The sequence below is a fragment of the Streptomyces sp. NPDC056835 genome (assembly GCF_042789485.1).
In the GTDB taxonomy this organism is placed as follows: Bacteria; Actinomycetota; Actinomycetes; order Streptomycetales; family Streptomycetaceae; genus Streptomyces.
Window position 1 is genome coordinate 114374 of sequence record NZ_JBHUBB010000003.1, and the last position, 46919, is coordinate 161292.

The 46919-nt window shown below is 70.3% G+C and carries 44 protein-coding genes (1 of these 44 cut by a window edge); 19 read left to right on the top strand and 25 right to left on the bottom strand.

The features are described from left to right. Positions 1-251: the final stretch of a M56 family metallopeptidase gene (locus ACFRMN_RS04965; RefSeq protein ID WP_383013321.1), read on the top strand. 733 nt of this gene lie to the left of the window's left edge; the window shows 251 of its 984 coding nt (coding positions 734-984); its start codon lies beyond the left edge, outside the window; the stop codon is at positions 249-251. Between the two features lie 28 nt (positions 252-279). On the opposite strand, the gene ACFRMN_RS04970 is transcribed toward ACFRMN_RS04965, so the two are convergent. The 4 genes from ACFRMN_RS04970 to dhaK form a co-directional block, all read right to left on the bottom strand. After that, entirely contained in the window at positions 280-1905 is a 1626-nt protein-coding gene (locus tag ACFRMN_RS04970; RefSeq protein ID WP_383013324.1) for an SDR family oxidoreductase, read from the bottom strand. Between the two features lie 92 nt (positions 1906-1997). After that, on the bottom strand, positions 1998-2408 hold the full coding sequence (locus ACFRMN_RS04975; RefSeq protein ID WP_383013327.1) for a PTS-dependent dihydroxyacetone kinase phosphotransferase subunit DhaM: 411 nt from the start codon (positions 2406-2408) through the stop codon (positions 1998-2000). After that, the gene (dhaL, locus tag ACFRMN_RS04980) at positions 2405-3010 is read right to left on the bottom strand and encodes a dihydroxyacetone kinase subunit DhaL (protein WP_383013753.1); all 606 of its coding nucleotides are present in this window, start codon (positions 3008-3010) and stop codon (positions 2405-2407) included. Before dhaL ends, ACFRMN_RS04975 begins: the two co-directional genes overlap by 4 nt. Positions 3011-3109: 99 nt before the next feature. After that, positions 3110-4102 (bottom strand): dihydroxyacetone kinase subunit DhaK, encoded by a 993-nt coding sequence (gene dhaK, locus ACFRMN_RS04985; protein ID WP_383013330.1) that lies wholly within the window; start codon positions 4100-4102, stop codon positions 3110-3112. 381 nt (positions 4103-4483) lie between these two features. Between dhaK and ACFRMN_RS04990 the strand changes: the two genes are divergently transcribed. Then, on the top strand, positions 4484-4819 hold the full coding sequence (locus tag ACFRMN_RS04990; RefSeq protein ID WP_383013333.1) for an antibiotic biosynthesis monooxygenase family protein: 336 nt from the start codon (positions 4484-4486) through the stop codon (positions 4817-4819). A gap of 136 nt (positions 4820-4955) precedes the next feature. Here ACFRMN_RS04990 and ACFRMN_RS04995 read toward each other — a convergent pair whose 3' ends face one another. Continuing rightward, on the bottom strand, positions 4956-5849 hold the full coding sequence (locus ACFRMN_RS04995; RefSeq protein WP_383013336.1) for an MBL fold metallo-hydrolase: 894 nt from the start codon (positions 5847-5849) through the stop codon (positions 4956-4958). 181 nt (positions 5850-6030) lie between these two features. Between ACFRMN_RS04995 and ACFRMN_RS05000 the strand changes: the two genes are divergently transcribed. Beyond that, on the top strand, positions 6031-6933 hold the full coding sequence (locus ACFRMN_RS05000) for a LysR family transcriptional regulator (protein WP_383013339.1): 903 nt from the start codon (positions 6031-6033) through the stop codon (positions 6931-6933). Between the two features lie 33 nt (positions 6934-6966). Then, positions 6967-7158: a hypothetical protein gene (locus ACFRMN_RS05005; protein WP_383013342.1), complete on the top strand. Its 192-nt coding sequence runs from the start codon at positions 6967-6969 to the stop codon at positions 7156-7158. Positions 7159-7366: 208 nt separating this feature from the next. Here ACFRMN_RS05005 and ACFRMN_RS05010 read toward each other — a convergent pair whose 3' ends face one another. The 7 genes from ACFRMN_RS05010 to ACFRMN_RS05040 all read right to left on the bottom strand — a co-directional run bounded on the left by ACFRMN_RS05010 (position 7367) and on the right by ACFRMN_RS05040 (position 17668). Continuing rightward, positions 7367-8671, bottom strand: coding sequence for an SGNH/GDSL hydrolase family protein (locus ACFRMN_RS05010; RefSeq protein WP_383013345.1), 1305 nt, complete (start codon positions 8669-8671; stop codon positions 7367-7369). Further along, entirely contained in the window at positions 8668-11097 is a 2430-nt protein-coding gene (locus ACFRMN_RS05015; RefSeq protein ID WP_383013757.1) for a glycoside hydrolase N-terminal domain-containing protein, read from the bottom strand. Before ACFRMN_RS05015 ends, ACFRMN_RS05010 begins: the two co-directional genes overlap by 4 nt. Positions 11098-11269: 172 nt before the next feature. Continuing rightward, on the bottom strand, positions 11270-13153 hold the full coding sequence (locus tag ACFRMN_RS05020) for an alpha-galactosidase D (protein ID WP_383013348.1): 1884 nt from the start codon (positions 13151-13153) through the stop codon (positions 11270-11272). 131 nt (positions 13154-13284) lie between these two features. Beyond that, a complete protein-coding gene (locus ACFRMN_RS05025) occupies positions 13285-14208 on the bottom strand; it encodes a carbohydrate ABC transporter permease (RefSeq protein WP_383013351.1) in 924 nt (307 codons plus the stop codon). Next, complete coding sequence (locus ACFRMN_RS05030) at positions 14205-15149, bottom strand: carbohydrate ABC transporter permease (protein WP_383013354.1); 945 nt, start codon at positions 15147-15149, stop codon at positions 14205-14207. Before ACFRMN_RS05030 ends, ACFRMN_RS05025 begins: the two co-directional genes overlap by 4 nt. Before the next feature lie 21 nt (positions 15150-15170). Beyond that, positions 15171-16484, bottom strand: coding sequence for an ABC transporter substrate-binding protein (locus tag ACFRMN_RS05035; protein WP_383013357.1), 1314 nt, complete (start codon positions 16482-16484; stop codon positions 15171-15173). A gap of 8 nt (positions 16485-16492) precedes the next feature. Next, positions 16493-17668 (bottom strand): ROK family protein, encoded by a 1176-nt coding sequence (locus ACFRMN_RS05040; protein ID WP_383013360.1) that lies wholly within the window; start codon positions 17666-17668, stop codon positions 16493-16495. Positions 17669-17847: 179 nt separating this feature from the next. Between ACFRMN_RS05040 and ACFRMN_RS05045 the strand changes: the two genes are divergently transcribed. After that, positions 17848-19980: an alpha-galactosidase gene (locus ACFRMN_RS05045; protein WP_383013363.1), complete on the top strand. Its 2133-nt coding sequence runs from the start codon at positions 17848-17850 to the stop codon at positions 19978-19980. A gap of 34 nt (positions 19981-20014) precedes the next feature. Here ACFRMN_RS05045 and ACFRMN_RS05050 read toward each other — a convergent pair whose 3' ends face one another. Next, entirely contained in the window at positions 20015-20881 is an 867-nt protein-coding gene (locus ACFRMN_RS05050; protein ID WP_383013366.1) for a helix-turn-helix domain-containing protein, read from the bottom strand. A gap of 225 nt (positions 20882-21106) precedes the next feature. On the opposite strand from ACFRMN_RS05050, the gene ACFRMN_RS05055 reads away from it, so the two are divergent. Together ACFRMN_RS05055 and ACFRMN_RS05060 are read left to right on the top strand one after the other, a co-directional pair. Further along, positions 21107-21511 carry a cupin domain-containing protein gene (locus ACFRMN_RS05055; RefSeq protein ID WP_383013369.1) on the top strand — a complete coding sequence of 135 codons (405 nt, stop codon included), beginning with the start codon at positions 21107-21109 and terminating at the stop codon, positions 21509-21511. An 87-nt stretch (positions 21512-21598) separates the two neighbouring features. After that, a complete protein-coding gene (locus tag ACFRMN_RS05060; RefSeq protein WP_383013372.1) occupies positions 21599-22636 on the top strand; it encodes an alcohol dehydrogenase catalytic domain-containing protein in 1038 nt (345 codons plus the stop codon). Positions 22637-22838: 202 nt separating this feature from the next. Here ACFRMN_RS05060 and ACFRMN_RS05065 read toward each other — a convergent pair whose 3' ends face one another. Continuing rightward, positions 22839-23993, bottom strand: coding sequence for a glycoside hydrolase family 19 protein (locus ACFRMN_RS05065; protein ID WP_383013375.1), 1155 nt, complete (start codon positions 23991-23993; stop codon positions 22839-22841). 74 nt (positions 23994-24067) lie between these two features. Here ACFRMN_RS05065 and ACFRMN_RS05070 point away from each other — a divergent pair, with 74 nt between their 5' ends. From ACFRMN_RS05070 to ACFRMN_RS05110, 9 genes are all read left to right on the top strand, one after another. After that, complete coding sequence (locus tag ACFRMN_RS05070) at positions 24068-24262, top strand: hypothetical protein (RefSeq protein WP_383013378.1); 195 nt, start codon at positions 24068-24070, stop codon at positions 24260-24262. Between the two features lie 68 nt (positions 24263-24330). After that, positions 24331-24663 (top strand): NADH-quinone oxidoreductase subunit A, encoded by a 333-nt coding sequence (locus ACFRMN_RS05075; RefSeq protein WP_383013760.1) that lies wholly within the window; start codon positions 24331-24333, stop codon positions 24661-24663. Then, positions 24654-25868 carry a hypothetical protein gene (locus tag ACFRMN_RS05080; RefSeq protein ID WP_383013381.1) on the top strand — a complete coding sequence of 405 codons (1215 nt, stop codon included), beginning with the start codon at positions 24654-24656 and terminating at the stop codon, positions 25866-25868. Before ACFRMN_RS05075 ends, ACFRMN_RS05080 begins: the two co-directional genes overlap by 10 nt. Then, complete coding sequence (locus ACFRMN_RS05085; protein ID WP_383013384.1) at positions 25861-26805, top strand: NADH-quinone oxidoreductase subunit H; 945 nt, start codon at positions 25861-25863, stop codon at positions 26803-26805. Before ACFRMN_RS05080 ends, ACFRMN_RS05085 begins: the two co-directional genes overlap by 8 nt. 78 nt (positions 26806-26883) lie before the next feature. Continuing rightward, positions 26884-27408, top strand: coding sequence for an NADH-quinone oxidoreductase subunit J (locus ACFRMN_RS05090; protein ID WP_383013763.1), 525 nt, complete (start codon positions 26884-26886; stop codon positions 27406-27408). After that, on the top strand, positions 27405-27710 hold the full coding sequence (nuoK, locus tag ACFRMN_RS05095) for an NADH-quinone oxidoreductase subunit NuoK (RefSeq protein ID WP_383013387.1): 306 nt from the start codon (positions 27405-27407) through the stop codon (positions 27708-27710). Before ACFRMN_RS05090 ends, nuoK begins: the two co-directional genes overlap by 4 nt. Beyond that, positions 27707-29533: an NADH-quinone oxidoreductase subunit L gene (locus ACFRMN_RS05100; RefSeq protein WP_383013390.1), complete on the top strand. Its 1827-nt coding sequence runs from the start codon at positions 27707-27709 to the stop codon at positions 29531-29533. Before nuoK ends, ACFRMN_RS05100 begins: the two co-directional genes overlap by 4 nt. 5 nt (positions 29534-29538) lie before the next feature. Beyond that, on the top strand, positions 29539-31044 hold the full coding sequence (locus ACFRMN_RS05105) for a NuoM family protein (protein ID WP_383013393.1): 1506 nt from the start codon (positions 29539-29541) through the stop codon (positions 31042-31044). Next, the gene (locus ACFRMN_RS05110; protein ID WP_383013396.1) at positions 31041-32459 is read left to right on the top strand and encodes an NADH-quinone oxidoreductase subunit N; all 1419 of its coding nucleotides are present in this window, start codon (positions 31041-31043) and stop codon (positions 32457-32459) included. Before ACFRMN_RS05105 ends, ACFRMN_RS05110 begins: the two co-directional genes overlap by 4 nt. 218 nt (positions 32460-32677) lie before the next feature. On the opposite strand, the gene ACFRMN_RS05115 is transcribed toward ACFRMN_RS05110, so the two are convergent. The 4 genes from ACFRMN_RS05115 to ACFRMN_RS05130 form a co-directional block, all read right to left on the bottom strand. Then, positions 32678-34219, bottom strand: coding sequence for a hypothetical protein (locus ACFRMN_RS05115; RefSeq protein WP_383013399.1), 1542 nt, complete (start codon positions 34217-34219; stop codon positions 32678-32680). Positions 34220-34536: 317 nt separating this feature from the next. Next, positions 34537-35082, bottom strand: coding sequence for a GNAT family N-acetyltransferase (locus tag ACFRMN_RS05120; protein WP_383013402.1), 546 nt, complete (start codon positions 35080-35082; stop codon positions 34537-34539). 135 nt (positions 35083-35217) lie between these two features. Beyond that, positions 35218-36033 (bottom strand): dimethylargininase, encoded by an 816-nt coding sequence (gene ddaH, locus ACFRMN_RS05125; protein WP_383013406.1) that lies wholly within the window; start codon positions 36031-36033, stop codon positions 35218-35220. A 121-nt stretch (positions 36034-36154) separates the two neighbouring features. Next, entirely contained in the window at positions 36155-36646 is a 492-nt protein-coding gene (locus ACFRMN_RS05130) for an Lrp/AsnC family transcriptional regulator (protein WP_383013765.1), read from the bottom strand. Between the two features lie 388 nt (positions 36647-37034). Between ACFRMN_RS05130 and ACFRMN_RS05135 the strand changes: the two genes are divergently transcribed. Then, complete coding sequence (locus ACFRMN_RS05135) at positions 37035-38930, top strand: LamG-like jellyroll fold domain-containing protein (RefSeq protein ID WP_383013409.1); 1896 nt, start codon at positions 37035-37037, stop codon at positions 38928-38930. A 134-nt stretch (positions 38931-39064) separates the two neighbouring features. Here ACFRMN_RS05135 and ACFRMN_RS05140 read toward each other — a convergent pair whose 3' ends face one another. Beyond that, positions 39065-39493, bottom strand: coding sequence for a hypothetical protein (locus ACFRMN_RS05140; RefSeq protein WP_383013412.1), 429 nt, complete (start codon positions 39491-39493; stop codon positions 39065-39067). A 169-nt stretch (positions 39494-39662) separates the two neighbouring features. Further along, complete coding sequence (locus ACFRMN_RS05145) at positions 39663-40316, bottom strand: N-acetylmuramoyl-L-alanine amidase (RefSeq protein ID WP_383013415.1); 654 nt, start codon at positions 40314-40316, stop codon at positions 39663-39665. A gap of 249 nt (positions 40317-40565) precedes the next feature. On the opposite strand from ACFRMN_RS05145, the gene ACFRMN_RS05150 reads away from it, so the two are divergent. Further along, positions 40566-41132 (top strand): GNAT family N-acetyltransferase, encoded by a 567-nt coding sequence (locus ACFRMN_RS05150; protein WP_383013418.1) that lies wholly within the window; start codon positions 40566-40568, stop codon positions 41130-41132. Positions 41133-41224: 92 nt separating this feature from the next. On the opposite strand, the gene ACFRMN_RS05155 is transcribed toward ACFRMN_RS05150, so the two are convergent. The 4 genes from ACFRMN_RS05155 to ACFRMN_RS05170 all read right to left on the bottom strand — a co-directional run bounded on the left by ACFRMN_RS05155 (position 41225) and on the right by ACFRMN_RS05170 (position 44721). Further along, a complete protein-coding gene (locus ACFRMN_RS05155) occupies positions 41225-41845 on the bottom strand; it encodes a DUF305 domain-containing protein (protein WP_383013421.1) in 621 nt (206 codons plus the stop codon). Positions 41846-41953: 108 nt separating this feature from the next. Next, positions 41954-42421 (bottom strand): DUF6153 family protein, encoded by a 468-nt coding sequence (locus ACFRMN_RS05160; protein ID WP_383013424.1) that lies wholly within the window; start codon positions 42419-42421, stop codon positions 41954-41956. 102 nt (positions 42422-42523) lie between these two features. Next, complete coding sequence (locus ACFRMN_RS05165; protein ID WP_383013427.1) at positions 42524-43588, bottom strand: FecCD family ABC transporter permease; 1065 nt, start codon at positions 43586-43588, stop codon at positions 42524-42526. After that, positions 43585-44721: a FecCD family ABC transporter permease gene (locus tag ACFRMN_RS05170; protein ID WP_383013430.1), complete on the bottom strand. Its 1137-nt coding sequence runs from the start codon at positions 44719-44721 to the stop codon at positions 43585-43587. Before ACFRMN_RS05170 ends, ACFRMN_RS05165 begins: the two co-directional genes overlap by 4 nt. A gap of 55 nt (positions 44722-44776) precedes the next feature. Here ACFRMN_RS05170 and ACFRMN_RS05175 point away from each other — a divergent pair, with 55 nt between their 5' ends. Further along, on the top strand, positions 44777-45838 hold the full coding sequence (locus ACFRMN_RS05175; protein ID WP_383013433.1) for an ABC transporter substrate-binding protein: 1062 nt from the start codon (positions 44777-44779) through the stop codon (positions 45836-45838). A 97-nt stretch (positions 45839-45935) separates the two neighbouring features. Here ACFRMN_RS05175 and ACFRMN_RS05180 read toward each other — a convergent pair whose 3' ends face one another. Further along, complete coding sequence (locus tag ACFRMN_RS05180) at positions 45936-46520, bottom strand: TMEM165/GDT1 family protein (RefSeq protein ID WP_383013436.1); 585 nt, start codon at positions 46518-46520, stop codon at positions 45936-45938. Between the last annotated feature and the right edge of the window lie 399 nt (positions 46521-46919).

The following is a 46919-nucleotide window of genomic DNA, read 5'->3' on the forward strand; positions in this document are numbered from 1 at the left end:
TGATCTCCCGGGCGACCCCCACGCCGACCCTGGCCGGTTTCGCCGCGTCGGGTCCGGGGCCGGGACCGGTCCCGCGCAGGGTGGCCGCGCTGCTGGGGCCCGAGCCCTCGGCCGTCCGCTTGCCACCGATGTTCACGGCGGTGGGGCTCGCGGTCTGGGCGGCGGCTGCCGGAACGCTCGGCTCCGCCCTGTCCTCGGCGAACGCGACCGTCACGCTCTTCCTCGTACTGAAGGCCGCCACGCCTCTCTGACCGGCGCCCCCCGCGCCCGCGTCGGCGGTCAGTTCCGCGCGGGCTCTCCGGCTCCTGCTTCGGCTTCGGCCCCGGCCGCCTCATGGGCCTCGGCCGCCCGCGCGATATTGCGGGCCATCCCGCCGAACACCACGGAGTGGAACGGCGAGACGCTCCACCAGTACGCGTGGCCGAGCAGCCCTCGCGGATGGAACAGCGCCCGCTGCCGGTACACCGTACGGTCGCCGCCGTCCGGGTCCGCGCGCAGCTCCAGCCAGGCGAGCCCGGGCAGCCGCATCTCCGCGCGCAGCCGCAGCAGCCGGCCCGGCTCGATCTCCTCCACCCGCCAGAAGTCCAGTGAGTCACCGACCCGCAGCCGCGCGGCATCCCGTCTGCCCCGGCGCAGTCCGACCCCGCCGACGAACCGGTCGAGCCATCCCCGTACCGCCCAGGCCAGTGGGAACGAATACCAGCCGTTGTCACCGCCGATTCCCTCGATCACGCGCCACAGCGAGGTGCCGGACGCGTTCACGGTCAGTTCGCGGCGGTCGGTGTAGAGGCTGCCGCCCGCCCAGTCCGGGTCGGTGGGCAGCGGATCGCTCGGCGCGCCCGGTACGGACGCGGACGACCAGCGGGTGGTCACCTGGGCGTCCTGGACGCGCCGCAGGGCCAGTTCGACCGCGCGGTCGAACGGGACAGGACCTCCCGGGGGATCGGGGACGTACCGCGTGATGTCCCGTTCGCGGCAGATGACCTCATGACGCAGGGACTCCGCCAGCGGCCGGGCGATCGAACGGGGGACCGGCGTCACCAGACCGATCCAGTGGCTGGACAGCCCCGGTGTCAGAACGGGCACCGGAAGGATGAGCCGCCGAGGCAGCCCGGCCACCGCCGCGTACCGGCGCATCATGTCCCGGTACGTCAGCACGTCGGGGCCGCCGATGTCGAAGGCCCGGCAGACCTCGGCGGGCAGCCGCGCGCAGCCCACGAGCAGGCGCAGTACATCGCGGACCGCGATCGGCTGGATGGACGTACGCACCCAGCTCGGCGTCACCATCACGGGCAGCCGCTCCGTCAGATAGCGCAGCATCTCGAACGAGGCGGACCCCGAGCCGATGATGACCGCGGCGCGCAGCACCACCGTCGGCACTCCGGAGCCGAGGAGGATACGGCCGACCTCGGCGCGCGAGCGCAGATGCGGCGAGAGTTCACGCTCCGGGACCCCGGCCGGGGTGAGACCGCCGAGATAGACGACGCGCCGTACGCCCGCGGCCTTGGCCCGTGCCGCGAAGATCTCGGCGGCCCGGCGGTCCGTGGCCGCGAAGTCCCGTCCCGTACCCAGCGCGTGCACCAGGTAGTACGCCACGTCGACGCCGTCCATGGCCGCCCCGACCGATTCGGGGTCGGTCACATCGCCCCGTACCACCTCGGTACGGCCGGCCCAGGGATGATCACGCAGCTTGTCCGGCGACCGGGCCAGACAGCGCACCGTATGGCCCGCGTCCAGCAGCTCGGGCACCAGCCGGCCGCCGAGGTATCCCGTGGCTCCGGTGACCAGACAGCGCGCTCCCTCGCCGGGTTCCGCCCTCGACTCCGCCCGCTCAGAAGCGGCCGAAGAGGCCGAAGAGGCCGAAGAGGCCGAAGAGGCTGGGGGGTCCGACTCGTCCGATGTCATGCGCCACTCCTGGGCCGTGTCCGCGAAGTCTCGCCCGGCGGCCCGCGACGCCCGGGTCATACGCCGGGGCACCTACCGGCTCACTCGACGGATCATTCCTTGTGGTATTGGTACGCCTCCGCCGCCGCGGCCGCCACCGCGTCCAGGTCGCCGCCCGCCGAGGCGGTGACCATCGCGGCCACCGCGCCCTCCACGAAGGGCGCGTCCACCAGCCGGGCACCCTCCGGCAGTTCGTCCCCCTCGGCGAGCAGCGACTTCACCGTCAGCACGGCGCTGCCGAGATCCACCAGGATCGCGATCCCGGCGCCCCGGTCCACCTCGGCGGCGGCGGCCACGATCAGCTCGGAGCTGGTGCCGAGCCCGCCGTCCGGGGTGCCGCCCGCCGCCGCCACCGGGGCGGTCGCGCCGCCGCCCGCCAGCCCCCGCGCCAGCGCCGCGACGGCCACGGCGACCGGCCCGCTGTGCGACACCAGCACGATGCCCACCGGCGCCTCGATGCTCATTCCGTCGCCCCCGCCGTTTCCGCGAGCGCGCCGATCAGCAGGGCGGAGGAGGTGGCCCCCGGATCCTGGTGCCCGATGCTCCGCTCGCCCAGATAGCTCGCCCTGCCCTTGCGCGCCTGGAGCGGTACGGTCGCCAGAGCCCCTTGGTCCGCCGCTTCCGCCGCCGCCGCGAACGAGGTGCCCAGCGCCTCGACCGCGGGCTCCAGCGCGTCGAGCATCGTCTTGTCGCCGGCCTTCGCCCCGCCCAGCTGGGCCACCGCCGCCACCCCCGTACGCAGCGCCTCGGTCAGCTGCGCGGACGTCACCTCGGTGGCGTCGCCGAGTGCCTTGCCCGTACGCCGCAGCAGCGTCCCGTACAGCGGCCCGGACGCGCCGCCCACCGTGGAGATGAGCCGGCGTCCCGCCAGCGTCAGTACGGCACCCGGGCCGACCGGCTGCTCCTTCTCCAGTACGGTCACGACCGCCCGGAAACCGCGCAGCATATTGCTGCCGTGGTCCGCGTCGCCGATGGCCGAGTCCAACTCGGTGAGCCGGTCCGCCTCACGCTCCACCGCGGCGGCCGTCGCGGTCAGCCAGTCGCGGAAGAAGCCGGTGTCGAGCATCCGGCCGGGATTCTGATCGGTCACGTGATCTCCTCGCCCCGTGGGTCGTTCCCTGCCGACCCTGCTGTCCGTCCCTGCCGTGCCGGATTCCCGTCGTACTCAGCGCCCCCAGCGGAGCGCGGCGGTCTCGACCGGCGCGTCCCACAGCCGCAGCAGCTCCTCGTCGACCTGGCAGAGAGTCACCGAGCAGCCTGCCATGTCGAGCGAGGTCACATAGTTGCCGACGAGCGTACGGGCCACCGCTACGCCCCGCTCGCCCAGCACCCGCTGGACCTCGGCGTTGAATCCGTACAGCTCCAGCAGAGGTGTGCCGCCCATGCCGTTGACCAGAGCGATCACCGGACCCGACGGCCGCAGATCCTCAAGCACCGCGTTCACGGCGAAGTCCGCGATCTCGTGCGACGTCATCATCGCGCGCCGCTCACGGCCGGGCTCGCCATGGATCCCGATGCCCAGCTCCAGCTCGCCCTCGGGCAGGTCGAAGGTCGGGCTGCCCTTGGCGGGTGTGCTGACGGCGGTCAGGGCGACACCGAAGCTCCGCGCGCTCTCGTTCACCCGCCGGCCGATCGCCTCGACCCGCTCCAGCGGCTGCCCCTCCTCGGCGGCGGCCCCCGCCAGCTTCTCGACGAACAACGTCGCGCCCGTACCGCGCCGCCCCGCCGTATAGAGACTGTCGGTCACCGCCACATCGTCGTTGACCAGGATCTTCGCGATCTGAACGCCCTCGTCCTCGGCCAGCTCGGCGGCCATGTCGAAGTTCAGGACGTCCCCGGTGTAGTTCTTGACGATGAACAGCACCCCGGCCCCGCTGTCGACCGCGGCGGCGGCCCGCACCATCTGATCGGGCACGGGAGACGTGAACACCTCACCGGGACAGGCGGCGGAGAGCATCCCGGGCCCGACGAACCCGGCATGCAACGGCTCATGCCCGGACCCGCCCCCGGACACGAGCCCCACCTTCCCCGCGACGGGCGCGTCGCCCCGTACCACCACACGGTTGTCCACATCGACGGAGAGCCCGGGATGCGCGGCGGCCATACCTCGCAGGGCATCCGCGACGACCGTCTCCGGCACATTGATGAGCATTTTCATGGGTGACTCCTAAGTCGGCCGACAGATGTCCCTCTGCTCAGCGTGTTCGCAGGTCAAGCCATGTGCTGCTGGTGGCGATCCGGGCGCTTCCCGGTGGCTCGGGTTTCCTGACGCATGGTCAGCTCCCTCGGGTCGGGTCGGATCGAGTCGGATCGGGCAGGTTCCGGCCGCGCGGGCAGGGTCGGGTCGGGAACGGAGAGGCACGCCGTTCAGCTTCAGTATCGATCCAACGCGCCCGCGCGGCACGGTCTGTGGAATGAAGGCTCGTCCTTGAGCGTGCGGCGGTACGCTCGCGCGCAAGGAGCCGCGGATCGGCTGTCCTCATGACGTCGCCCGACGGGTGGCCGACGAGTGGCCGACGCGCTGAGGCAAGATGGAGCCATGAGCATCGTCAAGATCAATGTGCTGCAGGTTCCGGCGGAACAGCGTGAGGTGCTGGAGAAGCGCTTCGCGTCCCGCGCGGGGTCGGTGGAGAACTCCGACGGATTCGAGTGGTTCGAGCTGCTGCGCCCGGTCGAGGGCACCGATCAGTACCTCGTCTACACGCGCTGGCGCAGCGAGGCCGACTTCCAGGCATGGATGGAAGGCCCCATGAAGGCGGCCCACCAGCGCGGCGGAGACGGCTCCCCTCAGCAGAAGCCGGCGGCTTCCGGCTCCAGCCTGTGGTCCTTCGAGGTAGTCCAGCAAGCGGCCCCCAAGGCCGCTGACGGCAACTGACTCACCGAGTCACCCGGCCAGGTCCTGTCCGGTCGGACAGGACCTAGGAGGGCGGGATGGTGACCGCGGCCGATCCCGCCCTCTACGCCCGTTGTCCCAGGCGAGGCGTCCGGGTCCCAGGCGGGGCGTCCGGGTCTCAGGCGGGGTGTTCGGAGCAGAGGCAGCCGACGCCCTTCTCGATCCACTCCTGGCCGGCCCAGTCCGGGTGCCGCTCGATCATCAGTGCCGAGATCTCGTCGATGATCGTCCGCTCACTGGCCGCGGAATCGCGACGGATCCATGTCTCGTCGCGCAGGAGCCGCAGGTAGTCGCGTACGTCCGCCAGCAGCCGCGGGCCGCCGACCTCACCGTGGCCGGGCACCACGATCCCCGCGCCCTCGGCTGCCAGCCGTCGCATCACACTCAGCCAGCGGATGCCGGAGACATCGGTGTCGTAGGGCGGGAACCACGGGAAGATGGCGAACTGACCGGACTCCACGAGGTCCCCCGTGAACAGGACATCCGCATCCGGCACCCTGACCACCTGGTCGCCCCTGCTGTGCGCCCGGCCGGTGGCCCGTAGCTGTACGACCCGGCCTCCCAGGTCCAGGTCGTACGCCTGGTCGTAGACAACATCGGGCTGTGCCAGTGCGACTCCCTCCAGTTGGCGCGCGACCGGCTCGCCGAGCCCCCTGAACATGTCGAGATAGCCGGGGCCCTTCACCGTCAGGTCCTCGGCCTGGGCCCGGTTGATCAGGAACGTCGCCTCGCCGGCGAAGACCTGTGCCCCGAACGCGTGCTCCGGGTGAAAATGCGTCGTGGTCAGGAAGAGCCGACGCCCGTCGGCCCGGTCGGCCGCGAACTCCAGCACCTTCTCCGCGTTGCCGGGACCCATGCCCGTCTCGACGACCAGAACGGAGTGCCGGCCGCCGATGACGCCGATGTTCGGCACGAGCTGGACCCGCCGATTCGGGATGACCACCAGGTCGTGGGCGAGTTCCCGTACGTCTGTGACGTCTACGACGGGGTCCGGCAGGCTGTGTTCGGCCATCGTGGCTCCTCGGTAGTGCTGACAGTCGCACCGCGCCCGGCGGCGGGCACCGCGCACAGCGGCGTTCGGTGCGTGCCGTGGCAGGCCGGGGCGGGTGGTGGTCCCAGTCCAGCGCGGGGGTGCCCAAGGCGTCCAACACCCGTTCCCTCAGGCCGATACCGTGCGGGTATCGTCGCTGCTGATGGACCTACGGACGCTGCGCTACTTCGTGGCGGTCGCCGAAGAACTCCACTTCGGCCGGGCCGCCGCGCGACTGCACATGACCCAGCCGCCGCTGAGCCGGGCGATCCAGCAGCTGGAGACCGAGCTCGGCTGCACCCTGCTGCACCGCTCGCACACCGGAGTCGCGCTCACCACCGCGGGGACCGCGCTCCACGAAGAGGCACGCACCCTGCTGGCCCAGGCCGAACAAGTCCGTACGCGGGTAACGGCCGTGGCGGGCGCCGCCACCCTCACCGTCGGCACCCTCGCCGACAGTGCCGAACAGGTCGGCACACGACTGGCCGCCGCCTACCGGCACCAGCACCCCACCACCCGCGTCCGTATCCGCGAGGCCGACCTGACCGATCCGACCGCCGGACTCCGGACCGGCCTCGTGGACGTGGCTCTGACCCGGGCGCCCTTCGACGACACCGGCATCACCGTCCGCGTCCTGCGCTCCGACCCTGTCGGCGTGGTCCTGAGAGCAGACGATCCGCTCGCGGGCCACGAGAGCCTGCGCCTGGACGACCTCGCGGACCGGCGCTGGTTCCAGCTGCCCGAAGGGACCGATCCCGCCTGGCGGGCCTACTGGAGCGGCCCCCCCGTCCGCCGCGGCGCGGCGCGACGGCCCAGTCGTGCGGACCGTACACGAATGCCTTCAGTCCATCCTGTGGGACGGGAGCGTGGGCCTGACATTGCTCACCCACGCCCTTCCAGACGGCCTCACCTGCGTCCCCTTGACCGACAAGCCATCCAGCGACCTCGTCATCGCCTGGAACACCACCGACACCGGCCCGCTCATCCGCTCCTTCGCGCAGATCGCCGCGGCCGTCTACCGCCCGTCCTGACCTGGCCCACCGCGACAGCCGATCCCGGGGGCTGAGAGGATTACGCGGACCGCGACAGAAGGAGGGGGATGAGCGTGCTCGTGCTCGTCTTGTCAGGCGTTCTCGTGCTCACCGTCGGAGGGTGCGTCTGCGTCGTGTGGGCGGCGCGGGGCGGCCCGCGCTGGGTGCGCGCGGTGGCCGGCGCGACCCGGATGGCGGGTGAGCTCGTGAGCCGGGCGGGACGTTCGGACCGGCGCCCGAGCTCGGACGACCAGAGCTAGGACTCCTCGGCTTCGGCGTCTGGGCCATGAACCATGAACAACTTCACCCCGCACCGCGTGTCGTCCGCGCGATTCCGGTGCTTCGACACCGTGACCGAACAGCGCACGAAGTGCATGCTCTCGCCGGCGCTCCCCATCGGCGCGGGAGCCGGCTTCCCGGTGGTGCTGGTCAGTCCGGCCACGGCGTTCATGAGGAACCGCGCGCGGCTCAGCGAGCGCACCGCAGAGCGGACAGATCGACGGCGTCGGCCATCGCCTGCATGCCCTTGTCGTTCGGGTGGAGATGGTCGCCGCCGTCGAAGAACGGCAGGATCCGCCGCTGGTCGTAGGGGTTACGGGTGATCCTGTCGAAATCCGTCACGGCGTCGAACGCGCCGCTGTTCCTGATCCAGTCGTTGACACCCTGGCGTACGGCCTCGGCCTCGGCGTCGTACTCGTACCAGCCCATGAACGGCATGACGGTCGCACCGACGACACACTTCCCCGCGGCGTGCGCCCGGTCGATGATCTGCCGGTAGCCGGCGATCAGCTCGTCCGCCGTGACACCGGTGTGGGCCTTGATGTCGTTGATGCCCTCGAACAGGAAGACCGTGCTGACCCCGGGCTGGGAGAGCACATCACGCCCCAGCCTGTTCAGCGCGGACTCTCCGGCCCCGTCCGCGAGCACCTTGTTGCCCGAGATGCCCTCGTTCGCGACCCCCTTCACGGTGGTGCCGGACGCGGCCTGGAGCCGCCGGGACAGATAGTCGGGCCAGCGGCGGTTCCCGTCCGTGGTCGAGGCCCATCCGTCGGTGATGGAGTCCCCGAGGGTCACCACCGCGCCCACCTTCGCGGACGTCTCCACGCTGACGGCGTCCAGCCAGTACCAAGAGCCCATCGGATCGGTCCAGTTGGCCGCGCCCTCCTCCGCGGCGTGGTCACCGGCGGCCGCGTAGGAGGTCTGCATGGCCATGCCGTGACCGGTCGTCGGCCCCTGGGCACCCGTCACATACAGGCTGACGGCGAGATCGCTCTCGGCGGCCAGCTTCCCGGGCAGCGGATCGCTCAGCACGGTCTCACCCGCCGGTACGGTGACGGACGCGGCCCGGCCGAACGTCAGCCGGCGGTTGGAGCCGCGCACCAGCTCGGCCCCCTGCTTCCGCAGCCCCGCGTAGGCGCTCGCGAAGGTGACCGGGTGGTCGCCGAAGGCGTTGGAGAGCCGGATACGCAGGCCCGTACCGCCGACGCTGGTGCGTACGATCAGCCGGTAGCCGCGGTCGGCGGGGCCGGGGCCCTGCTGCTCCGCACTGGCGCCCCAGGTGACCACGGTGTGCGTGCCCTGTCCGGCCGTGGGCGCCGTCTGCCCCGTCTCCGCGGCTTGCGCCGCTTGTGCCGCTTGCGCCGCTTGCGCCGCGGAGTTGGCGGTCAGCGGCCCGCAGACCGCCAGGACCAGCGCGCACACGACGCCCACCACCCGATGCCGGTACACGGACCGTGCCCACCGGCCCCCGGGGTGTGCCGAGTCGTCCCTCATCCGAGATTCCGCAGGGTCACGGACTCACCGGGCTTGAGGCTGATCTCGCGCGTGGTGCCACCGGCGACTACGGTCGTGCCACGGCCGCCCACGCTCTTCAGCGTCGCGCGGGTGACCTTGCCGTTCTGCCAGCTGACATCGGCGACGAAGCCGCCCCGGACGCCCACGCCCGACACCGAGCCGGAGGCCGCCCACGCCCTTGGCAGCGCGGGCAGCAGCTCGACATGCCCCGGCCGCGAATAGACCAGCATCTCGACGATCGCGGCGGCGGTGCCGAAGTTCGCGTCGATCTGGAAGATGCCCCGCCCCTGCTCGACCTCGTAGATGTCGAAGAGGTTCATCGCGCTGCCGTTGCCGCCGTTGGCCGACGGCTTCAGGTTGTTGACGACGAGTTGGTACGCCTTCTCGGCGTCCTTCAGCCGCGCCCAGCACAGGCCGCGCCAGGCGTTGGCCCAGCCGAAGCTGTTCATGCCGCGTGCGTCGAGAAGAGCCGTCGCGCCGTCGACGATCTCCTTCGGTGTGGAGCCGTCGGGGCGGATCCTGTCGCCGGGGAAGAGCCCGACGAGCGGGGAGAGATGCCGGTGTGTGGTCTCGCCGAGATTGTCGGGTGACATCCACTCCTCCAGCCAGCCCGTCTTCGGGCTGACGCCGGGCAGGTACAACCGCTCCCGCAGCCGGTCGACGGTCTTGCCGTAGCCGGTGTCCCGGCCGAGCGTCTCGGTCGCGGCCCGGTAGTTGTCGAACAGGTTCCACACCAGTTCCTGGGCGTAGGTGATGCCCTTGGCGTCGAGCGGACCGTGCTCGGGCGACCAGTCGCTGTCGGCGATCAGGACCTCGCGCGAGGCCCCGGACGCGTCGGTGACCGTCGTGGTGAGGAGGCGGGTCTCCCAGAACTCCACGGCGCCCTTGAGGAGCGGGTAGATCCTGCCGAGGTACGCGCGGTCCTGGGTGTACTCGTAGTGCTCGAACAGGTTCTGACAGAGCCAGGCGTTGCCGGCCGGATGCCACCACCAGCCGCCACCGCCATAGGGGTTGGTGGAGATGGCCACCGTCCAGCCGGCGATCGTGCCACTCGAATTGCGGTACCTGTTGGCAGGGCTGTTGAACAGCCGCTGGGTGACCTCCGTCCAGGCGGGCAGCTGCGCGAGGCAGTAGTCGGTGAAGGCGTCGAAGCAGTCGGCCAGACCCGCCCGGTCGGCCAGCCAGTAGTTCATCTGGATATTGATGTCGGTGTGGTAATCACCCATCCAGTCCGGGTCGTTGCCGTCCAGCCACAGGCCCTGGAGGTTGAGCGGCAGGCTGCCCCGCGATCCGGAGATCATCAGATAGCGGCCGAACTGGAGGTAGGCGGCTTCGAGTTCGGGATCGGGGACATTGTCCCGGTCGCGCGCCCGGACCCGCTCCCAGGTGTCCAGTTCACGCTTTGCGGTGGACGACGCGCCGAGGTCGATACCGAACTGTCCGAACACGGCCCGGAAGTCGGCGACATGGGTGCGCAGCAGACTGTTCGCCGAGTGGCCGGCCGCGTCGAGGACCTTGGTCCTGGCCAGGCGCTCCGGCTCCAGGGAAGGGTTACGGAAACCCGCGGCGGCGTCGGGCGCGTAGTTGGTGCCACCGCTGACGACGACGGTGAGGTCCTGGCAGCCGCTGAAGGTGATCGACGTACCGTGCACCCGGACCGTGCCGGTGGCGCTGTGGGCGGTGACGGCCGCGCCGTACTTCAGGCCATTGGCGAAGGAGGCGCCGAACGACGCGTAGCGCCGGGCGCTGTTGGCGCTGGTGGATTCGCCGTGTGTGCCGGCGAGCGAGATGGTGCCGGTGTACGTGCCGCCGCCGCGCTGGGAGAAGTACAGGACGATGGAGTCATCGGGACGGCTGGCGAAGATCTGCCGCCGGTAGCTGACACCGGAGAGGTCGTACGAGGTGGTGACCAGGCCCTGGGCGAGGTCGAGGGTGCGGCGGTAGTTGTGGACGCGGCCCAGGTCATGGTCCGGGAGGGCGACCGTGAGCTCGGCGAGCAGTGTGAACGAACCGAAGTCGTCACGCCCGTAGGGGAATTGGCCGTCGCTCTGGAGTGTGTCGTTGAGCCCGCCGGTCCACAGGGTGGCGTCGGTGATGAGCAGGAGTTCGGCGGCGGGGTCGTTGCTCGCGAGCGCCCCGAGGCGTCCGTTCCCGACCGGCAGCCCCTGCTCGATCATCGAGCCGGCGGAGCCGGGAGCCTGCCACCACAGCTGGTTCCTCGCGGCGTCGCCCGGGGACAGCAAGGGCGACTCGGTGGGGCGGAGCGGGGCCGCCGAGGCGGAGAAGGCGGGCAGAGCACCGAGCGCGGTGGCCGCGCCGGCTGCGGTGAGCGCGAGAAAGCCTCTGCGGCTGCGGCTGCGGCTGGGGCGGTTGTCGGGGGAGGGGGTGGGCGGGGTGTGCGGGATGTCCACGGGTGTGCACTCCATATCCGGGGAAACGCGCAGGCGGGAACGACGGCCGCGGGCCGTCGGTGTGACGTCGGGAGATCACTCGGTGGGCGTGCGGGGCCGGTCAAGGCACCGCCGGGAGCCCGGCGCGGGGCCCGGGCCGTGTCACCGGGCCCCGCGGGGGGTTACGTCAGACGGAGTGCGGTACGTCGATCCTGTCGAGGTCGGGCGCGTATCCGCTGCCGCTGTCGAACGTGATGGTGTTGGAGCCCGCCTTCAGGGCCAGCTGGACACTAACGGTCTTCGCGGTGCCCCAGTCGCCGGTGGAGGGGAACTTCAGACTGCTTCCGTTACCGCTGTTGGAGGAGACGGTCACCGAGCGCGCGTCGCCGCTGACGTAGCCGACCCGGACGGTGTAGATCCCGTCCTTCTTCACGGTGATGTCGTTGAACGTCAGTTTGCCACCGGTATAGAGGTTGCCGACCTTCTGGCCACCGGAGCAGGCGTCGCATCCGGCGACGGAGGCGTTGCCCGTCAGTGTGTTCGCCGCGGACTCGGCCTCGTAACCGGTGGTGGGCAGTGTCTGGCCGCCGGGCTTGACGGTGAACAGCCGCGAGCCGTGTGCGGGGAGGGCCGCGGTGATCCTGTTCTTGTGGCGCCCGATGTTCTCCTTGTTCCACAGGTCGCGCACGGAGGCGTCGCCGGTGAACCCGAAGGATGCCCAGTGGGCGGTGACGGAGGCCGGCGAGTCGCCGAGGTTGAACAGGGCGACGGTGTAGCTGCCGTCGGAGTTCTTGGTGCCCCAGACCTGCTGGTCGCCCATCGGGGTGACCGGACGCGCCACGGGCGAATCGCTCTGGTCGACGGCGATGACCTCCCGGTTGGTCAGCAGCGAGACACCGTAACTGTCCAGCTTGGTGAGGTCGTCACCGGTGTACAGGGGCGACTTGCTGATGGCCCACAGGGTCATATAGCTCTGCCGCTCGGCCTTGGTGAGGCCGTCCATCTCCCCGTTGCCGACATCGATCGCGTCGAAGTCGTTCCAGCCTCCGGGGCCCGCCTTGTCGCTCCACGCGGGGGCGTCGTCCCACCGGTCGTTGACCGAGTTCTCCCAGGTGACGAGGGTGTTGCAGTAACACTCGATATCGGTGTCGATGCGCCAGCCGTTGGAGTACCGCTTCCAGTCGGCGGCGTGGCCGATGTCGAGCGACCAGGAGAGCTGGAGGTGGATCGGGCGCCCGGTGGCGGCGATGGCCTTCTGCCAGGCGGCGACGTCGGCGACATTGTCGTAGTTGTCACCGGACTTGAACGAGCCGGGGCCCACGCCGTCCAGCTTGAGGAAGTCGTAACCCCAGTCGGCGAACAACTGGGCCTGCGAGTCTATGTACTTCTGTGCGCAAGGGCTGGCGAAGTCCAGCTTGTAGGAGCTGTCCCAGCCGTTGGTGGTCCGCAGGTCCGGGTGGACGATATCGGCGGTGGTGCAGCCGGGAGCGTTCCAGATCGGCACCTTGCCCTCGCCGTACGCCTCCTTCTCCAGGCCGACGGGCAGGTAGATCCCCGCCTTGAGACCCTTGGAGTGGATGTGGTCCGCGACCGGCTTCATGCCGCGGGGGAACCGGACCGGGTCGTTCGTCTGCCGCCCGTACTGGTCGAACCCGGGTTTCCAGTCGTTGTCACGCCACCAGCCGGCGTCGATGTTGACGCGGTCGTAGCCGTACGTCTTCAGCTTGGAGGCGAGGGCGTCCGTCTGCTTCAGGACGTTGGCCTCGGTGAGATAGCTGTAGTCGCCGTCCGGGTTCAGCCCCGGGTACTTGGACGACTGCATGCTCCAACTGGACCAGCCCATATAGGGCTTGGCGGCGTAGTCGGCGATGTCGGCGGCGTTGTCGGCGGCGGGCGCAGTGGTCACGGCGGACGAGGCCGGCGCTGTGTCCCGTACGGGAGACGTGGCCTCGGCGGCGGGAACAGCCGTGGCGAGACCGGCGGTGACGGCCAGGACCAGCATGGTTCTCATGGTCCGGCGCGCGGAGCCGGTCCGGGCCGCCGGCGGGGCGGGGTACGAGGATGACCGCATGGGGTCGCACCTCCAGTTGTCGGGTCACGGGGGTCGCGCGGGTGGAACCGGGCAGGGGACGTGCGTTCCTGACGGTGGTGGCCGGCCGCACTCGCGGTCGGCGGCGAGTCGGCGGTACGTCGGGCCGCGGCTCAGCCCTTGCCCGAGCCGATGGTGAGCCCGCTGATGAACTGGCGCTGGAGGGCGAAGTAGACCAGCAGGGTCGGGATCGCGGTCAGCAGGGCGCCCGCCGCGATGAGGTTCGGGTTGGTGAAGTACTGGCCCTCCAGATTGGCGAGGGCCGAGGTGATCGGACGCTTGTCACCGGTCTCGATCAGCGCGAGGGACCAGAAGAAGTCGTTGTAGATCCAGATGGATTCCAGTGTCGCGAGCGCCGCGAACGCCGGCCGGCACAGCGGCAGCACGATCTGGAAGAACTGGCGCCACACCGGAGCGCCGTCGACGAGAGCGGCCTCGAAGATCTCCTTCGGGATCGTCTTCATGTAGTTGCTGAGCACGAAGACGCAGAAGCCGCACTGGTAGGCGATATGAATGAAGATGATGCCCCAGAGCGAGTTGTAGACGAGCAGGGAATCGCTCATCCACGACGGCAGCGGGACCAGCAGATACAGCCGGTACAGCGGTGTGATCAGCACCTGTGCGGGGATCAGGTTCCCCGCGGTGAAGAGGATCAGCAGCGCGATGTTCCAGCGGAAGTCGAATCGCGAGACGAAGAAGGCCACCGCCGCGGCGAACAGCAGGGTGCCGAGGACCGCCGGAATGGTGATGAGCACCGAGTTCCAGAAGAAGCGCGGCATCCCGGACTGGCTCCAGGCGTCCGCGAAGTTCCGCAGACCGATACTGCGCGGCCAGGACAGATAGCCGTGCTTCGTGGTGTCGGAGTAGGGCCGCAGAGAGGTGTAGACGGCCCACAGCAGCGGAACGAGCCACAGCAGCGCGATGCCGCCGAGCATGAGATGCCGTCCGGTCTGCCGCTTCGGCCCCCGGGGAGCCTCGGTGGTACGCGGAAGCGGGGTCCGTGACCGGGGAGCCGGCGGCGTGACGGTCGCGGTCACTGGTCCTCCTTGCGGAAGGTCTGGAAGAGGAAGGCGCCGATCGCCGCGAGGGAGACGAGGAGCAGGATGACCGCGAGGGCGGACCCGTATCCGATATGGCTGGACTCACCGATGATGTTGTCGGTGATCAGGAGGGACAGCAGCTCCATGCCGGGCTTGCTGCCGGTACCGCCGCCGAGTACGTAGACGATGTCGAAGGCGCGCAGGGACTCCATGACGGTGACGACCACCACGATGATGTTGACCGGCTTCATGGCCGGGAGCACCACCCGCAGGAAGGTCTGGCGTCCATTGGCACCGTCGAGCGCGGCGGCCTCCTTCAGGGCCGGGTCGAAGCCCTTGAGCCCCGCCAGATAGAGAATCATGATGTAGCCGGCGTGCCGCCAGCCGGAAGCGACCAGTACGGCCCAGAGGTTGAGGTTGGGATCGCCCAGCCAGTCGATGTGATGGCCGGGCGACACGGCACCGATCACCCCGTTCAGCAGCCCGTTGTCCGGGTTGTAGATGATCTCCCACATGAACCCGACGACCGCCAGGGACAGCACCATCGGCATGAAGATGGCCGTCTGGTAGATCCGGGTGAAGCGGATCTTGCGGTCCAGCTGGTAGGCGAGGAAGACCCCGAACGGGGCGGGCAGCAGCACCGTGAACAGCAGCCAGATCACGTTGTGCTGGACGGCGGGCCAGAACGGCGGGTAGTTGGTGAGGATCTGGTGGTAGTTGTCCAGTCCGACCCAGTGGATGTCGGACAGGCTCAGTCCGTCCCAGCTGGTGAAGGACAGACCGATCGAGGCCAGCGCCGGCAGCCACACGAAGACCAGCAGGGCGATCAGCGGGATGCCGACGACCACCGACAGAAAGAGGCGGTCACCAGGACCGAGCCGGCGAGGACGGGGATGCGCGCGCGACGGGGACCGGGGCGCGGTACGCACGGAGGACATGGTGGAACCTCTCCGGTGGGATCAGGCCGTGAAGAAGCGCGCGCGCTGCGACTCGATCTTCTTCAGCAGGGCCGAACCGTCGTCGGGGTGGTTCAGCCACTCGGTGAAGCCGGGCTGCACCACGGTGGAGATGAATCCCGGGTCGCTGTCGCGGTCCCCGAACTGGGTGATGTGCTTGGCGCCGGCGATGAGTTCGGCGGACTTCTTCTGGAGCGCGTTGTACGAGCCGGTGCCGGCACCGGAGTTGACGGCGACATTGCTCGGGTCGACGCCCATGTAAAGGTTCTCGGCCTTGGCGCCGCCGAGGAATTCGAGGAAGGTGCGCGCGGCGTCCGGGTTCTTCGGCTTGCGGCTGAGCATGAAGCCGTCGGTGGGTGCCTCGACCGCGTCCTGACCGTACGCCGGGTCGATCTCCGGGAACGGGAAGAAGTCGATGTCGGAGCGCAGGGATTCGTCGGTGACCTGCTGCCCGAGGAAGAGGCCGATGATCGCCATGCCGGACTTCTTGTCGAGCAGCGACTGCGCGGCGTCCTGCCAGGAACGGCCGCCCGCGCCCTTCTGGTAGTACGGGGTGAGCTCGCGCCACAGGTCGATGGTCCTGGCGGTGCGCTTGTCGGTCCAGGAGACCTGACCGCGCATCAGGGACATATGGAAGTCATAGCCGTTGGCGCGCAGGTTGAGATAGTCGAAGGCTCCGAGGATGCTCCAGGTGTCACCGCCGCCGTAGCCGGACGCGATGGGGGAGAGACCGTCCTTCTTCATCCGCTTGGCCAGCGCGGTGAACTGACTCCATGTCACGGGAATCTCGTAGCCGTACTGCTGGAAGACACTCTTGCGGTAGAAGACGGCCCACGGGTAGTTGTACAGCGGGACGAAGTAGTACTTCCCGTCCTCACCCTTGGACAGCTGCTTGGCGGCGTCGCTGTAGCCGGCGCCTATCGTCTCCCACACCTCGTCGATGGGGCTGGCGAGGCCCTTCTTGGCGAAGTACTGCATGCGGTAGCCGGCGAACCAGGTGAAGACATCGTCCGGGGTGCCCTGGAGGTAGGTGGAGATGCTCTTCTGGAACGTGTCGTGGTCGACCGTGTTCGTCTTGACCGTGAGCTTGCTGTCCTTCTCGAAGGCGTCCGTCACCGCGGCGTACGCCTTCTTCGGGGTGGCGTCCGCGCCGTTCGAGCCGAAGGTCACCGTCTTCGGGTCGGACGCGGCCCCTCCGCCGCAGGCGGCGAGGGCGGGCATGGCCAGGGCTGCGGCCCCGACACCGAACAGCCCCTGGACCACCCTTCTGCGGTGTGGACCCGCGGGGGTCCGGGGGATGCGGCTCTGCAGCGTCATCGCTACTCCTATTGCGTGTCTGATCCGATGAAGGACTGGATCGCGGTGGCCGCGGCCCCGCGCGCCCACTCCTCGAAGGGCAGCGGACGTGTCATCACGTCGCACTGCGCGGCGGTGCCGAAGGCGGACGCGGCGAACGCGTCACGGATGCCCTCCGCGAACAAGTCGTACGCGGCCAGGCCCTCGCCGGAGATGATCACTCGTTCCGGACCGAGGACATTGACCACCGCGCCGATGGCCCTGCCGATGGCCTCGCCGGCCCGTGCGTAGACCTCCCGGACCCCGGGGTCCCCGCCGTGGGCCAGTTCCAGCGCCTCGGCCGGGGTGGTCACGGGCTTGCCCGTGGCCTCCCGGACCCCGCGCAGGATCGCCGGGTCCGCCGCGATGGCCTCGACGCACCCGTTGTTGCCGCAGTGGCACGGCGGGCCGAGCGGGTCGATGGACAGATGCCCGATCTCGCCGGCCACGCCGTGCGCGCCCGACACCACCCGCCCATGCACCACCAGGCCACAGCCGATGCCGGCGCCCACGGTCACCAGGGCGAAGTCGGAGAGCCCGACCCCGGCCCCGAACCACTGCTCGGCGACGGTCAGCGCCCGTACGTCGTTGTCGACCGTGACCGGCAGACCGGTCGCGGTCCCGACGATCCCGGCGAGCGGGATGTCCCGCCACTCCAGGAAGGGCGAGTAGCGCACCACACCGTCCGTACGGTCCACATCACCCGAGACGGCGATGCCCAGCCCCCGCACCCGCACACCGAAGTCGTCGGCCTCCAGGAGCAGTTCGCGCACCAGCGCGGTGAGGGCGGGAAGCACCGCCGCAGGCTCACGGTCCGTGAGCCGTACGTGCCGGGCGACCCGGATACGGCAGCACAGATCGGCCAGGACGGCGATGATCTCGTCGCCCGTCACCTTGATCCCGATGAACAGCGCCCTGCCCGCGTCGACCCGTACCGGATTGGCCGGACGTCCGAGAGCGGGCCGCGCCCCTTCGTCCACGCCTTCGACCAGATACCCGACTTCCATCAGCGGGCGCACCGCCTTGGTGACCGCGGCCGGGGACAGTCGGGTCCGCCGCGCGATCTCGGCCCGGGTGAGCGGGCCGTGGGACAGCACGGTCGTGAAGACCAGGGAAGCGGCCGGCGTCGTCGCCGGGACCGCCTCATGAGGAGTGGTTGAGCGCATGGCGGGAAAGCTAGGGTGATTCTTTTCTGCTGTCAATGAAAGAAACAGACTTCATGTGAAGGACCTTCTGAAGGTGCCATCAGCCTGTAAAAGCCAGATGCGGTGCGGGTGTTGACAGCTGTTCGAAGGAGAGGTTGGCTGCTCACCTCTCCTGTGGCGCTAATTGAACGCGAGGATCAATGTCTCTGATCTCCTTCGCCCCGGCCTCCGGGGTCTGGCTGCTCTCCACCGCGCGCACGTCGTACGCGCTGCGGATCGATGACACGGGAGCGCCCTGCCACCTCGCGTGGGGACCACGGCTGACCCTCGCGGCGGCCGGGGAACTCGTACCCCCTCCGGCCGTGGAGATCAGCAGTTTCGAGGGCCGCCCGGCGGCCGGCGAGGAGTTGCCCGTCGACGGAGGGGCCCGGTACGGAGCGCCCTCCCTGCGGGTACGGTTCGCCGACGGCACCCGCGCCTTCGAATGGCGGGCCGTGGGCCACCGCACCAGCGCACCGGCGCCCGGAACAGCCGAGTTGGCGTTGGAGTTCCGCGACCGCCACTACCCGCTGGCGGTCACCCTGCACTACCGCGTGCACGAGGACACCGATGTCATCGAGCGCTGGACCGTGCTGCGCAACACCGGCCAGGAACCGCTCTCGCTGCCCCGCGCGGACTCCGCGGCCTGGACGCTGCCACCGCGCGACGACTACCGGATCAGCCATGTCACCGGACAGTGGTCGGCGGAGAGCGTGCTCCACCGGGAGCCGGTACCGCACGGCGAGACCGTGCTCACCAGCCGGCGCGGCATCACCAGCCACCACGCGAACCCCTGGCTGATGCTGGACGCCGGCGACGCCACCGAGGACCGGGGCGAGGTGTGGAGCGCGGCCCTGGCCTGGAGCGGAAGCTGGCACGTCACCGTGCAGCGCACCCCCGACGGACGTACGGCCTTCACCGGCGGAGCCGGACATGACGGGTTCACACTGCCGCTCGGCCCCGGCGAGGAGTACGTGACCCCGCGCTACGCGGCCGTGTACACCGACGGCGGCTTCGGCGCGGCCAGCCGCGCCTGGCACGCGTACATCCTGGCCCATGTGCTGCCGCACCCCGAGGAGTTGCGCCCCGTACTGTTCAACTCCTGGGAGGCCACCGGCTTCGAGGTCGACGAGGCCGGACAGAAGGCGCTGGCGGCGCGGGCCGCGGAGCTCGGTGTGGAGCTCTACGTCGTCGATGACGGCTGGTACGGCGGGCGCCGCGACGACACGGCCGGACTCGGCGACTGGACGCCCGCGGCCAAGGGCTTTCCCGCCGGGCTCACCCCGCTGATCGAGGAGGTCCACCGGCTCGGTATGCGGTTCGGCCTGTGGGTGGAGCCCGAAATGGTCAACCCGGACAGCGACCTGTACCGCGCGCACCCGGACTGGGTACTGCACTTCCCGCACCGCACCCGCACCGAGCTGCGCAACCAGCTGGTACTCAACTTCGCCCGGGACGATGTCGCCGAGTGGGCGTACGGCTGGCTGTCACGGCTGGTCGCGGAGAACGGGATCGACTTCCTCAAGTGGGACATGAACCGCGCCTTCAGCGAGGCCGGCTGGCCCGGCCGCGAGAACGGCGAGGATGTGTTGTGGACGCGGTACACACGTAATCTGTACGAGGTCATCGACCGGCTGCGCGCGGACCACCCGGAGCTGCGGATCGAGACATGCAGCGGGGGCGGCGGCCGTGTCGATCTGGCCATCCTCTCCCGTACGGACCAGGCGTGGCCGTCCGACAACACCGACGCGGCGGACCGGGTCTCGATTCAGCACGGTTTCGGCCAGATCTACCCGGCACGGACGATGGCGGCGTGGGTGACGGATGTGCCCAACCAGCTCACCGACCGCTCGGTGCCGCTGCGTTACCGGTTCCATGTCGCGATGGCGGGCGTGCTGGCGGTGGGCGGCGATCTCGCGCGCTGGACGGCGGCGGAACGTGCCGAGGGCGCGGAGTGGGTGGCGGAGTACAAGAAGGTCCGCCATATCGTGCAGCACGGCACCCTCCACCGGCTGCGCGGTCCGGTCGACGACGCGCCGTCCGCCGTGCAGTACACCACCGCGGACCGGCGGGAGGCGTTCGTGCTGGTCTGGCAGCGGGCCCCGCGCCACGGCACACCGCGTCCCGCCCTCAGACTCGCGGGTCTGGACCCCACCGCGCGCTACCGGGACGCCCGTACCGGCGTCGTGCGTCATGCGTCGGTACTGACCGGGTACGGGATCACGCCCGAGCTGCCGGCCGGGGACTGGGCGAGCACGTCCCTGCACCTGATCAGGGTGGACGAGGAGGCGTAGGAGAGAGGCCGGGACGGCGCCCGGCGCCGCCGCGTCAGGCGCTGTCCGAGGCGGCCTTCGGGTGGTCCGCGGCCCATGAGGCCAGGATGCGCAGTCCGTCGTGGGAGGGGGTGCCCGCTTCGGCCGTCCAGATGACGAGCTGCTGGTCCGGATCGGTGCTCGCGGTCAGGGTGTCCCAGTCGAGGATGAGGTCGCCCGCGACGGGGTGATGGAGCGCCTTGGTGCCCACGCTCAGGGTGGCGACCTGGTGCGCTGCCCACCACTGGCGGAACTGCGGGTCCTGGACCGACAGTTCGCCCACCAGCGCGGTAAGGCGCGGGTCGTCGGGATACTTGGCGGCCTCCATGCGTAGTTGCGCGGCGCAGGTGCGCGCGACGGTCTCCCAATCGCAGTACAGCGTTCTCATGGCGGGGTCGGTGAAGACCAGCCGCACGTAATTGCGCCGCTTTTCAGGGATCCGGCCGAAATCGGTGACCAGAGCGGCGGCGAGCGCGTTCCACGCGAGAATGTCCATGCGGCGGCCCAGAACAATGGCCGGGGTCGCGGTGAGGTCGTCGAGAAGCCGCCGCAATTGCGGCTGGACTTTCTGCAGCGTGCGCCGCCGGGGCCGGTTCTGGCCCTTTCCCGCCAGCCCGAAGAGGTAGTCGCGCTGGTCGTCGTTCAGGTACAGGACGCGGGCGAGGGCGGCCAGCACGGACGCGGACGCCTGAATGCGTCCCTGTTCGAGACGGGTGTAGAAGTCGGTGCTGATCGTGGCCAGCTGGGCCACCTCCTCCCGGCGCAGACCCGGTACCCGCCTCGGTGTACCGCTGTCGGGAAGCCCCACTGTGCGGGGGCTGAGCTCGGCGCGCCGGGCCCTGAGGAATTCCCCCAGCTCATTGAGGTGTGCGTCGCGGTTCATAGGCACCAGTGTCGCACCGGCCGACGCTCATGCGAGGGGGACGGTTTCCTCCCAGGATGAATGTGTCCCGGGGAGGGAGGTCTCCCCTTTGCGGGCGGGTGTGGGAATGCGAGTCTTGATGATGTGGGCGGCGCGAGATGAAGAGCGCGCGACCACGTGGAACCGCCAGTCAGCTGAAGACCGCGGTTTCCCTTTCCCCTCTCTCATCCACAAGGAGCGACCGGCATGGAAAAGCTGCCGAAGAAGCCCTCGACCAAGGGTCCGGACGAGATGTTCACCGGTGATGTGTGGTTCGACGTCCTCTACGCCGGCCAGGAGCCGTCCCGTATGCGGGCGAACACGGTGCGCTTCGCACCCCGCGCCCGTACCGCCTGGCACACGCATGCCGTGGGGCAGACGCTGCACGTCACCGACGGCATCGGGCTGGTGCGGTCCCGGGGCGGCGAGGTCGTCGTGATGCGCCCCGGCGACACCGTCCACACCCCGCCCGGTGAGTGGCACTGGCACGGCGCCGCGCCGGACCACTTCATGACTCACATCGCGCTGTGGGAAGGGCGCGGCGACGAGGGCCCGGAAACCCAGTGGGGCGAGCACGTCACGGACGACGAATACCACTACCCGCGGGCCTGACCGCTCGCGCCGGTACGGGCGCCTCTGACCACCGAAGCCAACCGACCTCCGAAATCAACCGAACGCCACCACTAGGGAAGGTGCCTCATGCGAGCCACGTTCATGTACGGTCCCGGCGATGTGCGCGTGGAGAACGCGCCCGACCCCGTTCTGCGACAGCCCACTGACGCGATCGTACGTATCGTGCGCGCGTGTATCTGTGGCAGTGACCTGCATCCGTACCACAACATTCCGGTCTCCGAGCAGGGAACGCCGATGGGCCACGAGTTCCTGGGCGTGGTCGAGGAACTCGGCTCCGACGTCTCCGGGCTGAGGCGCGGCGATCTCGTCGTGGCCCCCTTCGCGTGGGCCGACAACACCTGTGACTTCTGCCGCGAGGGCCTACAGACCTCCTGCCGCCACGGCGGGTTCTGGGCCGCGGGCGGCATAGGCGGCGGACAGGCCGAGGCGATCCGTGTCCCGCAGGCCCAGGGCACGCTGGTAAAGCTTCCTGTCGGCGAGGACTCCGCCCTGCTGCCGTCCCTGCTGACCCTGTCCGACGTGTACGGCACCGGTTACCACGCGGCGAAGATGGCCCGGGTGAACCCGCGCACCACGGTGACCGTGATCGGTGACGGCGCCGTCGGGCTGATGGCCGTGCTGTCCGCCAAGCGGCTGGGCGCGGAGCGGATCATCCTCATGGGCAGACACAAGGACCGCACCGACCTCGGACGTGACTTCGGGGCCACCGACGTGGTCGCCGAGCGCGGCGAGGACGGCATCGCGAAGGTGCGCGAGCTCACCGGCGGCGACGGCACCCACACGGTGCTTGAGGCCGTCGGATACATGAGCGCCTACGAGATGGCGGTGGGTGTGGTGCGTCCCGGCGGTGTGATCAGCCGCGTCGGTGTGCCGCAGTACGAGGACGCGCCGATCGGGTTCGGCAGCCTGTTCGGCCCCAACATCACACTCAACGGCGGCCCGGCCCCGGTGCGCGCCTATATCGACGAGCTGCTGCCCGACGTCCTCGACGGCACGGTCGAGCCGGGCCGCGTCTTCGACCGCACCGTCGGGCTGGAAGAGGTGCCCGGCGGCTACCGCGCGATGGACAACCGTGAGGCCCTGAAGGTCCTCGTCCGCCCCTGACCGCGTACGCCCCCTGATCGCCTACGCCCTCCGACCGCGCACGACGAGATGGTCCGCTTCTCAGCGCCTCCCGGGCCGATGTCCGCGATCCGAGGGTCAATTCCACCTGAGCCGACCGCCGTTCAAGCTACGGGGGCCGCCCGGCGCGCGGCCGGACGGCCCCCGAGATCTTCATCGGGCCGTGGGGATCCTGTCCCCGCGGTCAGCAGTAGAGGTTGCCGCCCGGCGTGGTGCCGAGGATGGAGATGAAGCGCTGGTAGGCGTCGACCCGGCTCTGGACCTGGGCGGGGTTGCGCCCGTCGCACTCCAGGGAACCGTTGATGCTGCGGATCGTCTCGCCGAAGCCGCGCTGGTTGACCATCGCGTTGTGCGGGGTCATGGTGCCGGGGCCGGACTGGGTGTTCCAGTACCACAGGGCGGTCTTCCAGGCCACGGCCGAATCGTTCTGCACGAGCCAGGGATTGTTGAGCAGGTCGATGCCGAGCGCGTCGCCGGCCGCCTTGTAGTTGAAGTTCCAGCTGAGCTGGATCGGGCCGCGGCCGTAGTACGCGGCCTGGCCCGCCGGGCAGCCGTAGGGCTGGCCCCAGTCGCAGTAATGCGGGTAGTTGGCGGTGTTCTGCTCCACGATATGGACCAGGCCGCCGGTCTCATGGTTGGCGTTGGCGAGGAAGGCTGCGGCCTCCTGGCGCTGGACGGTGTCGCTTCCGGTCTTGGCGAAGGCGGGGTAGGCGCTGAGAGCGGCGGTCAGACCGCTGTACGTGTAGAAGGGGTTCCGGCCGGGGAACATCTGGTTGAACTGGGCCTCGGAGACCACGAATCCGCCCGGACTCGGGTTGCCGCCCCCGGTGGCCGGGGCCGACCACTTCTGGTTCGCCGCGCCGGTGCAGGTCCAGATCTGCAGCCGGGTGCCGTTGGCCGAGTTGTTGCCCGTGACATCGACGCACTTGTCGGCGGCGACACTGACGATGTCCCGCGCGGCGGTCACGACCCACCGTTGATTGGCGCCGCCGGAGCAGTCCCACAGCTGGAGCACGGCGCCGTCGGCGGTCGAATTGCCAGTGACGTCCAGACACTTGCCGAGAGCCCGGATGGTGCCGTCCGAGTTGACGCTCCACTGCTGGGCGCCGGTGCCGTTGCAGTCGTACAACTGTACGGCGGTGCCGTTGGCGCTCGACGCGCCCGCCACGTCGACGCACTTGCCCGCCAGCCCGCTGATCTGGCCGGTGGCCGCCGCGGCGGGAGACGCGGGGAGGACGCTCAGCAGGCCCACGATGAGGGAGCCGACGGCCGCGTACGCCGCCCTGCGGGTGATGGAGACGCGCCGCCGGGCGACCGCGCGCCTCCAGTTGATTTTCATGCCCATGTCATACCTTTCGCGAGACGCACACAAGTGGGGGACTTGACAAGGGAGTTCAATACTTGATTCAAGGTGTGAGCGAAGCGCGCGTCAAGGGTTTGGTATGGACCAATCGCATCGCCGCCGTCCCGTACGGTGACGCGCCGCTGCCCGAGGTGCCGCGCCCCGCCGCGCCCGGCCCGACGCCCACCGCGAGGGACACCGGATCGGCCCCGGACGAGATCTTCGCCGCGCCTCCACGATGTGAGTGTGTCCTCGGCACACCATGAGCTTCGCGGTCCTTCCGGGACGAGCGGAGAGAGAGCGGAGGAAGGGCGAGGTGGGTGCGTGGCAGCCGGTGCTGGTTCTCCTCGCGGTGGTCGTGGCCGGTCTGGCGGCGCTGTACGGACTGGCCGCGTGGCTGGCCGTCGACCGTACCCCGCTGGAAGCGGGTCCGTTCACCGGTGGACTGCCCGCCGCCGAACACGCGTTCTCGCGGTTCCATGTGCGCTGGTACCCCGTCGCGATGATCTTTCTGGCCTTCGACATGGAGATGCTCTTCATGTATCCGTGGGTCAAGGTGGTGACACGGGTCGGCGTGAGCGCCGTCATCGAGATGTTCCTGTTCCTCGGGATTCTCTTCGCCGCGGTGGCCTACGCCTGGCGTGAGGGGGCCTTCCGATGGACCTGAGAGGCGCCCTCCGGCGTACCGCCATGCGGCGTCCCGCGGTCTTCCTCGGGACCTGGCCGGGCGCGACCGGGATCCGGCTCGGCGTCGAGGCGGAACTCAGACGTCGGGGCTGGCCGGTGATGGCCTCGCCCGCCGCCGCGGACGCGCTGGTGGTCTGCGCGGCCCCGGTGCCCGCCCACGCGCGATGGCTGGACGATCTCGCACGCGCCATGCCGCGGCCGGCCTGCCGTATCACCGTGACGGAGCCCGGTCACGCCGCCCGTTCCCTCGACGAGGTACGCGAACGGGTAACGGCACAGCTGGATACGAGAACGACACCGCGCCCCACCGGACATGAACCCACAGGCCCCGAAGGCCACGAGAGCCCCGAAGGCCCGGAGAGCCCCGAAGGCCACGACACACACGCGATGTCCGAAGTGGCGGGTCTGCCGCTGGCCGAACGCGCCGACGACCGGGACGGGCTCCGGCTGGACCGGTTGCATGTGCCGCTGGGACCGGCCCTGGCCGACTGGCCGGCCGGGCTGATCCTGCGCTGCGCACTCCAAGGGGACGTCGTCCAGCACGCCGAAGTCGAGCATCTGCCCGGGCCGCCGGACCGCACGCCGTTCTGGGCCGCGCCCTGGCTGCGGGCCGCCCGGGGCGAGCACATCACGCGCGGGACCGCCGCCCGCCGCCGCTGCGCGGCCCATCTCGACAGCCTCGGCAGGCTGCTCTCCGTCGTCGGATGGGCCGATTCCGCCGCCCGCTCCCGGCGCCTCCGGGACGAGGTGCTCGGCGGCCCTCCCTCAGCGCGTACGACGGCGGAACTACAGCGCCTGGCCGCGCGGGTGGGGCGGTCCCGGACCTTGCGATGGCTCCTCACGGGACTCGGCCCGCTGCCCGCGGCCCACGCGCGGGAACGGGGCGTGACCGGCCCGGCTCTCGCGGCGGACGGTGACGCCCACGCCCGCCTCCACCTCTGGCTGACGGAAATCTCCCGGGCCGTACGGGACTTCGACGACACCCGGCCACTGGCCCCCGGCGACATGCGAGGGCCACGCGGCACCCTCGACGGGGATCTTCCGCCCTCGCGGGCACTTCTCGACGTTCTGCCGGAGCTGCTGACAGGCGCCGAGTTCGGGTGCGCGCGGGCCATTGTGGCGAGCCTCGATCCCGATATCGACGAGTTGGCCCCCGCGCCGGTGGCAGGGACGGCCCATGCCTGAATCCGCGCCCCTGTGGGCCACCGTGGTCCTGCCGGCCGTCCTGCTGGCCGCCGCCGGCGTCACGGCCGGATACGACGCGGCGCTGACGGCCGCGGCGGAGCGGGGCCGCGCCGGGACACCACGCGAGTGGGTCGTTCGCGCGGCGGCACCGGTGCGTGAGGGCCTGCGCCTCCTCGTACAGCAGCGGCGCCGGACGACAGCCGCGGACGTGGCACTCGGCAGGGCCGGAGTGGTGCTGGTCCCCGTGGCCGCCGTGCTCGCGGGCGCGGTGCTGCCCTGGGGGTTCCGCGCCGTCAGCGATCCGAGCGTGGGCGTCGTATGGTTCAACGCCATGGAGGCCCTTGCCTGGGCGGCCGTGTGGCTGGCGGGCTGGGGTCCCAACTCGGCGTTGTCACTGATCGGCGGATACCGCTTCCTCGCACAGGGGCTGGCGTACGAACTTCCGCACATGTTCGCCCTCACCACCGCGGCCCTGGGCGCCGAGTCCCTGCGCGTCGGCGATGTCGTCGCCGCTCAGGACGGGCTCTGGTTCGTGGTGTGGATGCCGGTCGCCTTCGTCGTCTATCTGCTGAGCGCGATGGCCATGTCGTTCTGGGGGCCGTTCGGCGGACCGCTGGGACGGGACACGGCGGGCGGAGCGGCGGTCGAGCTGTCGGGCGTGGACCGGCTGGTGTTCCTGGGCGGGCGGTGGCTGCTCCTCGTGGTGACCGCGGCCTTCAGCGTGCCGCTCTTCCTCGGCGGAGGACACGGGCCGCTTCTGCCCGGCTGGGCGTGGACCGTGCTGAAGACCGCGCTGGTACTGGCCCTGCTGGTGACGGGGCGCCGGCTGCTGCCGGTCCTGCGTATGGACCGCTACATGGGGCTCGGCTGGCTGGTGCTCGTACCGCTGACACTCCTTCAGGCGCTCTTCGTGGCCGTGGTCGTGCTCGACCGATGACAGGGCGGTGAGGAGCCGTTGAGGCTTGACGACGTGATCTTCTGGGTGCTCGCCGTCCTCGCGACCGGCGCCGGGATCATGGTGTTCCGGTTCGACTCGATGGCGCGGGCGACATACGCCCTGCTGATGTCGTTGCTCTGCGTCGGCGGCGAGGTTCTGCTGCTCGGCCTCGACTACCTCGGCGTGGTGATCATCCTGATGATGACCATCGAAATGGCCATCATGGCCGTGTTCATGGTGATGTACATGATGAACCCCGCCGGTCTGCTGCCCATGTCGATGGTGCACAACAGGAAGGGCGCGGCCTGGATCAGCGCGGCGGTCTTCGCCGTGCTGGCCGCCGGCGCGCTCCTCGCGCCCTGGCCCGCCCGGAAGGGAAGACCGCCGGAGGATCCCACGACCGCGCTCGGTCTGTCGCTGATGGGACCGCAGATGCTCACCATGATGGTGCTCGGCATGGCCCTGTTCGCCACCATCGTCGCCACGGTGGTCCTGGCCACTCGCCGTGGACGCTACGACCGGTTCGGCGACGACCCGCGAGCCCGAGTCCGAACCCGAGCCCGAACCACCGGAGATCCGGTACGGGGAGACGGCGGCCGATGAGTCTCGAACTGTTCCTCCTGCTCGCCGCCGCGCTGTTCAGCACCGGGCTGTTCGGCGCGCTGACCCAGCAGTCGATCGTCATGCTGATGATGGGCCTCGAACTGATGGTGGGCGGAATCATCCTCGCCGCCGCGGCCGTCCGGCACTACATCGCGCCCGCCACCGCCGACGGCCAGGTGCTGGTCGTCCTCGCGGTCACGGTGATGGCCGTGGAGATGGCCATCGGCTTCGCCGTGGTCACCGCGCTGTTCCGGGCCCGCGAGGTCGAGATGACCGACATGGCGGCGGAGCTGAGGGAATGAGCGTCCTGCTGTGGGCGCTGCTCGCCCTGCCGCTGACCGCCGGAACCGTTCTCGCGGTCAGCGGGCGCGCGGCCGACCGGGTCGCACCCGTGGCCGCGGTCGCCACCGCTCTCGTCACCCTGGGCCTCGCTGTCGCGGTCGCCCTCGGCCGTCCGGCGGCCGGGGCCCCACTGCTCGACGGGCTGCCCGTACGGCTCGTGGTGGACGGCCTCTCCGGGGTGATGACCGTGACGGTGGCGGCGATCACCACCGCCGTCCTGGTCTTCAGCGTCGGCGATATCCGCCCCGGGGAGGCGCGTGCGCGTTTCTTCGGGCTCATGCTCCTGTTCAGCGGCGCCATGCTGACCACCGTGACGGCGGCGACGCTCCCCGTACTGCTGATGGCCTGGGAGCTGATGGGCGCCACCTCCTGGGCGCTCATCGGTTTCTGGTGGCGCGACCCGGAGCGCGGCCGGGCGGCGAACATCGCCTTCCTCACCACCCGCGCGGCGGACCTCGGGCTGTATCTCGCCGCCGGGGCCGCCCTCGCGGCCGGTGGGTCCGCCACGCTCGCCCTCGCGGATCTTCCGCGCGCCACCGGGCCCTGGCTCGCACTCATCACCGCGGGGGTCATGGTCGCCGCGCTCGGCAAATCGGCCCAACTGCCCTTCAGCTTCTGGCTCTCGCACGCCATGCGGGGACCGAGTCCGGTCTCCGCCCTGCTGCACTCCGCGACCATGGTGGTGGCAGGCGCGTATCTGCTGATCCGGCTGGAGCCGCTGCTGGCCGCGTCCGGCTGGGGAGGGACCGCGGTGGCCTGGACGGGCGCGGTCACCGCCGTACTGCTCGGTCTGGTCGCGGTCGCGCAGAGCGACCTCAAGCAGCTGCTGGCCGCGTCCAGTTGCGCGCAGATCGGCTTCATGGTGCTCGCCGCGGGCGTCGGATCGGCGACCGGCGCGACCGTACAGCTGATGGCCCACGCGGCGGCCAAGAGCCTCGCGTTCCTGGTGGCCGGTGCCTGGCTGACCGTGCTGGGGGCCGGCACACTCCCCGCCCTGTACGGTGCGGCGCGCCGCAACCGTACGGCCGGAGCCACCTTCACCGTCGCGGCGCTCACGCTCGCCGGTATCCCGCCGCTGTCGCTGTGGGCGGCGAAGGACGTGCTTCTCGCCGCGGCGCTGCACGAGAGCGCCGCGCTGTACGTGGTCGGACTGGCGGGGGCCGTCGTCTCGGCGGTGTACGCGACGAAGGCGCTCTGGTTCGTCTGGCGGCCCACCGACGCGGCCGCGGTCACCCTGCCTTGGGTGACCCGGCCGCCGTTGGTGGCCCTCGCCGTCGCCTGCGCCGGCCTGACCGTGCTCGGCTTCCCGCCGGCGCGCGCGGCGCTCGGCCGCGTCCTGGGCGGACCCGCCGAACCGACCCCGGTGGCCTGGGAGTTCGTCCTCTCCGGCGCGCTCGCCCTCGTCGTCTCCGCTGTCGTCTGGGTGAGGGGCCCGCGGTCCGCAGGACGGCGGTGGGTGGCCGACTGGCTGGGCCTGGAGGCCGCGGCCCGGCTCCTCCTCGTACGGCCGGTGGTACGCCTCGCCCACGCGCTGGCCGCGTTCGACGACCACGTACTGGACCGGGCCGTCGACGGCGGCGCGCGGAGCGTCCTCCGGCTCGCGCGCTGGACCGACCGCCGGGTCGAAGGGCGCGTCGACGGCGCCGTCGAGGGCGTCGCCGCCGGCGCGCGCGCACTCGGCCGCTGGGCGCGCATGCCGCAGACCGGCCAACTGCATCAGTACCTCGCCCAGGCTGTCGTCGCCTTCACCGTCCTCGCCGTCGTACTCGTCCTCATGAGGTGACCGCCGTGCTCACGGCCATCGTCCTGCTTCCGACCGCCGTCGCGGTGCTGCTGCTCTGCGTACCGCGCGGCGCTCCCCCCGGCCTGTTCCTCGCCGCGTGGGTGGCGACCGCCGCGCTGGAACTGGCCCTGACCGTCGCCGTGTGGTGGGGATACGGAGCCGGCGGCGGGATGCGGTACGAGACCCGCGCCCGCTGGATCCCCAGCGCCGGGGTCGGCTACCACGTGGGCGTCGACGGGCTGTCCCTGCCGCTGGTCGCGATGGCCTGTGTGCTGTTCCTGGCCTGCGCGCTGTACGCGTGGCGCGAGCGACGGCGCGTCCGGGAGTTCGCCGCGCTCTTCCTCTTCCTCCAGACGACCTGCCTGGGGCTGTTCGTCGGCCTCGACCTGATCCTCTTCTTCATCTTCTTCGATCTGTCGATCGTGGCGATGTACTTCGTCATCGCGGGGTGGGGACACCGGCACGCGGCCCGTGCCGCGCTGAAGTTCTTCCTCTACACCTTCATCGGGTCGCTGGCCCTGCTGCTGGGATTCATCGGCCTGTATCTGGCCGCCTCGCCGCACACCTTCGACATCGTCGATCTGACCCGCGAGAACCCGCTCGCCGGACGGTCCCTGTACGGCGCCCTGGTCCTGCTCGCGATCGGCGTCGGCCTGGCGGTCAAGACACCGACCGTCCCCTTCCACACCTGGCTGCCTCCGGCGCACACCGAGGCACCGGCCGCCGGGTCGGCGATCCTCGCCGGGGTCCTGCTGAAGATGGGCACGTACGGATTCCTGCGTATCGCCCTGCCGATCCTCCCCGGCGCCTGGCGGCAGTACGCCGCCGTCTTCGTCGTGATCGGTGTGGTGTCCGTGCTGTACGGGGCGCTGGTCGCGCTCGCCCAGAGCGACTTCAAGCGGATGATCGCGTACACCTCGGTCAATCACATGGGCTACATCATCCTCGCGATCGGCGCGGCGGCGTCCGTCGCCACGGGGGTGGAGGCGCGCCAACTCGCCGTCAGCGGGGCCGTGTTCCAGATGGTCAGTCACGGTCTGCTGACGGGAGCGTTGTTCCTGCTCGCCGGCGTGCTGTACGCGCGCGGCCGTACGTACGACATGGCGGCGTACTCGGGCGTAGCCGGACGGGCGCCGGTCTTCGCGGCGCTGACCGGCGTCGCCGCCTTCGCCTCGCTGGGCCTGCCCGGGTTCTCCGGCTTCATCGCCGAATTCCAGATCCTCACCGGGAGTCTGGGCCCGCGGCCGGTGGCGACCGGGCTCGCCGTGCTCGGGATCGTGATCACCGCGGGCCTGTTCCTGCGCGCCCTGCGACAGATCTTCCTCGGCCCGCTCCGGCTTCCGGCCGTCGCTCCGGGCGCGGCGGGACCGTTCCCCGACCTCCGGCCCCATGAGAGCGCCGCCGTCGTTCCGCTGCTCGCCCTGGGTGTGATCCTCGGCCTCGCGCCGCGCTTCGTGCTGGACGTCATCGAGCCGGCCTCCCGGGACGTGCTGGAGCTGCTCGCGCGATGACGGAGATGAACGAGAACCCGCTCGATCTGCTTCCCGAGGTACTGCTCGCCGCGTCCGCCGTCCTCGGACTGCTGCTGGGCACCTGGCTGCCGCGGCGCCGGCAGTGGCTGACCGGCGCACTGGCGTTCACGGCGTGCGGCGCGGGCGTCGTGGCGTCCGCCGTGGCCGCCGCCGGGCCGACCACCACCGCGTTCGGCGCGTCCTTCGCGGTGGACCCGGTCACGAACAGCAGCCGGATCGTCATCCTCGGCGGCACCCTGCTGGTTCTCGCCCTCGCTGTCGGCCCGCTCCACGCGAACCGCCGGGAGAGCGAGTTCTACGTGCTGCTGCAACTCGCGGCCCTGGGGGCGCTGATGCTCGCCGGAACCCAGGACCTGCTGCTGCTCGCGGCGGGATATCTGCTGGCCAGCGTCCCCGCGTACGCGCTGGCCGGCTTCCGCAAGGACGGGCCGGGGACCGAGGCGGCACTGAAGTACTACGTCGTCGGAGCTCTCCTCGGTGTGGTGATGCTCGGCGGGATCACCCTGCTGCTCGCCGCCGGGCGCGGCACGTCGTATCCGGTGCTGCGGACCGGACTGCCGGGCGTGTCCGCCGAGCTGGTGGCCGCCGGTGTGGTGGCGCTGCTGGCCGGGGTGCTGTTCAAAGCGGGCGGCGTACCGGCGCACTTCTGGGTTCCGGACGCAGTGCAGGGCAGCTCGGCGCCCGTGGCGGCGTTCCTCACGACCGTGCCCAAGATCGGTGCGCTGGCCGCGCTCTACCGCCTCGCGGCCGTACCCCTCGCGGACACCTCCGTACCGTGGCCCGAGCTGGTGGCGGTCCTGTCCGTCGCGTCGATGACGGTGGGCAATCTGGCCGCCTTCTTCCAGCGTGACGTCAAGCGGCTGCTCGCGTACTCGACCATCAGCCAGGTCGGCTACCTCCTGCTCCCCGTCGTCGTCGCGGGCCGTACGGACATCGGCCAGCGAGCCCTGCTGTACTACCTGGCGGCGTACGCGCTGACGAACCTCGGGGCGTTCGCCGTCGTCTGCGCGCTGCCGGGGGCGCGTGCCATCGAGGACTACCGGGGTCTGATACGGGAACGGCCCGCGCTGACCGCCGCGTTGGTCGTCTGTCTGCTCGGCCTGGTCGGTACGCCGCCCACCGCCGTCTTCCTCGGCAAGCTGGAGGCGTTCAGCGCGGCGTTCGACGGCGGCTACGCGTGGCTGGCGGTCGTCGCGGCGGTCAACACCGTGGCCTCGCTCTTCTACTATCTGCGCTGGATCGCCGCGGCGGTCTCGGGCTCCGCCGCGGCGACGCCACGTGTGTGGTCGCGGCCGGCCGGCGGCTTCGCCTGCGCGATCGCCGCCGGCTCGGTGGTGCTCGGCCTGCTCGGCGGGCCCGTTCTCGGGATCCTGGACGGCCGTTTGGCGCCCTGATGCTCGGCCGCCGCCGCCAGGCTCAGGAGGGTGTCGCCGACCACGAGGTCCTTGGGTTCCTCCACGGCGAACGGCACCGAGCGACCGATTCATCACGCAGGGATGAATGAACACCTCTTCATTTGTGGAGGGGGCGCCGGGACCACGAAGTCCCGCCCACCGGCCGGCGGGCGGGACTTCCCCGTACCTCCTGGAAACCCTGGCCAGGGCTACCCGCTCTAGAAGCCCGTGCCCAGGCCCTCGACCACGTAGGCGCACTCCGTGTACGTGTAGCCCGGTTCGATCTTGGTCGTGTCCGTACCGGTCGAGGCGGAGCCACCCGTGGACTTGTGCAGGAAGTACGTGGTGCCGGCGGGCAGGGTGATCGTCTTGCTGGGGTAGTTCTCGCCTCCCTGACAGGCGCCGGACGACGCGGCCAGAGAGCTCTGGTACCTCCTGCACCCGTCGCACGCCTTGAGCTTGACGCTGCCGGTGACCGGGCCCGTGTAAAGGATCTCGACCTCTTCGGGGCTGTCGTTGCTGATGGTGACGGTGATGCCGCCGCCGGAGGCCATGGTGGGCAGACGCTTACCCGCGGCGGGCTCGTCCTGGGCTATCTCCGCGGCTATGGCGATCTTCTTGGCGAGCGCCCGGTTCTTGTCGTTCTTGTACGCGCCGACGAAGTCGTTCATCGTGTCCCGCGCGTCGCCGAACTTGCCGTCCCTGTACTGGTCCACGCCGCACGCGTACATACCGGCCTGGACATGCTTCCGCGCCTTCCCCGCGTCCTTGTCCAGGGCCGCGGACAGGCCCGCCGCGTCGCCCGGCAGGGCCTTGGCCTGCTCGGCGAGGTTGCGCATCGTCTCGTTGGCCGTGCACGGTTCGCCGCCCTTCAGGTCCTTGGCGACCTTGTCGATCGCGGAGCTGACGGCCGGTTCGACCCGCGCGGCCTGCGGGGAACGAGGGAAGGTGGTCAGCAGCTCGTAGAGATGACCGCCGGTCTCCGCGCCGCCCATGACGCTGCCGAGACCGGGCAGCCCGCACTCGTAGAGCGAGGTGGCGAGCCGGTCGTCGGGCCAGCCGGCCAGCGAACCGAGCTCCTTCTCGCCGATGGTGTCCGGGACTGACCGCAGATAGTTCAGCGGCGCGATGGCCTCGCAGTACTTCCGCTCGTCGTACGGAGCGCCGACCGTCTTGTAGTACGTGTTCAGCCGGTCGGGAACGCGCTCGGCGGCCCGGGAATCCGCGTGGTCCTCGCTGAGATCACGGTAGACACCCAGCGCTTTGGTGTAGTCCGGCTCGGCCGCCTCGAACGGCTTGCTCGTGGCTGTCCGCACCAGCTGGTCGGCCTCGCCGAGGCGGTCGAGGAGCATCTGCTGCGTGGCCTCCTCACGCGCCCCGTCGTAGAGGACCACTCCTCCGACCGGAGCGGCGAGGAGTACAAGACCGAGCAGCACGGCGACGGGCGACCGCGGCGGCCAGGCCAGCGGGGTACGCAGCCCGCGGACCGCGCCGTGACCGGCCGCGAGGGCCAGGAAGACGAGGTAGGTGGTGAGAACCCCACCGGAGACGCCGTCCGGCTCCGCGGGGAGGGCGATCACCAGCAGAACGCCGGTCACGATCACACACACGGCCGTCGCGAGCCGGCGGCGCATGAGCGCGTAACCGAGCCCGAGGCCGGTGAGGTTGAGCAGGGCCACCGCGACGGCCCGCGCCGGGTCCGCGGGCCCGGGTGGCGGAGGCGGCGGGGTCGGCGGCCGGGAGGGCGGCGGGGGTATCACGAACCCTCCGGTTCCGCCGAATCCCCCGATCCCGTTTCCGGTCCCTCCGAACCCTCCGGCCCCGGTATTCCCTCTGTCCCCGCTATTTCCTCTGTCCCCGCCCTGCTGATCCCAAGACATCGCGCCCCCCAATCCGTCGGACGCGACGACGCGCCCGTCACCGAATTCTAGTGGCCAACCGCATTGCCACACATATCAGTTGGGCACTGCCGACCGAGATCCGCGCAGGAGCGAAGGAGCCCAATCAGCGGTCTACGAAGCGGATCTACGAAGCGGATCTACGAAGCGGATCTACGAAGCGGGTTTACGAAGCGGGTTTACGCACCCGGCTTCGACGCCTGACGGAGCTCGCCCTCCAGCAGCCCCATCGTGAACATGTCGTACCACTGGCCATCGCGTCGGAAAGCCTGGCGCAGCCTGCCCTCGTCGACGAAGCCCACCTTCTCGTAGACGCGGTGAGCGGCGTGGTTCTCGGTGACGACGGTCAGTGAGATCTTGTGCAGCCGCATCTTCTCGAAGCCGTAGCGGCAGACCGTCCGCATCGCGTCGGTGGCGTACCCGCGTCCCCAGTACTCCTTCTCACCGAGATAGATGTCGAGCTTGGCGCACCCCGTCTCCGGCTCGGCCTCGCGCAGCTGGACGAGGCCGATGAGATGCGTGTCGGTGAGCGCCTCGATCCCGAAGAGCACTTCACCGTACGTATTGCGCGGCCGCTGCTCCAGCCAGCTCCTGACCCGGCCGAGCGGCTGGGCGTAGTCGTCGTTCATCCAGCGCATGATGTCGGGATCGTGGTTCCACCGCCACAGCGCCTCGGCGTCCGACGGATCCATCGCTCGCAGTTTGACGAGGTCTCCGAGCACCATGTCTGCCAGCCCTTCGCTGTTTCATGATCGGCTTTCAGTGAACCCGCCAGTGGTAGCACGGGCCGAACTCGGGCTCAACCAGATAAGCGCCCGTGTACGGCGGATCCACCGCCTGCCGATCACGCGCGTACGGACCTACTCTGTACGGATCTCCTGCGTACAGCATTTCACCCCGCCGCCGGCCTTCCGGAATTCCGAGAGATCCACCGGGACCGGACGGTATCCGCGGTCCGCCACCGCTTCGATGAGGCCGGCCGCGTCCTGGGCGATGACCACATGGCGCCCGTCCGACAGGGAATTGAGGCCGAAGCACTTGGCGTCCTGCGCGGTCGCGATCACCGCGTCAGGGAAGAGGGCTCTCAGCACCCGCTGACTTCCCGGTGAGAACGCGCCCGGATAGTAGGCGACATTGTCGTCGTCGAGCGCGAACAACGCCGTATCCAGATGGTAGAAGAGCGGGTCGACCAGGCGCAGGCTGACCGTGGGCACACCGAAGAACTCCTGGGCCTCCTGGTGTGCCTGCGGCAGCGTACGGAATCCCGTCCCGGCGAGGAGGAGCCCTCCCACCGGTGTGAAGTCACCCTCTCCCTCGCAGATATGGACAGGTGTGCCCACCTCGAAGCCGGCGTTTTCGAACCACGCCCGGTAGTGACCGGATTCGGGCCGCCGCTCCGGTGCGTGAAAGTGCGCCCCGAATACCCTCCCGCCAAGCGTCAGAGCGGAGTTGGCGGCGAACACCATGTCCGGCAGACCGGCGACGGGCGTCATCAACTCCACATCGTGTCCCAGATCCCGGTATACGGAGACGAGGGCTTCCCATTGCCGGAGCGCCAGCGCCGAATCCACCGGATCCTCCGATGTCATCCAGGGGTTGATGGCATAGCGGACATCGAAATACTCCGGCGGGCAGACCAGATAACGGCGCTTCTTCGCTGTCCGTCGTGGCACCATGAACGGCCCTTTCCTGGAACCGGGGAGATGAGAACCAGAATATGGAGGCGGGGGATGCGCGAACAAGAGAGGAATGTTGCGTGGGACCGCAACTCTGTTGCGTGTGAAGGCGTGGGAGCGGCTACTCGTTAATCCGTGAGAAGCGTCCCGTGCCCGCCTCGGGACTGCTCGGCAGCAGATGGGACAGCACTACGAAGCTGTGCGTCTCCTTCACGAACGATTCCGCGCGGATCCGTTCGAGTACATCCTCGAAGTGTTCGACATCGAGCGCCCTGATATGGAGGATCGCGTCGGCGCGTCCGGTCACGGTGACGGCCGACTGGATCTCGGGATGGTTCCGTACGACCTCCGCCAGCCGCTTCGGCGGCGCGGCCCCCTCGCAGAACACCTCCACATACGCCTCGGTGTGCCATCCCAGCGCCGACGGTGTGACCACCGTGGTGAAGCCGGTGATCACCTCGTCCTCCCGCAGCCGGTCCACCCGGCGCTTCACCGCGGGCGCCGACAGCCCGATGGACAGACCGATCTCCTTGAAACTCGCCCTGGCGTCGGCGATCAGCGCTGTGAGGATCTTGCGATCGAGGTCATCCAGGACAGTTCCGTGACGGCGCATCAGGAATCCCCTCCACTCGGGCGCACGCGCTGTCGCGTGGCCGTTGCGAAGATCTTCGTGCATCGCTCCGGCGGCGTCAGCGGCGTCAGCGGCGTCGGTGGCGAACCCGACGGACCGGGCTGAGCCGAACAGGCCAGGCAGCGCGGGCAGCGCGGGCAGCGCGGGCAGCGCGGGCAGAGCCGACTGACCGGGCAGACCCATCAGATCAAGCAGGCCCGGGCGGCCCGGACTTCCTTCCGGTACCACTTTCGCGCTGTGTGGGCTCCTTCACGCCATACGGTCCCATTCGTGCGATGAAGGGCGGCCACCGTTCAGCTCCCTGCCATCGGGCGGACACGGCCGATCAGCACAGTGCAGCGGACACGGACATCCAGTGCATGGAGTACGCATGAGCACGGCAGACAGCAAGAAGAATCTGGACAGACGGGCGCTGCTTCAGGCCGCGCTCGTCGTACCGGCCGCGGGCGTCGCCGCGACCGCGCTCGACACCGTACCGGCGCGGGCCGCGACCGCGACGGCGGCGGCCACGGCAGGGGGCGGCGGAGGCCGGTTCGACACCGACAGCCCCCGGTTCGCGCTGGCCGTCCTTCCGGACACCCAGTATCTCTTCGACGCCGACAGCTCCGACCCGGCGCCGCTGCGCGAGACGTTCCGGTACCTCGTCTCGGAGCGCGGCGAATCCAATATCGCCTTTATGACGCACCTCGGTGATGTCACGGAGCACGGCACCGGCGAAGAGATCGAGCTCGCCGCCGACACCTTCCGTATCCTGCACGGCAAGGTGCCCTACAGCGTCCTCGCGGGCAATCACGACATCAACGGGTCGATGGACGACCAGCGTGGCGACAGCGCGTACCTCAAGGCCTTCGGGCCGAAGCGCTACTCCTCCATGCCGACCTTCGGCGGTGCCTCGCCCGACGGCTACAACAGCTACCACGTGGTGCGCGCGGCGGGCCGCGAGTGGCTGATCCTCGCCCTGGACTGGCGGGTGTCGGACGCGGGACTGCGCTGGGCGCAGGGTGTGCTCGACAAGCACCCGTCGCTGCCCGCCGTGCTGACCACTCACGACCTCGCGTGGTCGGACGACGACGGCGCGGCCCAGCTGTCGGACAACGGCAAGCGGCTGTGGGACGGCATCGTCCGCGGCAACGACCAGATCTTCCTGGCCCTGGGCGGTCACTACTGGCCGCCGGGCCGCACCGTACTGACCAACGACGCCGGTCATGACGTACACGTCCAGATCACCAACTACCAGGACCGCTACTACGGCGGTGCCGGGATGATCCGGCTGTACGGTTTCGATCTGGCCCGCGGAGTCATCGACGTCGAGACGTTCTCGCCGTGGTTCCTCGCCCGCGATCCGGAGAAGCGGACGCCCCTGGAGGCCGAGACCATCGAACTGACCGGCCCGGTCGACCGGTTCAGCCTGGACATCGACTTCACCGAACGGTTCGCCGGCTTCGCCCCGGTCACTCCGCCCGCCCCGCGCCCCGCTTCCGCCGTGATGCCGCGCGGCACGGTCGCGTACTGGCGGTTCGACTCCTCCGGCCTGCCGGACGGCGGCCGGGCGGGCAAGCCCGTGACGGACGGCAGGGTCGCCCGTGACCTGACCGGCAACGGCAACGATCTGACGGTGCGCCGGCTGCACACGAGCGGCGCCGACGCGCTGACCTGGTCGGCCGAGCACCACCTCGACCAGCCGGCCCACGCGAGCCTGCGCTTCGACGGCGGGAAGGCCCCGGACCGCGGCGCGGTCCTCACCACCGCGGCGGGCGCCCCGCTCAACAGCGCCACCTTCACGTCGGGTTACACCATCGAGACCTTCATCAAGCTGCCGGAGCCCTTCGACGGCGATCACGCCTGGATGGGGATCCTCAGCTGGGAGGGGCGCAACGGGGACGCGGGCAAGACGACCGGCTGGTCGCCCGACGAGCCCACATGCAGCCTCAATCTCTCCCCGGAGCGATTCCTCCAGTTCGTCGTCTACCCGCAGCGCCAGGACGCCGACCCCACCTCCTGGAGCCACGCCGTCCCGGTGGGCCGCTGGATGCATATCGCCCTCGTCAACGACGGCCGCCGTACGGTGATGTACGTCGACGGTTCGAAGATCGCGCGTAATCCGGCCCAGAAGTCGACCGGAATCGCCACGCTGGGCAAGCCCTTCGTCCTGGGCGCCACCCAGTTCGACGAGCGGTTCGGCCAGGGCTTCTACGGCTGGATCGGTGACACCCGCATCGTGAGCCGGGCGCTCGCGCCGAAGGACTTCCTGACACCGTTCGCGTAGGGCGGTGGGCCGGGTGGCGGCGGCGGGCTCACGTCCGCCGTCACCCGGCCGTCCTCAGGGCCCCTCACCGAGGTGCGGCGCGGCCGCGCCGGACAGACCGGAGGGTCCGTCGGGCGCGCTCGCTCGCGGTGCGGTCAGCGCCGGCAGAACGGCACCGGCGACTGGTTCTCGACGTAACGGGCCGCGACATAGCCGGGGCGTGCGTCCCCGAGCAGGTACCAGAGGTTGTTGCCTTCCACGTTCTCGCCCCTGACCTTGCAGAAGAGGGGGATCACCGTACCGGGCCGCAGGCCGCCCAGATAGGCGGAGCGGGAGGTCGGCTCCGCACGGATGCTCAGGGTGATCCGCGAGACGACCTTGCCCTTGGGCTCTCCCACGGGCGTCTTCGCCGACCGCGTCGGCGGGAGATCGCCCGCCGGGGAGGAGACGGCGAGGGAGGAGACGGCGGGGGAGTCGGTGACCTCGGCGGCGCCGGCGGGGCCGGCGGCCAGCGGCCCGGCGCCGGCGATCACGAGTACGGCGAGAGCCGAGGCGACGCGGCGCCCGGTGCGCAGTCTGTTCACGATGTTCTCTTTCCCCTATGGGATGTTGCCTCCTCCTTATGGCACGCGGGACGGGACGGTCGCCAGACCGACGGGAAATCCTCACCCGAACGGGTCGGCGTGCCCGCTGTGTTCGGTGGCGCGGCCGGCAACGACCGCCGACCGCACCCGTTGTGGAGTCCCGGACCGGTCAGCTGTTGACCAGTGCGATGTACCGGTCCCAGTCCCAGAGCCCGCCCGGATCGGTGTGCGTGGCGCCGGGGACCTCGCTGTGGGCGATGATGTGCTCGCGTGTCCTGGGGATGCCGTATCTGCCGCAGACGGCGGCGGTCAGCGCCGCGGACGACGCGTACATCGCGTCCGTGAAGTACTCCGGCCTGTCCACCCAGCCCTCGTGCTCGATGCCGATGCTGCGGGTGTTGTAGTTCCAGTTGCCCGCGTGCCAGGCGACATCCTTCTCCCGTACGAACTGGCCGATATAGCCGTCCGCCGAGGCGACCATGTAGTGCGCGGAGACCTTCTTGGCCGGGTCCTGGAAGATCTTCACCGCGTCGGGGAAGGTCTCCTGCGTGACATGGATGACGACGAAGTCGACCTGATACGTCGTCGGGCGGCTGGACACCGTGTAGTTGGAGGTGCTGGCCGGAATCCAGTGGGTGGGCGGATAGGCGGTGGAGGCGCGCGGTCCGCTGCCGGGCGCGCCGCGTTCAGCGGGAGCGCTCCGGTCGCCGGCGGCCTCGGCGGTGGAGGCGGAGATCGTGGCGAGTCCCAGCGCGGCGGCGCCGAGAGCGGCACCGGAGCGGAGTAAGGCGCGGCGGGACGGTGTGGGGGTGTGGGCTTCCATGGGGTCTCCCGAAATCCATTGCCTGGAAGGGGTGACGCGCGTAGTGCGGTTCCATGCTGAGTCTTCCGCATGGCCATGCCAACAACTGCCGGGCAAAGAAAGAAAACGGGTCTCGGTCTGGACCTCTGGCATACGCGACGCACTCCAGGGGCGGTTCGGCGCGCCGGCCCCGGTCCTCATCCTGTCGGCCGCCCGGATCCGCGCAAGGGCGCCATGCGTCGGGTGTGACGCGGGTGTAATACTCTCGCCATGGTGCCGCGAGTTACGTGTGTGGGTGAGGGGACGGCCGGTACGACGGTCTCGATCAGGCGGGCGACCGCGCGGGACGCCCGGCGGCTCACCCGGCTCGTCCGGGTCTCCCGCGCCTACGAGGGCCCGTACGCCCCGATGATCGCGGGCTACCGGGTCGGCCCCGACTACATCGAGACCCACCGGGTCTTCCTGGCCGTGGCGACCGGAGGGACAGGGGGCGCCGCGGACGCCGTGCGTGCCGACGAGCGGCTGCTCGGCTTCTACGCGCTCGTCCTCGATCCGCCCGAGCTCGATCTGATGTTCGTCGCGGACGCCGCCCAGGGGCTCGGTATCGGCCGTCGGCTCGTCGAGCACATGACGGACGAGGCGCGCGGCGCCGGACTCGACGCCGTCCGTGTCGTCTCCCACCCACCCGCGGAGGGTTTCTACCGCAGCGTGGGCGCTCGTCGGACCGGCACCGTGGCCGCGAACCCGCCGGCCGTGATGTGGGACCGGCCCGAACTGGTGATCTCCGTTCCGGCCGACGCGGACCGTACGGGGGGAAGCGGAGCGCCGCTCCCGTAGCGGTGCCCGCCCGCGACCGACCGGGGACCGCGCGTTCGGCGCGGCCCCCGGTGGCCGGAGCACCGGTGCTCCGGTGGTTCAGTGCCTCAGTGCTACTTGTCGAGCAGTGTGTTCATCCGGGTGATCTCGGCGCTCTGGGACGTGATGATGGCGTCGGCCATGTCCTTGGCGCGCTGGTCGGCCCCTTCCGACTTCTCGGTCCTGGCCATTTCGACCGCGCCTTCGTGATGCTTGACCATCAGCTTCAGGAACGCGGTGTCGAACGCCGGGCCCGTCGCCTTCTCCAGCGTGGACATGTCGCTGTCACCCATCATCCCGGGCATCGAGTGCCCCGAGTGATCCATGCTGCCCTGCGTGGGCACCTGCGCGTCCCAGGACGTGAGCCAGCCGGACAGGGTCTTGATCTCCGGGTCCTGGGCCTTCTTGATCTCGGCGGCGAGCTTCTTCACCTCCGCCGAGGAGGCCCGGGTGGCGGCGAGGTCGGCCATCTCCACCGCCTGCCGGTGATGCGGGATCATGCCCTGCGCGAAGGACACGTCCGCGGCGTTGTACGACGAGCCCGCTGACGAATCCGAAGCCGAGGCGGACGCGGACGTCGAAGCGGTGGCGGACGGACTTCCGTTGTCTCCGCCGCAGGCGGTGAGGGTGAGCGCGGCGGCGGACAGGGCCGCGGCGATGGCGGCCTTACGGGCCGCGTGACGGTACGAGGTCATGGTGGAACGACTCCTGTGCGTGGTGAGGGAGATGAGGGCGTGCCGAACGCGGCCACCGGCCCGGCGAACCGATCGGCTCGGCAGCGGGGACGGCCGCGGGAGCGGCGCCTATATACGCAGGAGTTGGAGTTCGCTCAATGAGGGAGGAGCCCGGTCGCCCGTCGCCGTGCCGGGAGCCTGTCGTAGCGCCGAGGGCACGTCGAGCGGCCCGGCGGGCAGCGCGGAGGCGAGCGGGGTCGGCAGCGCGGGACCGGCACCGACACCGGCGGCGGCGCAGGTGGCGTCCGCGTGCTCCGGATGCCCGCCGCCGCCGTGATCCTGATGTACGCAGTCCCCGTCCACCGCGCCGGCGGCCATGACATGAGCGGAGGGCGCGGGTACGGGGGACGACCGCGGGCCCACCGCGGACGCCGGAGCCGACGAGGCCGGAACGGAAGCGGTGTGCGCTTCCGGCGAGGGAACGGGCGACAGCCCGTGCATCGCCAGCAGACCGGTCATCACCGCGGTCACCAGCAGCAGAAGGAGAACCCGGGGCCCAGTGGGCCGGGTCCCGCCGCGTGATGACCATCGCTTCATGCGTTTATCGTAAACGCCACATGGCGCCCAACATGGCGCGGCCCCGCCGTCGGAGATCCACCTCTTCTTCCGGACCGTTCGCCACCGGCTCCGTCCCGGGGCTCATCGGGGCCGAGCGTTCCTCTTCTCCCTGGACAGCAGCCACAGCAGATAGAGACCGCCGAGGGCGCCGGTGACCAGCCCCACCGGGATCTGGAAGGGGGACAGGAGACGCTGCGCCAGCAGATCGGCGGTGGCGAGGATCAGCGCGCCCGTGAGCATGGCCGAACCGATCGGGGCGCCCGGGGCCCGGGTGATTCTGCGGGCCAGTTGAGGGGCGGCCAGCGCCAGGAAGCCGATCGGGCCCGCGACGGCGATGGCCGCGCCCGCCAGGGCGACACCGAGCAGCAGGCCGAGCGCACGGACGCGCGCGATGTTCACCCCGAGGGCGCCGGCCGTGTCGTCCCCCATCTCCATGAGCCTCAGCGGCCGGCCCACGGCCAGGGTCGCGACGGCGAGTACGGGCAGGGCGAGCGCCAGCGGGGTGACCTGCGGCCAGGAGACGGCGTTGAGGCTGCCGAACGTCCAGGCCTTGGCGCTCTCCGCGGACTCCAGATCGGCGCGGGTGATGAGGAAGTCGTTGACCGACGCCAGCATCGCGCCCACGGCGATACCGGCGAGCACCAGCCGGTGGCCGGAGACACCGCGCGACGCGGTGAACGCGTACACGACCACCGCGGTCACCAGCCCGCCGAGCACCGAGCCCGCGCCGACCCCGAGTCCGGCCGTACCGCCGCCGGCCAGGATGACGACGAGCGCGCCGCTGGTGGAGCCGGTGGTGAACCCGATGACGTCCGGGCTGCCGAGTGGATTGCGCGACAGGCTCTGGAACAGCGCCCCGGACAGCCCGAGGGCCGCTCCGACGAGCAGCGCGGCACAGACGCGCGGCAGCCGCTGGCCGACGATGATGAACCGGTCCGTCCCCGATCCGCCACCGGCGAGTACGTCGAGGATCCGGCCCGTGTCGATCCGGTACGTGCCGGTGAACACGCTGAGCGTCCACACCGCGGCGCATCCCAGCAGCAGAACGGCCGTCACGGCGGCGGTCCGGCCCGAGTAGCGCAGGGTGAGTTCTCCGGGAAGCCGCAGTACGCGCGTCGGGGCGGCGGTCCGGTGCGGGGCGTTCACGCCGCGACCTCCTTGCGCCTGACGACGAGCCAGAGCAGCGCGGGCGCCCCGATGAACGCCGTGACGATACCGACCTCGATCTCGCCCGGCGGTGCGGCCACCCGTCCGGCGATATCACTGACCAGCAGCAGAATGGCGCCGCCGGGCAGCGCGAAGGCCAGCAGCGGGCGCAGGTCGGGGCCGAGGACCAGCCGCAGCACATGAGGAACGACCAGACCGACGAACGCGATCGGTCCCGCGGCGGCGGTCGACGCGCCGCAGAGCAGCATGATCGAGAGGAAGCCGGCCGCGCGCACCCAGGGGACCCTGAGCCCGAGAGCCGCCCCGGTCTCATCCCCCAGCGCGAGCGCGTTCAGGGACGGGCCGAGCGCCAGCGCGATCAGCGCCCCGACCAGGACGAAGGGGACCGCGGCGGTGAGCGCTTCCGTACCCCGGTTCTCCAGCGCCCCCACCACCCAGAAGCGGTAGGAGTCGAAGGCCGTGGTGTTGAACATGGTGATGATGCCCGTACAGGCCCCGAGACTCGCCGACAGCGCCGCTCCCGCCAGGACGAGCCGGGTGTGGTGGTGACCGCGGGTGGCACCCGAGGTGAGCGTGTGGACGAGCAGCGCGGCCAGGACCGCCCCGGCGAAGGCGAACCAGATGTACCCGGAGACGCCGGTGACATGGAACGCGGCGATCGCGATCACGACCGCGAAGGAGGCGCCCGCGTTGACGCCGACGATGCCCGGCTCGGCGAGCGGGTTACGGGTGATGGCCTGCATGACGACGCCGGCCAGGGCCAGCGCGGCACCGACGACCACCGCGAGGGCGGTACGCGGCATCCTCAACTGCCGGACGATGATGGCCTCCGGGCTTCCGTCGTCATGGAGGAGCACCCGCCCCACGGTCCCCAGGGGGATGCCCCGCGCGCCGACGCCCAGGCTGATCAGTACGAGCAGGACGACGAGGGCGAGACAGACCACCAGGGCGGCGAGGTGTCTTCCGCGCCGGAGCCCACCGGTTCGCGGGCGCCCTCCCGGGGGTTCGACGGTTCGCGACCCGTCGGGGCGCCGGCCGCAGACCAGGGCCGCCCGCTCCGTTTCCGCGGAACCCGCTTCTCCGGAACCCGCACCTCCGGATATGTGATCCATCGCATGACTGTCATCCCTACTCATCCGCACTTAGGGAAGCCTAAGCTAATGCCTCGTGTACCGCTTCAGTGATCTCCCTCTCACCCGTCTCATCAGCGGCGTCGCCGTAGCCGGCGCCCTGCTGCTCAGCGGCTGTTCCACCAACTCGACGGACTCGTCGGGCGACGGCGGGACTTCCGCCCCGTCGGCCACCGCGGCCACGTCGGCCCACACGGCGCCCCGCTCCGTGCCCAAGGGCATGGGCAGCGGCAAACCCGACGGGCAATTCCCCCGTACCGTCAGCCACTTCGAAGGCAGGACCACCATCGGGGCCGCGCCGAAGAAGGTCGTGGTGATCTCCACCGGACAGGCCGACGCGCTGCTCACGCTCGGCACGGTGCCGGCGGGTTCGACCCGCGGGGACGGGGCGGATCTCGTACCCCAGTATCTGAAGGACGACTTCCCGAAGGACGCGGCCCAGCTGGCTAAGGTCGTGGACGTGGGCTCGCGGGTCGACCCGAACCTGGAGACCATCGCGAACATCAAGCCGGATCTGATCCTGATGAACATCGCGGGCAAGAACGCCAAGACCCTCTACACCGCACTCACCGAGCTGGTGCCCACCATCGCCACCCAGGGCACGGGGCTGTACTGGAAGCAGGACTTCCTGCTCATCGCCGACGGACTCGGCAAGACCGACCGTGCGCGGACGTTCCTCGACACCTTCCACGCCGACGCGGAAGAACTCGGTAAGCGCCTCGACAAGCCGGTGACCGTGTCCTTCCTGCGGCTGAACGGCGACCGGCTGCGGGTCTTCGGTGTGCCCTCGTTCACCGGAAGCATCGCGGAGGACGCCGGGCTCGGCCGCCCCAAGAGCCAGCAGTTCGACAAGACCTCCCAGAACATCAGCAACGAGCAGCTGGACCGGGCCGACGCGGACTGGCTGTTCTACGGGGTCCAGGGCGCCGAGTCCAAGGCGTCGGCGCTGACGAAGGCGCCGCTCTGGCCGACGCTGTCCGCCGTCGTGGGCAAGACGGCGATCCCGGTCGACGACGATGTCTTCTATCTCAACACCGGGCCCTCGGCGGCCCGCGATGTCCTCGCGGTGCTCGACAAGCAGCTGGCCCCGGCCGCCTGAGAGCCGCCGTCCTTTCCGAAAGCCCTGCCCACCGGCGCTCGTCGGCGGGCAGGGCTCTGTACGTTCGCGGGACACCGGTCCCGGGCGTGGCGGCTCGTCAGCTCAGGAAGATCTCGGTCACGGTCCAGATGGCGAGGCCGAGCATGCACAGACCGCCGATGCGCTGGACGGTCTTGAGGGGGACGCGGGTGGCGATGAACCGGCCGGCGAGCAGCGCCAGCGCGGATACGGACATGAGCGCGGCGGCGGAACCGATGGCGGTGGACCATGTGCCGTTGCTGGCCGCGAGGTTGGCGGTGGTGATCTGGGTGAGATCGCCCCACTCACTGATGAAGACGGCCATGAAGGCGGTGGAGTAGACGGGCCAGAAGCCGGTGACCGTCTTCTTCTCGCCTTCCTCGTCCTCGTCGTCACCTCCGCCGCGCAGCAGCATGAAGGCGCCGAACGCGAAGAGCAGAGCGGAGACGAGCTTGACGATCCAGCCGGGCAGGAGCCCGATGAGACCGCCCGCGGCGACAGCGATGGCGACGTGCACGATGAACGCCGTCGACGTGCCGAACCATACGTAGAGCGGGCGCATGCGCGTGCCCATGGCCAGGGACGCGAACATGGTCTTGTCGGGGAGCTCCGCAAGGAAGATCAGCCCGAAGGCGGTGACGATCGCCAGGGGGTCGAGATGCATTCCGGGTGGCTTTCTCTGAGGGCCGGGCCCGGATCTTCGCGAAGCCCCGTACGGAGCCAGGAGGACACTCGGCCCGGCACGACGGCGGTGACCGCAAGGCGCGGACACCGTCAAATGCCTGACCGAAGGTCTCGCCCGCCCACCGGATCAGTGGGCCCGGCCACCGGGAACCCGAGGGTTCCAGTGTGTCGACGACCGGTTCGCGGGGCTACTCCCCTTCGCAGCCGCCCACGATACCTCACCCGTTCGGCAGAGCCCAGGCCGGGACATGCCAGGCCAGAGGGGTGGGGGCCGGGCCCCCCGCGCCCCCCCCACCCCGGGCGCCGCCGGGGCCGGGGGGGACGCACCGCGCAGTGCCGGGGGCCGCGGTCCGACCCAGGCGGGGGGGGGGGGCTGGGG

What these genes read in the sequence shown, in the direction of transcription:
- ACFRMN_RS04970 (WP_383013324.1), bottom strand. Translation starts at nt 1,905, where the DNA reads ATGACATCGGACGAGTCGGACCCCCCAGCCTCTTCGGCCTCTTCGGCC.
- ACFRMN_RS04975 (WP_383013327.1), bottom strand. Translation starts at nt 2,408, where the DNA reads ATGAGCATCGAGGCGCCGGTGGGCATCGTGCTGGTGTCGCACAGCGGG.
- dhaL (WP_383013753.1), bottom strand. Translation starts at nt 3,010, where the DNA reads ATGCTCGACACCGGCTTCTTCCGCGACTGGCTGACCGCGACGGCCGCC.
- dhaK (WP_383013330.1), bottom strand. Translation starts at nt 4,102, where the DNA reads ATGAAAATGCTCATCAATGTGCCGGAGACGGTCGTCGCGGATGCCCTG.
- ACFRMN_RS04990 (WP_383013333.1), top strand. Translation starts at nt 4,484, where the DNA reads ATGAGCATCGTCAAGATCAATGTGCTGCAGGTTCCGGCGGAACAGCGT.
- ACFRMN_RS04995 (WP_383013336.1), bottom strand. Translation starts at nt 5,849, where the DNA reads ATGGCCGAACACAGCCTGCCGGACCCCGTCGTAGACGTCACAGACGTA.
- ACFRMN_RS05000 (WP_383013339.1), top strand. Translation starts at nt 6,031, where the DNA reads ATGGACCTACGGACGCTGCGCTACTTCGTGGCGGTCGCCGAAGAACTC.
- ACFRMN_RS05005 (WP_383013342.1), top strand. Translation starts at nt 6,967, where the DNA reads ATGAGCGTGCTCGTGCTCGTCTTGTCAGGCGTTCTCGTGCTCACCGTC.
- ACFRMN_RS05010 (WP_383013345.1), bottom strand. Translation starts at nt 8,671, where the DNA reads ATGAGGGACGACTCGGCACACCCCGGGGGCCGGTGGGCACGGTCCGTG.
- ACFRMN_RS05020 (WP_383013348.1), bottom strand. Translation starts at nt 13,153, where the DNA reads ATGCGGTCATCCTCGTACCCCGCCCCGCCGGCGGCCCGGACCGGCTCC.
- ACFRMN_RS05030 (WP_383013354.1), bottom strand. Translation starts at nt 15,149, where the DNA reads ATGTCCTCCGTGCGTACCGCGCCCCGGTCCCCGTCGCGCGCGCATCCC.
- ACFRMN_RS05035 (WP_383013357.1), bottom strand. Translation starts at nt 16,484, where the DNA reads ATGACGCTGCAGAGCCGCATCCCCCGGACCCCCGCGGGTCCACACCGC.
- ACFRMN_RS05040 (WP_383013360.1), bottom strand. Translation starts at nt 17,668, where the DNA reads ATGCGCTCAACCACTCCTCATGAGGCGGTCCCGGCGACGACGCCGGCC.
- ACFRMN_RS05045 (WP_383013363.1), top strand. Translation starts at nt 17,848, where the DNA reads ATGTCTCTGATCTCCTTCGCCCCGGCCTCCGGGGTCTGGCTGCTCTCC.
- ACFRMN_RS05050 (WP_383013366.1), bottom strand. Translation starts at nt 20,881, where the DNA reads ATGAACCGCGACGCACACCTCAATGAGCTGGGGGAATTCCTCAGGGCC.
- ACFRMN_RS05055 (WP_383013369.1), top strand. Translation starts at nt 21,107, where the DNA reads ATGGAAAAGCTGCCGAAGAAGCCCTCGACCAAGGGTCCGGACGAGATG.
- ACFRMN_RS05060 (WP_383013372.1), top strand. Translation starts at nt 21,599, where the DNA reads ATGCGAGCCACGTTCATGTACGGTCCCGGCGATGTGCGCGTGGAGAAC.
- ACFRMN_RS05065 (WP_383013375.1), bottom strand. Translation starts at nt 23,993, where the DNA reads ATGAAAATCAACTGGAGGCGCGCGGTCGCCCGGCGGCGCGTCTCCATC.
- ACFRMN_RS05080 (WP_383013381.1), top strand. Translation starts at nt 24,654, where the DNA reads ATGGACCTGAGAGGCGCCCTCCGGCGTACCGCCATGCGGCGTCCCGCG.
- ACFRMN_RS05085 (WP_383013384.1), top strand. Translation starts at nt 25,861, where the DNA reads ATGCCTGAATCCGCGCCCCTGTGGGCCACCGTGGTCCTGCCGGCCGTC.
- ACFRMN_RS05090 (WP_383013763.1), top strand. Translation starts at nt 26,884, where the DNA reads ATGGTGTTCCGGTTCGACTCGATGGCGCGGGCGACATACGCCCTGCTG.
- nuoK (WP_383013387.1), top strand. Translation starts at nt 27,405, where the DNA reads ATGAGTCTCGAACTGTTCCTCCTGCTCGCCGCCGCGCTGTTCAGCACC.
- ACFRMN_RS05100 (WP_383013390.1), top strand. Translation starts at nt 27,707, where the DNA reads ATGAGCGTCCTGCTGTGGGCGCTGCTCGCCCTGCCGCTGACCGCCGGA.
- ACFRMN_RS05110 (WP_383013396.1), top strand. Translation starts at nt 31,041, where the DNA reads ATGACGGAGATGAACGAGAACCCGCTCGATCTGCTTCCCGAGGTACTG.
- ACFRMN_RS05120 (WP_383013402.1), bottom strand. Translation starts at nt 35,082, where the DNA reads ATGGTGCTCGGAGACCTCGTCAAACTGCGAGCGATGGATCCGTCGGAC.
- ddaH (WP_383013406.1), bottom strand. Translation starts at nt 36,033, where the DNA reads ATGGTGCCACGACGGACAGCGAAGAAGCGCCGTTATCTGGTCTGCCCG.
- ACFRMN_RS05130 (WP_383013765.1), bottom strand. Translation starts at nt 36,646, where the DNA reads ATGCGCCGTCACGGAACTGTCCTGGATGACCTCGATCGCAAGATCCTC.
- ACFRMN_RS05135 (WP_383013409.1), top strand. Translation starts at nt 37,035, where the DNA reads ATGAGCACGGCAGACAGCAAGAAGAATCTGGACAGACGGGCGCTGCTT.
- ACFRMN_RS05145 (WP_383013415.1), bottom strand. Translation starts at nt 40,316, where the DNA reads ATGGAAGCCCACACCCCCACACCGTCCCGCCGCGCCTTACTCCGCTCC.
- ACFRMN_RS05150 (WP_383013418.1), top strand. Translation starts at nt 40,566, where the DNA reads ATGGTGCCGCGAGTTACGTGTGTGGGTGAGGGGACGGCCGGTACGACG.
- ACFRMN_RS05155 (WP_383013421.1), bottom strand. Translation starts at nt 41,845, where the DNA reads ATGACCTCGTACCGTCACGCGGCCCGTAAGGCCGCCATCGCCGCGGCC.
- ACFRMN_RS05160 (WP_383013424.1), bottom strand. Translation starts at nt 42,421, where the DNA reads ATGAAGCGATGGTCATCACGCGGCGGGACCCGGCCCACTGGGCCCCGG.
- ACFRMN_RS05170 (WP_383013430.1), bottom strand. Translation starts at nt 44,721, where the DNA reads ATGGATCACATATCCGGAGGTGCGGGTTCCGGAGAAGCGGGTTCCGCG.
- ACFRMN_RS05180 (WP_383013436.1), bottom strand. Translation starts at nt 46,520, where the DNA reads ATGCATCTCGACCCCCTGGCGATCGTCACCGCCTTCGGGCTGATCTTC.